Source organism: Veillonella sp. ICM51a, from assembly GCF_000524355.1.
Classification (GTDB): domain Bacteria; phylum Bacillota; class Negativicutes; order Veillonellales; family Veillonellaceae; genus Veillonella; species Veillonella atypica.
Genome location: NZ_JAPX01000023.1, coordinates 1 through 57,671, shown reverse-complemented (window position 1 = coordinate 57,671; position 57,671 = coordinate 1). Strand labels below are relative to the sequence as shown.

Below are 57,671 nucleotides of genomic sequence, written 5' to 3'. Positions count from 1 at the left end.
ATTTCGAATCGACCATAAGGCGATTACATTAAAACACAAGGAGTTTAACATGGAACTAACAATGTTAAAAGGTAAAATTCACAGAGCTACTGTGACACAAGCAGAACTTGATTATGTCGGGAGCATTACTATCGATACAGATTTATTGAATGCATCTGGAATTCGAGAATATGAACAAGTTCAAATTGTAAACATTAATAATGGAGCACGTTTTAGCACATATACGATTGCTGGCGAAGCAGGCAGTGGTGTTATATGCTTAAATGGCGCTGCAGCAAGACATGTGCAAGTACATGATAAAGTAATTATCATGTGTTATGCTCAACTAAATGAAAAAGAAGTAGAGAGCCATAAGCCTCTTGTTGTATTTGTAGATGAAAATAATAAGATAAGTCATATAAAAAACTATGAAAAACATGGTTTATTAGTTGATCAAGACTAACTGTTTTTGATCGAATTACAGTAGACTGTATAGGACTATCTTCGTATTTACAATTTATAAGTACCGGAGGCATTATTATGGAAATTATAACTACAATCGAAAATATATGCAGCATAGTAAACCATTGGAAAGATAAAGGATATTCTATTGGTTTTGTACCAACAATGGGATATTTACATGATGGTCATGCTGCATTGATAGATCAAGCTAGAAAGGATAATGATAAGGTCATTGTATCTATATTTGTTAATCCAACTCAGTTTGGTGAAAACGAAGACCTAAATTCTTATCCACGTGATATTAATAGAGATAAATCCCTTTGTGAAGCCCATAAGGCGGATATTATATTTTCTCCAACGTCAGATGAAATGTATCATGATAGAAAAGCATTTGTAGATATTGTTGAGTTATCTGATACATTGTGTGGTATTAGTAGACCTATTCACTTCAAAGGTGTTTGTACGGTTGTAACGAAACTATTTAATATTATTCAACCTACCAATGCCTACTTTGGTGAAAAAGATGCACAACAACTAGCCATTATTCGTAAAATGGTTTATGATCTAAATTTTCCAGTCAATATAATTGGAGTGCCAATCGTTCGTGAATCGGATGGTCTAGCAAAATCTTCTCGAAATACATATTTATCTAAGGAAGAACGAAAAGCGGCTACCATATTATATAAAGCTGTTCAAATGGGAAAACAAACCATTAAACATGGTGCTTCTGCTGATAGTATCATTAATACTATGACAGAAATTATTAATACTGAGCCCTTAGCCAAGATAGATTATGTTTCAGTTGTTGATGCTAATACAATGCAACCAGTTCATGAGATTACATCTCCAGTATTAGTCGCTATAGCTGTATACATTGGATCTACGCGACTTATCGATAACTTTTCCTTCGATGCAAATTAGAAGGGAGAAACTATGAACTATTTACAAACACTGACTCAGTTAATTTCTAAATACTTAATGGTTCTAATCATCGGTTTTTCATGTATGGCCTATATAGTTCCTTCATATTTTATATGGGCTGTTGCTTATACACCATTTTTACTTGGTATCGCTATGTTCGGCATGGGCCTTACAATTAAGTTTGAAAACCTATGTAATATTTTTAGGCATCCAAAAGATATTTGTATTGGAGTGCTTGCACAATACACAATCATGCCTTTATTAGCATGGGGAATTTGCCATATATTTACCTTACCACCAGATATTGCAATAGGCGTTATATTAGTTGGTTGCTGTCCTGGTGGCACGGCTAGTAACGTTATAACCTACATCGCTAAAGGTGATGTACCACTATCAGTAGGAATGACAATTACATCGACATTAATAGCACCCATTGTAACACCATTATTAATCTTATATATTGGTGGCGCTTGGGTAGATGTTGCATTGCTACCAATGATGATTACAATGGTGAAAGTCATTATTATACCAATCTTATTAGGTGGTGTCATTCAATATGTTTGTAAATCACACATTAATACACTTACCAGTATAAGTCCTATATTTTCAATGATTGCTATTATATTATTAATAGCAGCTATTATTGCAGTTAATAGGGATAAACTATTGGTTTCTGGCTTATTAACTCTTATTATTGTTGGTATACATAATGTATTAGGATTACTATTAGGGTTAATTGTAGGAAAAACTCTTAAATTAAAATACGATAAAACTACTGCATTAGCAATAGAAGTAGGTATGCAAAATAGTGGGTTAGCCGTAACGCTAGCAGCAACTAATTTTGCTTTAAACCCTCTCGCAACTCTAGTAGGAGCTATTTTTAGTGTATGGCATAATATATCTGGCGCAATTTTCGCTAGTATACGTAGAAATAAAATCTCAATATAACAAAAAGACGGCAACATATGTTGCCGTCTTTTTGTTATATTCTATCACGTACTAATCCAATTACAAGTCCTTCAATATGACAATCATCAACAATAATAGGATCAAAATTATCATTTTCAGGCTGTAAACGAATATGACCATTTTCTTTATAAAAACGTTTTACAGTTGCTTCATCATCAATACGAGCTACCACAATATCGCCATTATTGGCTGTATTTTGATGACGTACAATTAACATATCGCCTTCATACATACCAATATTCATCATCGATTCCCCTTGAACACGAAGCATAAAGCAATCAGAATCACCTGTAAGCTGAACAGGTAAGGTCAATGTAGCCTCTAAATTTTCAACCGCTGTAATTGGTGTGCCTGCTTGTACTGTACCGATAAGAGGAACTTGTTTTAATCCAGCACCAAGGAATTCAAAATTATCAGAGCTAGTAGTTTCATTGTTCTCTTTAGATACAGAAACCTTCGGTTTTCCTTCATCTAAAATCGTAATGGCACGATTTTTATTAGGATCGCGTTTAATATACCCAAATTTTTCCAATGTATTTAAATGTGATTGAACAGTGGACGTAGAACTAAGACCTACATAAGCACAAATTTCTCGAACAGTAGGGCAACGATATTCATTATGTAAAGAATCTCGAATAAACTCTAATATACGACGTTGTTTTGTATTAATATCAGTAGCTGGGCGTCTCACAGGAACCTCCATATATGTACTAAAAATGGGATATGTAAAAGTGTATACTATAATTATTTTCTTTATATCTTTATTATATAGGTATTTTTACACTTTTGCAAACATTTGTTCTTAAAATGCTTGACCGAACATCCGTTTGTGTGCTATTATCTTATTGTAAACAAATGTTCTGAATTTTATGTTCGATATATTAAAGAGGTAATGTATTATGAGACACATTATGATTATGCTTGCTATCTGTTTTGCAATGGTTATCGGTTATCAACAAACAACTCCTGCTATGGAATCACATAGTGTTCAAGAGATTACTGTAAAATCTGGAGATACCTTATGGGATATTGCATCACGTTCAACTGCATCTAATGTGGATGTTCGTGAGGTAGTACATACAGTAAAGGAATTAAATAATATTTCTGATTCTGGTAATTTAACACCAGGGACCAAAATAAAGGTGCCTGTATATAAAACTGATAGTCCAACAAGAGCTATGGACTATATGGCTCAAAATTAAATATATATGAAATGGCTAGTATAGATGTTCTTCAATGAGAAAATCATCTATACTAGCCATTTTCATTATATAGTATTATTTTAATCGTTTTTCAAAAATTGTTGAGATAGGATTATCGACGAATTTATTTGCCTCATTTATATAACGGCGCACCATATTTACGCTATGATGGCGTGTTTGACGCATTATGTTACGTTCTTCAACACCATAGGCTGCTGCAGTTGTAGCAAAGCCATGACGCAAGCTATGAGCGCCATACATGGCAGGATCAAGACCAATAAGTGATATATATTTTTTTACGATTTCTGCAATGGACTTATCAGAAATTGCCGTTTTTCGTAATGACATTGATTTAGTAAAGCCCCGAAATACAGGTCCAGATGTAATGCCACTGGCAGTTAACCATTTTTTTAAAGCTCGTACGGCATCCAATGGAGAACCTTGTAGACTTGGAATCGCTACAATGGCACCTTGACCTTCTTGGTCAGCTTTAGATGAAGCGACAAATATCTCGAGTCCTTGTGTAGAAAACTTTAAGTTCTCTACAGTTAAGGCTGCAATTTCACTGCGTCTAAAAGCACCCATAAATCCAATGAGTAAAATTGCTTTATCTCGTAATTTCTGTATCTTTGGAATATCACTACCATCGATACACTCTAAAATATCTTCAATATCCTCTAGCAAGATAGGTGTCTTTCCTTGTTGAAAGGTTCCTTTTAAACGACGTATCCCTCGCAAAGCTTGTTTTACAAGAGGAGACATACATGGATTTTCTCTAGCCCCAGAAGCATTGTAGTTTTCTGATATGGCACTAATTCGACGAGCAATCGTATTAGCCTTTGCATAGTCAGCTAGATCATTAATATAGTTAACGATTGTTTCTGGTGTGGCGGGAAAATAGGATACCTTTTGGTAATTACACCAATCAACGAAGTCATCCCAATCTGACTCATAGGCATTTACCGTATTTTCAGCCTTTGAAAGTAAAATACTTTGTTTTGCTTTCATCGATAATTTTGTACTATTCATTAACGCATCATTATGACGTAAATAGAAATGTTTTTTCTCTTCTTTAGACTGTGACATATATATTCCTTTTACTAACACTATGCTATTATTGTATCACATAGAAACATGGAATTATGCTATAATTAGATGATTTTGAACCAAATTTCTCGAATTTTATTTGAAAGATATAATGATGAACTTAAAACAATTATTATGTAGTGTATTAATCGGTTCTTGTCTATTTACTAGTGGTTGCAGCTTAATTCCTACGGATGGCACAATTACATATGGCCTGTATTATGAGGATCAAGATATCTCAGGATATTCTAGAGATGCTGTTAGCTCCTTAATTCATACAGATGCTAGTAATAATAAAACAATTACGATAACAATACCAAATCAAGGTACGCGACAAGTAAAAGTAAAAGATTTAGGAATTACGCTTGATACAGCTAGTACGGAATCTAATATTTTTACCTATGGTTATGAAGATGATTTAAAAATGCTCATCATGCATAGGATTACTGCTTTTATCTATAAAGTACATATAAATCCTGTATATAAACTTGATGAAGTAACAGCAAAAGCATATTTTACAGAATTAGCAAAACAAATCGATGTATCAGGTCATGATGCGTTATTAACGGTTGAAAATGACCAAGTCAAGATGACACCTTCAAAAGAAGGAAAACGCGTTGATATTGATGAGACAATTAAACAATTAAAAGCTCAACTAGAAGAAAATGATTTTAACAATATTTCTATAGAATTTACATCTAAAGATACAGTTCGTGTTAGAAACGATGATGTAAAACCATTAACAGCTGTTCTAGGTAGTTATACTACAAATTTTGATGCGTCTAACACCAATAGAACTCATAATATTGAGCTAGCATCAACTAAAATTAGCGGTACATTAGTCAAACCTGGCGAGGTTTTTTCCTTTAATGATGTTGTCGGTGAACGTACGGCGGAAGCTGGCTATGATGATGCACCGGTTATTATTGATGGAAAATTAGTACCGGGGATTGGTGGCGGTATTTGCCAAGTTAGCTCTACATTATTTAACACTGCATTACTATCTGGTATGAACATCATTGAGCGGACACCTCATTTTGAACCTGTTAGCTATATTCCTGCAGGACGTGATGCAACCGTTGCATACGGATATTTGGACTTTCAATTTAAAAATCCATATGCTCATAATATCTATGTATTAAGTGTTATGAATAACGGAGAACTAACTATATATATCATAGGTGTACCAGAAGACGTACCGAAGTCTGTTTCCATCAGTGTTGGCGATCGTACGGATATTCAAAATCAAACGATTACCAAAATAGATCCTTCTGCCAAAGAGGATAGTACAGAAGAAGGTCATATTGGATTTAGAATTAATACATATCGTACAATAACATATGGTAATTGGGTCACTACAACAGATGTATTTGAGTCTACATATGATCCAGTAGATACGATTATTACTAAGAAACCTGCAGCACCAGAACCTGCAAAAAAAGACTCACCAAAGAGTAAAACAAAAAGATAAATATTAACATTCTATTAAATATGGCCTAATCTATTGACCGAATGCATAGATTAGGCTATTATTTTAACTTGTAGTAAGGTGTTTGTACCTGAAAACGCTAAAATTACACATTTCATTCTCAATAATTATCAATTAAAATCATAAGTTGAGGTTCACTATGGATACAATTTTACAATTTGACCATACAGTCATATTTTATATACAACAACATTTTATTAGTTCTTATTTAACACCAATCATGTACTGGTTATCCAAAATAACAAGTGCAGGTGCTTTATGGATCTTAATTTCTATTATATTAATGATTCAAAAGAAATATCGCGTTATTGGCCTTGGAATGTTCATTTCCTTAGTCTTAGTATTCATCATAGGCGACCAAGGGTTAAAACCTCATGTAGCGCGTTTAAGACCATTTGTAGATTTCCCTGAAGTACCATTGGTAGCACCGCCACCAGCAGCAACGACATATTCATTTCCATCAGGGCATAGTTTTGGATCATTTGCGGCTGCAACAGCATTATACTTAGGATTAAGTAATATATGTCCAACAAAGAGATTCTGGGGCGTTATAGCGTTGATTGGTGCCTGTGTAGTAGCATTTGCACGAGTATACTTATTTGTACATTATCCAACAGATGTATTAACTGGATTAGTATTAGGTATTATCGTAGGTTGCATTGCATGGAAAATCGCAAAAGCCTTATGGTCTTGGTGGACTGGTCGTAAAAACGAAGTAGAATACGAACCATATACATTTAAACGTAAAAACTAATAACCTTGAAAATATTGATTGGGCCTAGCTTAGGCCCAATTTTTATGCCTTAAATTACTTCCGATAAATTATCGTTATCGGAAGTAATAATGTAAAAAGAAAAACTAGCCTATATTTCTATAAGCTAGTTTATTTAAATTAGATCAAAATAAATGATTAAAATAATTTATTTATCATATGACTCTATTGTTTTTATATATTCAGCCAGCTCAGGCTCATCAATAGTAACTTTATCAAATTTAGGTTCAATAATTATATTGCCTTCATAATCCATTAAACCATATTTACCATTAGATTTATATACAAATAAATCTTTATAAAATGATGTTATATCGTCATCATAATTCGGCAGTTGGAATAATCCATATCCTGAGTTAGTATTTATGACATATTTTCTTTGGCCTTTGGTTGCGGTCGTCACTTTGTTTAATACATAATTAGGCTTTGATGTATCTATACTATCATATCCATCATTATATAAAATACCTAAATCCGCATTAAATATTTGAACACCTTTAGAATGTTTCAATACAAAACTACGATCACTTAATCGTTCATAGGAGTCAAATTCAAAAGGAACAACTGTTTTATTTAGTGAATCAATAATACCATACTTACGATTTTTATCAGTAGCTACAAAGTAGTCAAACTTTTTACCTAAATGTTTGATTGATGTATATACCGCAGGAATTACCAACGTATTCTCATTAGTTCTCATTCCATACAATGTATTGCCTTTTTTATCTATTTCTGTAAATAAAACATATTCATTTGATGGTGATCTACTGAAAAACTTCTCGCTAGAAAAGTCACCATATCCAGTACCTTCACCTGTAGTTGATTTCTCATAGTTATTTGTATGTATTAGGTTCAGAGCTTCACTTTCACTTAGTAATATTCCCTCATCTGTTACGTATTTAATTAAACCATCGGCAGTATGTATTTCAAATAATTTTTTCTTATCATTTTTTGACCAGTAAAATTCAATATTATCCCAACCATCCTTTATCGGATTCCCCATAATTTGAACGCCATTAGTTTTATTATATAGATACCAGTAGTCCCCTTTTTGTCCTAATATTAATTTATCATTAATAGCGCTATAGTTATGTACTACGTCATTAATAGCATAAGTACCATTAGAATTAACTAGTTTAAATCCTCCATCAGTTAAGGCTCTCGCATAATAGTAATCAAATTCATATTCATAGCCTGCAGGTAAATAAGCTATATTACTTAAATTTACATATCGTTTTTGACCATTTTCATAAAAGGATCCATATACAAATGTATTAGAGCCTTTCATATAATCTACATGTAAATTATCATAAGGACCAAGTATCCAACTCCCTTTTTCATCGACGATAGTATTACCAGCTGGGGATTCTAATGTAATATATTCTTTTGCATCAGCCGTATTGCCTAGTGCAAGAAGTATTGCTAAAGCAATAAAAATTCTCCTCATAAAATATACCCTCTTTCATATAACACAATAATAATTATTATTATTTTATCATAATTTTTATTTTCTATATTGAAATTTATCGAATATAGTTGTAAAATAGTCATATAAACTATGTATATTTCTCATATTAACTCTCAAGGGAGGATTACTATATGTGCTGGTGTGATATCGTAAGTAAAGCTAAAATTGGCAGTTTAAAAAATCTCGGAAATGGCATGGAACATTCCTTGCGTTTTCTTGCAGAAATCGTTGTAGGTCTCAGTTGTTTACGTGTTATTATCAACTGGATTTTTGGCATCTAATAATCAAATAAAAAATTAATACATTAAAGGCGCCTAGCATTGCTAAGCGCCTTATTTTTCTATCCATAGATCTATATACTATTTTTATTACTACTCATTAGAGCTACAGCTTATGAATTCAATAATAATTTGGCATATATCTCCGGCTTCATCAAAAGCCCAATATACAGGATATAAACCATCACCAAAGCCAGATTGTATCATTGGTACATACAAATCGGTGTTTGGTATTTTAAAGTTAATCCAATCGCCACCTGGACGTTGAAATTTTGGATAAGCGATAGCATTTAATTTAAATAGCTCATCAAAGTAATCATCATAAATATTGCCATTAGGATGTTGTTCATACCAATGACGGTCAAATTCTCTATACGCAGTTACAGTTGCTTCATCAACAATGGTGGCCAATCCTGCATCTACAGGAAAACCAATATAACTTTCACCATCTTCTAACTCGCTTAAATCTTCATGACCTTTAAGGGCTAACTCATATTGTACAGGTTTTGTATTCTTAAACAAAACTCTTGTTAACACATAACGATAATAATCTGTATCTAGTTCAGCTACTTTAGTTTCTATTGGATATGTTCCTGGATCTACGGTACGTATATATGTCTTATTATCAACAGCAGCTAAATGTGTTAATGGATCACACGCAAAAATACGACCTGTTGGTAAAGTTATATATCCCATCGGCAATGTATATAGTTTTTTACCAAATAGTTCATCAGCTTCGAATATGGCATGATAATCGACAGGTGCTTTTAATTTTCCCTCACTGCCGAGATGATTAAATGTGTCTATCCATTCTTTTGATATATCCTGTGTATTCATTATAGAAACTCCTATCTATGTGATTCTGCTTCATGCTTATTACGTACATATTGTTGTTCTAGCGCCTCATAAGCTGCTGTTTTTTGAATAATTTGTTTAACTACAGTGTCTAAATCAGAACCATCTGTATAATCAGCCGATGCGTAATAACGAATGCGATGATGTTGCATCATTTTATATACTTTATCTTTATTCTTGCTATCTGGGTCGTATACACCGATTGAATGTCCACCATTGATATTAACAAGACTCATGCAAGGAATATCTGTATCACTATCACCTATATAAATCATGTTGCGGAACGGTACACGTTGTTCTTCAGGACGGATGTAATCGTTTACACCGGGATCATTTATATCTAACACACCTTTTTGTATGCGGAATAAGAACTGTGTTTTATTCGTGTAATTGATGGCTTGTGCAGGCCAGACGGCTACGCCTTTATCATCAAACATAAATGCGCTGGCATAGATTTTTTTAAAAGCCCCATTTCTTGCCATTTCAGTGCCTTCAATCATCTCTTTTAAGCCAGAAGATATGATGTAATGTTCAATGCGTACACCGTGTTCTAAACCATATTCACGAATACGTTCAAACCAAGTGCGAACACCTTCATATAGTTCCACTTGATTCCCATATTCCATAAGCTTTTCTCGAGTTACATAAAAACGGCCCACTGCTTCTTGAATCATCTTGTACATATAAGCCAAGTTATTATCCATATCATTTTTCTTAGCCAGTTGATTAGATTCTTGCCAGAACTGTTTGATTTGCTCTTCATCATAGCCAACAGATTGGATAAAGCCTTGTGCCTGCATATCATCAGGTGTTAAGGTCTTATCAAAATCATAACACATGGCAAGAACTGGCATAGATGATTCTAGTGATTGTAATGAATCTTTACTTTCATTCTTATAGGTGATCATACTCCACCTCCTTGTAATAATAAAACAATAAACAAAAAATAGGCTTTGCACCCTCTTTTATTCCTGAGATGCCCCTTTGATAACCCCTTTTGTCTATATTTTACACGATACGTCAACGCTATAGGCGTAAAAGTAGGTAATAATTCTCCTTAAAATAAAGAATCTTGTGTGTAATTTGTATCTACAATCCAGCTTTTTTCCGCACTCTCTTTAATAATTGCTGTTTTTGAAAGTTTTCCAATAAGTAAGCTAGAGTTCGGATCATGTAATAAGCAATTTTGGCGAACTGCAGCCTGATTTGTATTGGCATAACAATAGCGACAAAAATGGCTACAAGTATCATAGGCACCTATATCACCATGTAAATAACAATTACACTCTGGTCTAGCTGGTGTACGTTTCGGTGCTTTTAATTTTACGTTCCAAGCACGTTCATAACAATCTAGCGTAAGACAGCCCTCTGTATTAACACCTAATTCTTTGAAAACGTCTCCTTCTCCACAGGTTTTAAGTATCATATGATGAGAATGCGCTATAGATACTAATTCTTTAATGATCTTCTTTTGAATATCTAAACTCGGTCTATAACCTTCAGGAAAATTATGAGCTACCTTATCAAATATATCTATGAAACTGACAACTACGGTATCTGTGTAGCCTTCTAGAGACTTGGCCATTTTATAAAAGCTTTCAAAATGAAAATCAACTGTATAGTTGTGAGTTAAAATAATAGGATCATAACGCCACACCATGGACTGAGGATTACGTTTTGTAGATATGTGTTTAAATCCGTCTATTACTAAATCCACTTGTGGTACATTAGTCTCTATATCTGCTCCATATGGAGTTATAGTCATATGCCAATACTGTCTATAATCATTTATTTCATGTAAGAGCGGAATGAACGGCAAAGGATTCTTTGTACAAAACGCAATACCATCTACAACCTCATGATTGATAGGATATCGTGTTATCTGTATCGGATTATAGGGATTGCGTACATCTACAAATCCTTGGCGGACGCGATTAATTAACCATTGCCCATAAAAGGCAGGAATATCCGTACGCTGTCCCGTCTGTAAAATCATTATCCTGTCCTTTCATAAAACAAAAATATAGATGTATTATATCATACTCAATATTAATTATTTATGGAGTAAGTGTGATATTTATAGTATGGTACATTCTCATTTTATGGTACTATTAAGTGTATTAAAAATGAGGAGAACTGAAAAAATGAATGATATATTTGAAAAAAATCATCCTATGAAGGATGATAAAAAGTTTATTACCTCCTATTGGAGTGACCGAGCTCGTGATTTTGGCTCTTTACGAGCTAAAGAATTAGAAAGCCCTAAACTTAAACTTTGGCGTGATGAGTTAATGAGTCATATTTTTGATTCTGACCGTTCTTTACGTATTTTAGATATTGGTTGTGGTGCAGGCTTTTTCAGTATTATTCTCTCTGAATTGGGTCATACAGTACATGGTATTGACATCACACCTAATATGATTGAAGAGGCAAAGCAATTAGCTCAATCCTTAGATTCTGATGCTACCTTCTCTGTTATGGATGCTGAAAATTTAAGTTTTGATACGAATACATTTGATATCGTTGTAGCTCGTAATGTAACATGGAATTTACCACATCCAGATAAAGCCTATGCTGAATGGTTGCGTGTCATCCGTCCTGGCGGATTAATTCTAAACTATGATGCGGAACATGCACGCAATCATCATAATTTACCACAATCTGTACATCATGCACATGAACATGTGAGTAATGAACTAAAGGAACGTTGTCATACCATTTATCATATGCTCGATATTTCTTCCTTTACACGTCCACAATGGGACATAGAATTGCTCACTAAGATAGGTGCTAGTTCTGTATCTATTGATCCTACTGTAGGTCCTCGCATCTATGCAGAAGAGGATGAATTTTATATCCCAGTGCCTATGTTTTTGGTAAAAGCGATTAAATAGAATTCGTATTACGCTAGACAACACAAAACCCACTCTATGAACTATATCATGAGTGGGTTTTCATTATATGAGGTATATAATCTTAGTTTTTAAAATACTCTTGAGCCTTACCGATTTCGCTACGCAATTTTTCTTCATCGATAGTCAATAGTTCTTTATTTTTCATAAGAACCTTGCCAGCTACAATCACTGTATTTGCATCAGAGCTATTAGCTGAGTATACAAGTGCTGCTACATCATTATATCGAGGCATCCAATGCATACCAGATACATCATATAATACGATATCGGCACGTTGACCTACTGCAATTTTACCGAGGTCATTATAACCAAGAGCTTTGGCCCCTTCTACAGTCCCCATATTCCAAGCCGCTTGTGCCGGAATAGCTTTAGGATCATAGAGACGAGCTTTATGTAATGTAGCTGCTAAACGAACTTCTTCAAGCATATCCGCATTGTTATTTGATGCAGAACCATCTGTACCAAGACCTACAGTAATCCCTTTTTCTATCATTTCAGGAATAGGCGCAATACCACTAGCCAGTTTCAAGTTAGATTGTGGATTATGAGCTACAGCTACATTATTTTCAGCCATAATAGCCATATCTTCTTCTGTTACATGTACGCAGTGAGCTGCCAATGTAGTATTCCAGAACAAACCTAAATCATGCATATGAGCGATTGGTGTCTTACCAGTCGCTTTTATAACATTTTCCACTTCCCCTTTGGTTTCGGATAAGTGCATATGAATGCCACAATTTAGTTCATGAGATAAAGCAATAACCTTTTCCATATACGCATCTGGACAAGTATATGGCGCATGTGGTCCTAATAGGACCTTGATGCGGTCATTATCATAACCATGATAGGTACGGAACAAATCTGCATTTTCCACAAGCGCTTGATCAGCTGTAGGAGAAACACCGGCAAGGCCACGGGACAATACAGCTCGAATACCGGTTTCTTTCACAACATCAGCTGTTGTATTCATAAAGAAATACATATCGCTAAATGTAGTCGTACCAGAACGTAGCATCTCTGCAATACCTAGTTGTGTACCCCATTTAACAAGATTGTCATTCAATTTAGCTTCCGTTGGCCAAATCGCTGTTTCAAGCCAATCCATAAGTTCTAAATCATCAGCATAGTTACGGAATAATCCCATCGCTATATGCGTATGTGTATTGACGAGACCTGGTGCGGCCAATTGACCTTTACCGTCTAGTGTTTCCTTTGATTGTTCAGATTTTGCTTCTTCTCCGGTTAAGATAGCAGTAATATAACCATTTTCGATTGCAATAGCATGATTTTTTAATGTTCCATTGTCGGTAAGAACATCTACATTGGTAATTAATAAATCTGACATAATGCCTCCTTGTATAGGTACAACAGATTCTATATAGACTCTGTTAATTAGATGTTCAAGTTAAAGATTATATTAGTTTACCTTTGTTAAGTAATCGATTTGATCTTGTGTTAATGCATCTAAATCGTAACCCATGGAGTGTAATTTAATGTTTGCTACTTCTTCATCAAGTTCACGAGGCAATACATACACTTTTGGTTCCATGTTTTTACCATTGTTTAATACATGTTCAGCAGCCAATGCTTGCATAGCAAAGGACAAGTCCATAATTTCAGCAGGATGACCATCGCCTGCTGCTAAGTTTACAAGACGACCTTCAGCCAATACATAGAGTTTACGACCATCAGCCATTGTATAGCCTTCAATGTTTTGACGAACACGTTCATGGCTAACCGCTACTTGTTCTAAATCATGAACATTTACTTCACAATCAAAATGACCAGCGTTACAAAGAACAGCTTTATCCTTCATAACTTCATAATGTTCTTTTACGATAACATCTTTACAACCTGTTACCGTACAGAAGATATCACCGATTTTAGCAGCTTCTATCATAGGCAATACAGTGAAGCCATCAAATACTGCTTCAATAGCTTTAATAGGATCCACTTCTGTAACAAATACGTGAGCGCCCAAACCTTTAGCACGCATTGCAACGCCTTTACCGCACCAACCATAACCGGCAACTACAACGTTTTTGCCTGCTACTGTAAGGTTGGTAGTGCGCATGATACCATCCCAGACAGATTGGCCTGTACCATAGCGATTATCGAATAAGTATTTGCAGTTAGAATCATTAACAGCAATCATAGGGAATGTCAATTGTTTAGCATGTTCCAATGCATATAGACGATGAACACCTGTTGTAGTTTCTTCACTGCCACCTAACAAACGTTCTTTTGCATCAGTACGTGTTGTGTGTAATAAATTAACAAGATCACCACCGTCATCGATGATAATATGAGGTTTATGATCTAATGCTTTATTAAGGAACATAAAATATTCTTCATCGGTGCAATCGTACCAAGCATATACAGTAAGACCCATATCAACAAGTCCTGCGGCTACATCATCTTGTGTAGAAAGAGGGTTTGAACCTGTAACGATGACATCAGCACCACCGCGCTTTAACACGGTTGCAAGGTATGCAGTTTTAGCTTCCAAGTGAACGGAAACAACAATTGTTTGGCCTTTGAAAGTTTGTTCTTTTTCAAAACGATCGCCTAATGTATTTAGTGTAGGCATAAAATTAGAAACCCAATCGATTTTTTTACGGCCTTCAGCAGCGAGATTGATATCTTTAATTAATGATTGCATATGTACCCCTTCATTCTTCAATTAATAATATACAGGTTATGAAAAGAACTTACTTTAACATGATAAGTTTTATATACATCCGTAATGACATCTACTTATTGACAACAACGGATTGTAAGCGAGCAATAGACTCTTGATAGTTTGGTGTTAAAACACCTTCTTCAGTAATAATAGCTGTTACTAGTTCATGAGGTGTTACATCAAAAGCAGGGTTTAATACATGAATACCCGTAGGCGCAGATGGCACACCTTGGAATGTCAACACTTCATCATCAGCACGCATTTCAATGGGAATATCCTTACCATCTTTGAGTGTAAAATCAAATGTACTATATGGAGCAGCTACATAAAATGGAATATTATGGAATTTTGCAAGCACTGCTAATCCATAAGTACCAATTTTATTAGCTACATCACCTTCCGTTGTGATGCGATCGGCACCAACTATAATAGCGTCAATTAAACCTTGTTGCATTGCATAGGCCGCCATATTGTCTGTCTCTAATGTAACAGGAATACAATCTTCATGGAGTTCAAAAGCCGTTAAACGTGCACCTTGTAATAAAGGACGCGTTTCATCAGCATATACCATTTCTAATTGTCCCTGTTCATGTAGTTTACGAATCACACCAAGTGCAGTGCCAAGACCACCTGTAGCTAAAGCACCGGCATTACAATGTGTTAAGATTCGTAAATTTTGTTTTCCTTTAAATAAAGTGGCCCCATTAATAGCCATACGTGTGTTAAGTTGTACATCCTCTTCATGGATAACAATGGCTTCATGCGTGATGCGGTCTATAATTTCATGCATAGACGCAAACGGACCGGCTTTCACAATCCCTATAATACGATTAACAGCCCAAGCTAAATTAATCGCCGTCGGTCGAGTTTCCTTTAATTCTTCACTCCACTCATAAAAGGTTGATAGCTGTTCAGAAAAGGGAACAGCTAAACGATTCGCCTCCGCAGCCGCTAAAATAAGGCCATACCCTGCAGCGACACCAATAGCGGGAGCTCCACGGACACGAAGCATCTTTATGGCCTCTGCCACTTGTCGCCAATCGGTACAATGTAAATATTCCACATGAGTTGGCAATTTTGTTTGATCTAATAAAATGAGCGTACCATCACGCCATTCAATATTGTTCATGAGAACCCCCTCCACATTGTCATATCAAAATGGATACGATCTCTTATAATTTAAAACCACCATACTCAGCCATGCGATGATGAGCTGCATAATCTGCATTCATATCAATAGCCTCAATTGTACCTAAAATAAGAGCTTTCAATTGAGATGCCATTTCGCCCATCATTTCAACTACTTCACTGTGAGTAAGAGCATTTTCAGAAATACCAGCTGCATAGTTCGTAATCATGGAGATTGTTGTGTACGCCATTTCCGCTTCGTTTGCTAGATTAACTTCTGGTACATTCGTCATACCAACCGTATCGCCACCAAGCATATGGAACATTTTAATCTCTGCAGGTGTTTCAAAACGTGGACCTTCTGTACATACATAGGTACCGCCATTATGAATAGACAATTTTTGTTCTTTACCTACAGATTCAATGATTTGACGAAGCTCAGGACAATATGGATTTGTTACATCTAAATGTGCTACCGGACGCTCACCACCTTCATAGAATGTAGTGACGCGATTTTTTGTAAAATCAAGAAATTGATCTGTTAAGACAAAATGACCAGGTTCAAAATTCTTATTCAAAGAACCTACAGCAGTCGTAGAAATAATAAATTTAACGCCTAGCTTTTTTAGGCCCCAAATATTGGCACGATAATTAATTTTATGTGGAGGAATCGTATGGTCTTTACCATGACGAGCCACAAAAATTACAGTTTTACCTTTATATGTTCCTTGAACATAATCAATCTCTCCATAAGGAGTCATCAAGGATTCTTCATGAATATTTTCAAATATAGACGGATCATAAACACCTGTTCCGCCAATTACACCGATTGCACTCATAGTTGCCTCCTATTAAAAATACTCTATCTTTATATTTTCGCACATAATGATAAAACAATCTATAGAAAAAGTTCTATTATTGAATTGGTCCTTTAGGTGTAAACATATCTTCTAGTTCTTTTTTAGAGAAATGATACTTTTCATTACAGTAATGACAAACTAGCTCTGTCGTTTCATCTTCTAAAAGGGATTTCTTATCATCTTCACGCAATGTCATGAGAACGCCAGCGAATCGATCACGACTACAACGACATTTAAAAGATACTGGTTCGTTATAGACTTCATTAACAGTAAGGCCGTCTAGCACTTTCTCAACAAGGCCTTTGCCATCAGGATGTTCTTTTAAATATTCTGTAACAGGTCCTAATTCATTGATATTCTTTTCTACCATAGCCAATGCAGCATCGGTAGCATCAGGTAAAGCTTGAACGATAAAACCACCAGCTACAATGGTATGATAATCTGGGTCTACGAGAACGCCTAAGCTAATCGTAGATGGCACCTGTTCAGATGTATAAAGGTAATACGCCAAGTCCTCTGCTACTTCACCGCTTTGAATAGGGCTAGTAGATGTATAATCTTGAGCCAATTTAGTGAATCTTGTAACTTGTACTTCTCCATGGTGGCCGACTGCAGCACCTACATCGAGTTTTCCAGCACGTTTTAATGGCACATCCACATGTGGCTCATCTACATAACCGCGAACAGTATTATCAGAAAATGCATCGACATGTACAACACCGAGTGGGCCATCACCTTTAATGCGAAGACTTACATTCTCGTGATTTTTAAAATCACCCGCCAGTAATAGAGCACCCGTCATGGCACGTCCTAGAGCAGCTGTTGCGACTGGCCATAAATCATGACGTACGCGCGCGGTCTCTACCGTATCCGTTGTAACGGCTATTGACATACGAACCCCTTCACGGGTGGTAAAACGTTTTATATAATCCATTCAATCATTCCTTATATATAATCAAATTATTATGTATTACACTCTTTAGTGCCTATATAGTATAGCATGATATATGTATATTTTCCATTATGCAGGAACATATGTTTGTTTAAGTATCTTTTCTAGTAAAAGAACATATTTTCGATATAAAAAACACTCAGTATCTTATGATACCGAGTGTTTTCAAAGGTTAATTTAGATTTGATCGATAAGATTAACCATTTCAATAGCCCCCATAGCGCAATCGTAACCTTTATTACCCGCTTTTGTACCAGCACGTTCGATAGCTTGTTCAATATTTTCAGTTGTTACTACACCGAACATAACAGGGATACCGGTTTCTAAAGAAACGTGAGCAATACCTTTTGCCACTTCATTACAAACATAGTCATAATGTGTAGTAGCCCCACGAATAACGGCACCTACACAAATAACAGCATCATAACGACCAGATAAAGCTGCTTTTTTTGCAATCAAAGGAATTTCATAGGCACCAGGAACCCAAATGACTGTAATATCTTCTTGTTTAACATCATGACGCAATAAGCAATCTTCTGCGCCACCAATTAATTTAGATGTAATGAACTCATTAAAACGAGAACCGATAATAGCAAATTTTTTACCAGTACCAACCAAATTACCTTCTTGAACCATCATGTTATAGCCTCCTATGAATGATTAGTTTACATATCTAAGTTAGTAAAGAAAAATTAGTCCTCTAACATATGACCCATTTTTTCTTCTTTTGTTTTTAAATATCCTGCATTAAATTTGTTGGCAGGAATAATGAGAGGTACACGTTTGTGTACATCAACACCCCAATGTTCTAATCCATGGCGTTTTTCAGGGTTATTCGTCAATAAACGGATACTCTTGATGCCTAAGAATCGAATAATTTGAGCCGCTAATGAATATTCGCGCATATCTGCAGGGAAACCTAGTTGTTCATTAGCTTCTACGGTATCAAGTCCTTGTTCTTGTAATGCATAGGCTTTAATTTTATTGGTTAAGCCAATACCACGACCTTCTTGACGCATATAGACTACAACGCCTTTGCCTTCTTTTTCGATGGCCCGCAATGCATGATCTAATTGTTCACCACAATCGCAGCGTTTAGAACCAAATACATCCCCTGTTAAACATTCGGAGTGAATGCGTACAAGTACATCTTCACAATCTTGTACATCGCCCTTAACGATTGCAAGATGCTCTTTATGATCTAAATCATTTTTAAATACGAAGATATTGAAATCACCAAATTTTGTTGGTAATTGAGAACAAGCGCCTAATCCGATCATATCTTCATGCTGTTTGCGATATTCGATAAGTTCTGCTACGGACGCAATTTTCAAATCATGTTCCTTAGCAAATTCGATTAAGTCTGGTAAACGTGCCATATCGCCATCATCTTTAGTGATTTCACAGATAACAGCAGCCTCTTGCAAACCAGCAAGACGACAAAGGTCAACAGATGCTTCCGTATGACCTTGGCGTACGAGAACGCCACCTTCTTTATATACCAATGGGAAAACATGACCAGGGCGACGGAAATCTGCAGGTTTTGCATTAGGATCCAATAGTTTTTGAATCGTATAGGCCCGTTCTGCTGGGGATACACCTGTTGTAGTATCTACATGGTCAACGGTAACAGTAAACGCTGTTTCATGGTTATCCGTATTCTTCGTAACCATTACAGGAATACCAAGGCGTTCTAAAGCTTCTCGTCTCATTGGAGTGCACACGATACCACGTGCATATCTAACAAAGAAATTAATGTTTTCTTGAGTAGCAAACTCGGCAGCGATAATTAAATCTCCTTCATTTTCGCGACTTTCATCATCAACGATAATAACAGGTTTACCAACTTTCATATCTTGAAGAACTTCTTCAATTGTATTCAATGTATAATTCATGGAGACAACTCCTCCTTTTACATAAATCCGTTCTCTACTAATAGAGATTTCATGGATTTTTGAGACTTACTTGTATGTGTAGGCTCATCTAATGTCATAAAATGACGAATATAACGGCCTGTAATATCTGTTTCTAAATTTACCTCTGTACCAATCGACGCATGTCCGAGCACAGTTTCGCTTAATGTATGTGGAATGATAGATACGGAAAAGGTCGATTCCGATCTTTCCATAATCGTTAAGCTAATGCCATCGATTGTAATAGATCCTTTATAAATGACGTAATCCATAATCGATTTTGGAGCAGAAATAGTGAAAACAATAGCATTATCTGTTCGTTTCATATTGACGATGCGACCTGTACCATCCACATGGCCAGCTACAATATGACCTCCAAATCTTCCATTAGCAGCCATAGCGCGTTCGAGATTAACGGGTTGATTTACCTTTAAATTGGTAAACGTCGTCATACTTATTGACTCCGGCATAACATCTGCAGTAAATTGGTGATTTCCAATAGATGTGGCAGTTAAACAAACGCCATTAACCGCTACAGAATCGCCAATTTTTAAATCATCAAAAATTGTATTGCCACCGATTGTCAATAATAAGGATTGGGCACCCTTTTTAACGTTTACTATTTTGCCAACTTCTTCAACGATGCCTGTAAACATAGGAGCCCTCCCTTCCTAAACGATAGGATTCTATACGAATATTATTATCTAGTATTCGCGAACTAGCAAATTCGAGTGTAGGCGCCTCATGTAATGTAGCAAAACCGGTACCACCTACAGCAGCTGTACTATTCGCTCCTCCTATGACAAGATTACCTATATAGGTAACAATTTTATCAAAGGCCAACGATTCAACAAAGGAACTGATAATGGTGGAACCACCTTCAACAAGCACTGATGTGTATTCTTGTTCCCCAAGATGTTCCAAACACGCTTGAATATCTATCTTCTTAATATCTATAGCTACATCAGTGGTACGTCCTTGACGCACCGATTTTGTTGGGAGTTCTTCTACAATCGCTCCAACATTAGCCAAAGCAATTCTACGCTGTTCTGGACAACCTTTCGCTACATAAATGATAACCTTACGATTTGGTATCGTAAATACCTTTGCATCCGTTGGCGTACGTCCCTGACTATCCAGAATAATAATATCTGGCTGATGCACCTCTAATGTATTATCTATCGATACATCGTGTCTGTTGATAAGTGCTTCATATAATTCATCTCTAGTGAGCCTACAATTAAGCAATGGATCATCAGCCAAGATGGTACCAATACCAACCAGCATCGCATCATGAGACGCTCGCAATATATGTCCGTCCTTACGGGAACTTTCATTCGTAATCCATTGAGATTGACCGGTGAAAGTAGCAATTTTACCATCTAGGGACATAGCACTTTTTATGGTTACAAACGGTTTATGTGTTTGAATAAATGTAAAGAAATGTTCATTCAACTGAATACATTCATCCACACATACATCTGTAGTTACCTCTATACCTGCGTCAGTAAGAATTTGAATGCCCTTACCAGCCACTAGTGGATTTGGATCAGTACTACCAATCACAACGCGAGCAATACCAGATTCAACGACACGCTTTGCACATGGCGGGGTCTTACCATAATGAGCACAAGGCTCAAGAGTTACATATAAGGTAGCCCCCCTAGCATTGTCGCCCGCGGCATCTAAAGCATGCACTTCCGCATGGGCCTCACCAGCCTTATGGTGATACCCTTCGCCAACTATTGTATTATTTTTTACTACGACGGCACCAACCAAAGGATTGGGCGATGTATGTCCAGTTGCCATTTTCGCTAGAGAAATGGCACGCTTCATATATAATTCGTCGTTCATCATAATACCTCAATAAAAAAAGGACTATATACATAGTCCTTGGGTCATCATATATACACATACAAAATATATGTGCTATTGTCTTTTCTCATCCAGACTCTACTGTCGGTATCGGAATTGCACCGATTCATGCCATATAGCTCGCGGACTATAACCGCCGGTAAGGAATTTCACCTATCCCCAAAGACTTATCATATTAATTTATATGTTTATAGTACCACTTTTATGATACTTTCGCAAGATTATACATTTGTATATGAGAAAACTTATTAATATCCATCTCAATTATATAGCACTTTTAGAAATTGAACTAATTTTGTGATGTATACAATCCATTGTGATAAAAGTCACATAATATGCAATCATAAGGTACTACTATTTATAGTATACAATGAATTATATTTTTAAATAACAATAATTATCATATAGAGGTGATAATATGGCAAAAAAACGTATATCAGATGTACTCATAGAGGTATTAGCTAACGCAGGTATTGAAAGAATTTATGGTATTACTGGGGATAGTTTAAACTCGGTAAACGATAGTTTACGTCGTAATGGGAAAATTCAATTTGAACATGTGCGCCACGAAGAATCTGCAGCCTTCGCTGCTGGTGCAGAGGCTCTATTAACAGGTAAATTAACCGTATGTGCTGGTAGCTCTGGCCCTGGTAATCTCCATTTGATCAATGGTCTATTTGATTGTCATCGCAATCGTGTACCAGTGCTCGCTATTGCCTCTCATATTCCACAATCCGAAGTCGGTCTCAACTATTTCCAAGAAACACATCCAGAAAATCTATTTAAAGAGTGCTCTTGTTTCTGTGAACTCGTTTCTAATCCAAAGCAAATGCCGGAAATCCTATTCCGCGCCATGAATGCCGCAGTTGGCAATCGCGATGTAGCCGTAATCGTTCTACCTGGTGATGTGGCCGTTATGGAAACAGAAATTGATGAATTACCTACATGGCATGCACCTAAATTGCCACGCGTAATTCCTCAATCAGAGGATATTCTTGAAATGGTCCAACATATAAACAATGGCAAACGCATTACACTTTTCTGTGGTGCTGGTAGTGCCGGTGCTCATGACGAAGTGGTTGAACTTGCTACTAAATTACAAGCCCCTGTTGTACATGCTTTCAGAGGCAAAGAATGGGTCGAATGGGACAATCCTTATGATGTGGGCATGACAGGTTTGCTTGGTTATACATCCGGTTACCGTGCTATTGAGCAATGCGATACACTAATCATGCTAGGTACCGATTTCCCTTATCGTCCATTCTATCCTGAAAATGCTAAGGTAATTCAAGTAGACATCAATCCATCTGCCCTAGGTGCACGCGTTCCATTAACACAAGGCATCATAGGTTCTGTGAAAGATACCTTACACGAACTACTTCCTCATCTTACACAACGAGATGATACAGAATTCATCGATACCGTTCGTAAAGCATATACTAAATTCCGCAATGATTTGGACAGCTATGCTGTTGCTGAACCTGATGGCGTAGCAATTCACCCTCAATATTTCGTAAATCGTCTCAATAAATTGGCTGCTGATGATGCCATCTTTACATTTGATGTGGGCACCCCTGTTATCTGGACTGCACGCCATATTAAAACGAATGGCAAACGTCGTATCATTGGATCCTACAACCATGGTTCCATGGCCAATGCAATGATGCACGCAATAGGCGCTCAAAATGCATGTCCAAATCGCCAAGTTATCTCCCTATCTGGGGACGGCGGTTTCACAATGATGATGGGCGAAATGTTGTCATTAAAACAATTAAATCTTCCTGTGAAAGTATTCGTATTTAATAATGAAGAACTTAGCTTCATTGCCATGGAAATGAAAGCATCTGGTTACCTAGATTATGCTACAGACTTTGTAAATCCTGATTTTGGTAAACTTGCTGAGGCAGCTGGTATCAAAGGTATTAGCATTACAAACTCTAGCGAAGTTGATGAAAAAATTAAAGAAGCCTTGAACTATAATGAAGGTCCTGTCATTATCAATGTCCGTGTTGATAAACAAGAACTTGCTATGCCTCCAAAAATTGCATACCAACAAGCAAAAGGCTTTAGTAAATACTTGATCAACGCCATCCTTGATGGACGTGGTACGGAACTTAAAGAAATGGCTAAAACTAACTGGATGAAATATAAATCTTTATACTAAAATCTGCCAAAATAATTAAATTGCAAAACTTTCAAAAAAAAGGTGTCATCAAACGATGACACCTTTTAAATTTATTAGCCAAACAGCGACATTTGTTCATCTTCTGGCAAATCTCCACAGCATTTAAGTTCTTTCATTGTTTCAATGATTGTGGCAGATACCTTACAACGACGTTGCAAGTCTTTTAACGATGTAAATGGTTTTGCTTCTCGTTCTTCTACGATTGCATCGGCAACGGTTTCACCAAGTGAATCGATAGCTAAGAATGGTGGTAATAGTGCGCCGTCCTTAATGCTAAATCGGCGAGCACCGGAATGTTGAATATCTACGTTAATAAATCGATACCCCCGTTGATACATTTCCATAGATACCTCTAAGGCGGACATCAAATCCTTTTCCTTAGGGCTGGCACCACGGTCAAGAGCTTTGATACGATTAAATTCTTTCAATTGTGTATTCAAATCACCGGTCATGATGCGTAAATCAAAGGCTTTTGCACGGATGGAAAAATAGGCCGCGTAAAATGCCAACGGATGGTATACCTTAAACCACGCAATGCGGAAGGCCATCATAACGTAAGCAACGGCATGGGCACGTGGGAATAGATAGGAAATCTTTTTACAAGACTCAATAAACCATTCAGGAATATTATTTTCTCGCATTTCTTTTTCAAACTCCGTAGTAGCTTGGCCTTGTTTATTTCTCTTTTCAATGCCCTTCCCTTTACGAACATTTTCCATGACGAAGAAACTATTTTTCTTATTCATGCCACGATGAATTAAAAAGTTCATTACGTCATCACGAGTAGAAATAGCTTCATTCAATTTACAAGTACCATTTTTAATGAGTTCCTGTGCATTATCGAGCCATACATTCGTACCGTGGGAGAAACCAGAAATACGAACAAGATCAGAGAAGGTTTGCGGTCTAGAATCTTCTAGCATGCCCCGTACAAATTTCGTACCACATTCCGGTACGGCAAGGCTAGCTACTTGGTCCCCTTGCAATTGTTCAGGCGTCAATCCGATACCCTCTGTTGAAGAAAATAGACTTAGCGTTCTCGGATCATCAAAAGGAATCGTCTTCGCATCAATACCGGTCAAATCCTCCAGCATACGAATAATCGTCGGATCATCATGGCCCAGAATATCGAGTTTTGTCATACGCCCTTCAATAGAATGATAATCAAAGTGAGTGGTTAATACGCCACTCTCTTTTTTATTGGCCGGATGCTGAATTGGCGTAAAATGGTGCACATCCATATCACGAGGACAAACCATGATGCCACCAGGATGTTGGCCTGTTGTATTTTTTACATTTGTAAAACCTTTTGCGAGGTGCTCAAGGAATCCACTGCGAGCCTGAATATTTCTTAGCTCTGCATATTTCTTTACATACCCAAATGCAGTCTTATCTGCAATGGTACCAATCGTACCGGCCTTAAATACATTATCACGGCCGAACAGTTCTTCCGTGTATTTATGGGCCTTCGCTTGGTAGTCACCAGAGAAGTTCAAATCAATATCTGGAACCTTATCGCCTTCGAAACCAAGGAAGATAGCAAATGGAATGTCATGACCATTCGTTTGTAATGGATGACCGCAATTAGGACAGTCACGACGCGGTAAATCGAATCCACCGGCGTATTCACCATTTTCATAAAATTCTGACCACTTACATTCAGGGCAAATATAATGCGGTGGCAATGGATTAACCTCTGTAATCTCCGACATGGTCGCTGCAAAGGACGAGCCTACAGAACCACGAGAACCTACTAGATAGCCATCATCTAGCGATTTTTTTACCAGCTTATGAGCGATATAGTAAAGCACGCCATAACCATTGCTGATGATACAGTCGAGCTCATAATCTAGGCGTTCTTGTACAACACGAGGCAATGGATCACCATAAATCTTCTTCGCATTTACATAACACATTTCTGTGAAAGCTTCATCGGCCCCTTCGATTTTAGGTGAATATGTGCCATCTGGCACTGGTTTAATGTCTTCAATACTATCGTTGATGGCCCGTGTATTCGCAATAACAACCTCATAGGCCTTTTCTTCACTCAAATATGGGAATGAAGCTAACATTTCATCAGTAGTACGCAAATGTAAATCTGGTTGTTCATCCGCATCAGGGAACCCACAAGCGGTTAACATAATCTCACGATATATCTTTTCCTCTGGTGTTAAATAATGAACATCACAGGTAGCACATACACGTTTATTGAGGGCTTCGCCCAATTCAATAACCGTCTTATTCATATCGATAAGAGCTTGTTCATCTGGCACGATACCCTTGCGAATTAAGAATGTATTGTTGGTATGTGGTTGAATTTCAAGGTAATCATAGAATGATGCAATCGTTAATAGCTCTTCTTTAGAAGCCCCCTTAACAATAGCCTGCATCAATTCACCTGCTTCACAGGCAGACCCTATAAGAATACCTTCACGATGCTCTTCAATGATAGAACGAGGCAAACGAGGTCTCCGTTTATAGTATTCCAAATGGGATATAGAAATCATTTTATACAGATTACGTAAGCCCACCATGTTTTGCGCTAACAAAATAATGTGATAACGAGGCGCTTCATCTTTTCGTTTTACAACGTCTAAGGATAATTCCTTTTCTAAATCCGCATCATCAACGAGATATCCTTCAACGCCATAAATAACCTTAACACCAAGTTCTTTACCAAGTGCTTGTGCTTCAGGAAAGGCTTGTACAACACCATGGTCCGTAATAGCGACCGCAGGATGGCCCCATTTTTTGACAGTTTTAAATAAATCCTTAATCGATACGAGTGCATCTTTATCACTCATCTTAGTATGGAGATGAAGCTCAACACGAGAATCTGGTCTGTCTTCTGTCCGTTCATTTGTATTGTCTTCTTCGATAGCTTCGATACTACGTATAGATAAAATATAGTCCTTATCAAATCGATCATCAAAGTTGACACTACCTTGAACGCGCACCTTTTGCAATTTCTTTAATTGTTTTAATAAGGCATCCCCTTCTTCTGGACTATTCGTAAACTTGATAAACTTCATACTGTTCGTATCATCTACGATACTGCCATTTACGATACTTTTACCAGTCCTAGTATCGCGTTTATCAAGGCCAACGAACACACCTTCAAAAATGACACTTGGTGTTTCTACAGTGCCCATGATGCTGGAGGTCGTGCCCTCAATGCGTGGACCTAAAATCATACCCTCATCAGTTGGTGCATCCTTAGGCGCGCGTTGTGGATATTTCTTACCACCTTTGTGTTGATGTCCGCTATTAGCTGAAGATGTAGATGATGAGCTACTAGATACAGATGGATTTCTTGTAGTTACAGACTCATACGATGTGGGGTCTGGATTAAAATAGTCCAATTCCACCGCATCCATAAATGGCACAAACTCATCTGCATAATCAATTTCATCATCGTTATTACCAGCAAAGGACTTTCCTCTCTCTGGCATGTTTTCTTCTTCTAATTTTTGTCGATGCGCTTCAACATCTTCAATAAATTCACCTACACCACAACCACCGGCATAGTAGTATGGTGCAAATTCTTCATCATCGTCATCTACCTTCCACGCAAAGCAGCAAGATGTAGTTGCATTGGTAGGAATCGTATCAAAGGAAATATTTTTTTCTTTGTACCAAGCAGCTAATCGTTCTTGTAATGACACTAATGTTTTAAATGCTGAATCTGCTGCTTGTATGGTTACCTGTTTATCATCACAATTCACATAGAAAGCAGGTTTACTATTCTGTTTTGGTACTACTCGATAACGTACTTTCATTTTTATCCCTTATACCCACAATAGGTCAAACATAAATCCCTAAATCGCCACATATCCCCTTTGCTTGTGCGACTATCTAATATTACCTCATATAATCCTTTTAAGAGTGCTTTTAAAGCCTTTATAGAAATACGAGAACTTGCTTCATAGGCCAGTTTTATAGGGTACGGCTTATAAGAGGCCCCATTTTCTTTACAAAAATTTTCTACCTGTTTAGCTGTCATACCTGCAGCACGACATTCGCTTACCAATAATTGGAGCCGCAATTGCCCTTCAATATAGCCCATAGCGCGATCGATTTCTTTATAGCTAAACATAAACGGAAATAATTCTAATAAGGTATTCACATCTTGTTTTAATAAAGCTTCTTTAAAGGTAAAGATATTTTTAGCTCCATAATTACTGCTATGTTCCATTAAAAAGGATCTATCAATTTTCTTATGATTCCCTAATAACAGAAAATATCGGTCAAACTCGGTACGCATAAACGCAACCGGCACATCTTGCCATAACTCCAATAGATGAGATAGATAGTCTTGCCCATCAGGCGTCAGCGTATATCCATTAGAGGTGCAATACTGACGAATCCACATCAATAAATCGTCACCTTCTAATCGCTTACATTCCTTATTAGGAATAGCATCTAATATCTTTTTATTTTGTTTTAATCGTTTATCCACCATATCGTGATAGATAATAAGTACTGGATTATCACCGGTATAATTCATCAGTAAATCGGCCAGTGCATCCCATTCTTGACTCTCTTTTTGGCCTGCTTTTTTCAAGATAGGTAGATTGATAAGACAAAATACCTTAGCATCGCCAAATAATGAATCCTCCATCAATTGTTCTGATATTTTGGAAGGACCTGCTTCATCATGCAACACGCGCACATCTAGATTTTTATGAGATAAGAAAAACTTTTGTTTCTCTTCTTCTATAAGTTGTGGTTCATTACCATAAATTAGATATACTTGATTCATCGCCAGTCCTCCTTTCATAATCGATAGTCCGGAATATATTGATAGCCCCATAAATGAACATATTCTGCATCGGGATCAATGTCTCGCATCGCTCCTCGAGGCATGCTAACAAGCACGGGATGATTCAAATGTAATGCTACAATTTGATTCATCATATACGACTGAGAGGTAATCAAAATAGTATTCCTCATATCATTTAATTGTAGTTTTTTTTCACCATTTTGTCTATTATAGACCATCACAGACGTTAAATCATTTTTGTATAAAACAGTATTTTTGCCCGTCGATTGAAATCGTTGAACATGAGCATTTTTTAATGGAATACCAAAACTTTGGAGTCCATTTCTTACGCGAATTTCACTAGCTTTCATAGGAATAGCATCAGGTGTATCAATATATACCATAGCTATTTTTTCATAAGGCTTAACAATGAGGAATGCATTTGACTGTTTCATAGGTATAATATGCAAAATCGTTTCATTCCTATATAAGATGCCACTATAAGCTATAGCAATTATGCCAATTCCCATAAGTACAATTCCTTTTGTGAAAGTTCTAAATTTAAGCTTTAATGAGACTAGGTTAATATATAGTAATCCCACACATCCATAGTATAACACCCCTAATGTGGCAGAAATGGTACCTATCCACCATAGACATATAGAACTGTTAGCGAGATGCGCATTTACATATAAACAGATAGTTAATATCCAGTCGATTACGTTCCAAACCATACCTATTGGTATAAGTAAGGATATTATGGTACAACCAAATAACATAACAATAGCTATATCAAGTAAAGGTGTAATAATAATAGCTGCAAAAATACTTGCTAAACTCAAATAGTGAAAGTAATAGAGCTGGAACGGTATCAATAAAAGTTGTGCACTGATGCAGAGTACTAGTGGAGCTTTCACAATCGGTGGCAATACTGTGATCCATCGATATAATGGCATGCCAAATAATAAGAGCCCATAGGTAGCTCCAAAGGATAGTTGAAAGCTCACGTCTAATATAAGTAACGGATCATATAGTAAAAATAGTATAGCCGTCACTGCTAATCCTTGCTTCGCCGTATACATACGGCCCTTTACATAGGCTAAAGCAAGCCAAATCCCCATTATGGTGGAACGCACAACAGGTGCACTGAAACCAACTACTATACAATAAAAGATAGATAGTATAATACCACCCATCATAGCATAACGTTTCCTGATACGACATACTCTGCATAGGCCATATACGATAGAAAATAACAGTGCAATATGGGAACCCGATATAGATAAAATATGAATGATACCAGTGTAGCCAAATTGACGTAGCACATCTTGACCTAATTCTCCATAATGGCCTCCTAGAACTAATGAAATTCCAAGCCATTTGGTTGTATCTGATAGATATTGCTCCATCAATTCTTCAACAGCACTACGCATCGAATCAATTATGTGAAGACACCGTTGATAATAACCGATATAAGAATCTATCTTATACTGTTTTAGAGCATGTAAATCCACCACCTTATAGGTACCATCAAACATGGCACCCATATCTTCATTACGAATTGCCTTATTTCGCTGATCAATAGTGCCTCTCTCTTCTGTCAAATAGAGAGATTTAGGCGTACCATAAACGATAATCGAATCCCCTATATGAAGATGTGTAGAATTTTCTTGTATTGTTACTCTAATATGCCCATCAGCCTTAATATGCACGCCTTTTGCCGTATCCTTGTGTGGCACTAACCCTAACAATATAGCACTAAATGATCTATATTCTTTCCCATCAATCACTTTTAAATCTACCGGAGAATCAATGAGTAGTGCATATTCGCCTTCTTGTGATAAAAAGAATTTAGTGTGCCCTACATACTGATTAATTTGATGATTTACATGTAAAAATGATATGCCACCTAATGCGCATGAGACGATGCAGGTTACAACTATATATTTAATTGACAAAGACGATTGTAACCTATAGCGAACCACAGCTTTAACCAATGTATATAGTAGATAGCCAGCAGCACCAAACATACAATACCAACTCGTATCGAGCAATACATAATGCGAGCTATAGGCACATAAAATACCTAGTATGATACCACTTAGAATATAATGGGCTATCTCCGAATAGGTGATCAGCATATTCAGTGTCAAATAAATAGGTAAATTAGACTGTAATTTTATCGCGTATCTTCTTAAATAATCCATCGCCGATACCTTTGACATGCTTGATATCCTCTATAGATGTAAAAGCGCCCTTACTTTGACGATACTCTTCAATCCGTTTTGCCATGGTTGGCCCAATTCCAGGCAGTGAATCGAGTTCCTTAATGGTAGCCGTGTTAATATTAATCTTTTGATTTCGTAGTAATGATTCAGGATTCCCGTGAAAGTTAAATTTGATATGAATATGCTGCCCACCTGTCACTGTCTCTGCTAAATTGATGGACTCTACATCTCCATATGGTAGTGCACCTCCAGCCCCTTTTATAACATCGCCAATTGTCGAGCTAGCTGCCACCTTATAAAGACCTGGCGATTGAATAGCACCCGTCACATACACAATAGCATCTGTACTTTCAGTATGTTGTTCAGGTTGAACTACCCCATTATTAGCATGAATAGAATTACTTTCATGATGATTAATGCTATTCACGTCAGACGTATTAGCCGCTAATACAGACGAATCTGGCATTGTGGTGCTTCCTTCTGTTATAATAGGCCATAGGAAATAAATTCCTACTAAAATACACAGGATTATTATAATCCACTTATGTGACATAATCATTTGTTTCATATGGTCACCTCCTACTATTAGAGTTTCCATATACAACAAATAACTCCTACTTGTGACTCTATTAGTCACATAAGCAGGAGTTTTCAAAATTATATCGAATTAAAGGAACATACTTTACCGGTATATCCTATTACTATGTTAAGGAGTCTATAATGAATCAAGAATTATTACGTAAATACGCCCGTACTATATTGCAGTCTGGCGTTAATTTACAAGAAAAGCAAACACTCATCGTATCTGTTGATGTAGACAATAAAGATTTTGCAGTCATCGTTACGGAAGAAGCCTATCAATTGGGTGTCAAAGAGGTCATCATCAATTGGCGCCATACCCCAATTACACGACAACGCTTATTACATGCTGATGCATCGGTTCTAGAAACACCAGCTAAATGGATTCCTGTATATTACGAGCAATATGTAGAGGAAAAAGCTGCCTTTTTATCACTTATCAGTGCCAATCCAAAGGCGTTAGCAGGAATTCCTACAGAGCGCATTAGCCTAAACTCACGCAATCTCAACAAGGTCCTATCCTTCTATCATACAGCCATCATGAACTCATCCGTAACATGGTGTGTAGCCGCTGTACCAACAGTGCTTTGGGCTGAACTTCTTGGCTATGAAGGATCAGATGAAGAAAAACTCAACCAACTCTGGCTTACATTACTAAAGTTATGTCGTCTCAATGATGTAGAAGCAAAAGAAACATATGCGCATCACATGGCTAAGCTACGCCATCGTCGCGAAGCATTAAACGCTCTTGATTTGAAAGCATTGCGATATACATGTGAAAATGGCACAGATTTACTTCTCGAATTACCAGAAGATCATATTTGGCAAGGTGGCGAAGAGTTCTCCAAAGAGGGTATCAAATTTAATGCCAATATACCTACAGAAGAGGTGTTCTGTGCACCTCAATGGAATGGTGTAAATGGTAAAGTAGTCAGTACAAAACCGCTTATCTACCAAGGCAATCCTATTTCTAACTTCTCCTTTACCTTTGAAAACGGTAAAATTGTTGATTACACGGCTGAAGAAGGGTTAGATATTCTTAAAGAACTCATCGAAACAGACGAAGGCTCTCAATATCTTGGTGAAGTGGCCCTCGTGGACCACTATAGTCCTATTAGTCAATCTAACATGATTTACTATGAAACATTGTTTGATGAAAATGCATCCTGCCATTTAGCAATCGGTGCAGCCTATCCAACTTGTCTAAAAAATAGCGACGGCCTTTCTGAAGATGAACTCAAAGAACGTGGTCTCAACCACTCCCTCGCTCATGTGGACTTTATGATTGGTCACGAAAACATGAATATTAAAGGCATTACAAAAGACGGCCAACAAGTAGATATCATGATCGACGGTCGCTTATTGGTATAACACACAACATATAAAAGGGATGGTACATCCTCCGTAAGCTCCACCGGCCGGGTCTGACTCCGGCCTTCGGCCTCCACAGGGCCAAAGTCGCTTTCGAAGGATACACTATCCCTCTTTTATCTATTATAGTGTTATTTCCAATACGCGGCCCGTCGATTGATATTCAATAATATCTACACCGGCCGTCTTTAGCATACGTTTTGAAGCCTTAACCTCTTTAGTATCTTTGTACAAATCATCTCGATAAATAACGGCCTTTATGCCGCTTTGAATAATCGCCTTTGCACATTCATTACAAGGGAATAGTGTTACATAAATCTTAGACCCTTCTAAAGAGCCTCCGCGATAGTTTAGAATCGCATTTAATTCACTATGAACGGTATAGAAATATTTATTATCATCTGCCGTATCACGTTCCCATGTGAAATCATCGTCACTACAGTTTAAGGGCATGCCATTATAACCGATGGATAAGATCTTATTATCATTGCTGACGATACAAGCCCCCACTTGTGTATTAGGATCTTTGGATCGTTGCGCAGCCAAAATAGCAACGCCCATAAAGTATTCATCCCAAGAAATATAATCGCTACGTTTTGCCATAATAACCTCTCTAGACAATAAAGCCCCCTTCTACCTATGTAGTTGGGGGCTTTCATTATATTAACAAATCATATATAGAAATATTATTTTACAACGATATTCACAAGTTTACCTGGTACATAGATAACCTTAACGATTTGTTTACCTTCTGTAAATTCTTGAACACGGCTAGATTCTTTAGCCAATGCTTCCAATTCTTCTTTCGTAATATTCACAGAAACAGTTAATTTATCGCGAACCTTACCATTAACTTGAAGAACCACTTCTACTTCGTCTACTTTAAGAGCAGATTCTTCGTATGTTGGCCAGTTCATAGTATGAACAGATTCAGTTTCGCCAAGTTCATGCCACAATTCTTCTGTAATATGTGGCACGAATGGAGCTAATAACAACACGAGATTATGTGTTAACTCATTAGCAAGACCAGCATTTACAGATTCTGCTTTGTCCTTGTGTGCATACATAGCATTAACAAGTTCCATAATCGCACTAATTGCCGTATTAAAGTTGAAGTTATTATCTAAATCTTCTGTAACCTTTTTGATAACACGGTGTAATTCGCGGCGTAATGCCACTTCGTCTTTTGTAAGGTCACCCGTATGATTTTCTTTTGCTGCTTGGTCATACGCATCAACAATACGCCATACGCGACCTAAGAAACGATAGGAACCTTCAACACCTTGGTCACTCCAATCAAGATCGCGGTCAACTGGTGCTGCAAACAAGATGAATAAGCGCGCTGTATCAGCACCGTACTTATTGATAATTTCTTCTGGAGAAACCACATTGCCTTTAGATTTAGACATCTTGCTGCCTTCTTTAAGTACCATACCTTGTGTCAAAAGACCACGGAATGGTTCGTTAGCTTCGATGAGGCCTAAATCATGGATAACTTTCACAAAGAAACGAGAGTATAACAAGTGCAAGATAGCATGTTCAATACCACCGATGTATTGGTCAACGTTCATCCAGTAATTAGCAATTTTGGAATCGAATGGTGCTTTATCGTTCAATGCGTCAGTGTAACGCAAGAAGTACCAAGAGGAATCGATGAATGTATCCATAGTATCTGTTTCACGACGCGCAGGGCCACCACATTTAGGGCATTTAGCGTTCATGAAAGCTTCGGATGTTGCCAATGGGGATACTGCACCGGATTCAAATTTAACATCTTCAGGAAGACGTACAGGCAATTCTTCTTCTGGTACGAGTTGTTCACCACATTTTTCGCAATATACAACAGGAATTGGCACGCCCCAATAACGTTGACGAGAGATAAGCCAATCGCGAAGGCGGAAATTAGTTTTACCTTCACCGATACCGCGTTCATGAAGTGCAGCCGTAATATTTTTACGAGCCTCTTCAGATGTTTGACCATCAAATTCACCAGAATTAATCAACACGCCATCTTCGTGGTCAGATTCTTCCCATGTATCGAAATTGTAGTTTTCACCATTGTGAGAAACAACAGGTTTAATAGGCAAATCGTATTTATGAGCAAATTCCCAGTCCCGTTCGTCATGAGCAGGAGAACCCATAACGGCACCAGTACCATAATCTACGAGAACATAGTTAGCAATCCAAATAGGCACTTGTTCACCAGACATAGGATTTACCGCATAGGAACCGGTAAACATGCCTTCCTTAGGTGCTTCTGTAGACGTGCGATCGATATCGCTCATGTTGCGCATACGCGTGATAAAAGCATCTAAATCAGTTTTGTTAGGTGCATTTTCAATTAAACGTTCTACATATGGATGTTCAGGAGCCAATACAACGTAACTTACGCCGTAGATTGTATCTACACGAGTCGTATATACGGAAATACGTTCGTTAATGGATGGCACATCAAAAGAGAATTCTGTACCTTCAGAGCGACCGATCCAATTCTTTTGCATCAATTTAACGCGTTGAGGCCAACCATCGAGTGTATCGAGATCATCTAACAAGCGATCTGCATATTCAGTGATACGGAGGAACCATTGAGATAAATCTTTTTTCTCTACAGGATTATCACAACGCCAGCAAAGACCATCAATAACTTGTTCGTTAGCTAATACAGTGTGGCATGTTTCACACCAGTTAACCTTTGCTTCTTTTTTATAAGCTAAACCTTTTTTATAGAATTGTTCGAAGAACCATTGTGTCCATTTATAGTAATCTTCTTTACATGTAGCAACTTCACGGTCCCAATCATAGGAAAGACCCAATGCTTTTTGTTGTTTTTTCATGTTCTCAATATTATCAAGAGTCCATGTTTTAGGTGCAATACCATGTTTAATAGCTGCATTTTCTGCAGGCATACCAAAGGAATCCCAGCCCATTGGATGCAATACGTTAAAACCATTCATTTTTTTAAAACGCGCTACTACGTCGCCGATGGAATAGTTGCGCACATGGCCCATATGCAAATTGCCAGATGGATATGGGAACATTTCTAATGCATAGTATTTCTCTTTACTTTCGTCATATTCAGTTTTAAAAGTATGGTTCTCATCCCAGTACTTTTGCCACTTTTTCTCAATATCTTGGGCTACATATTTTTCGTTCATGTAGGTGCCTCCTCAAATCTGTTTGTGATTCTAATTAATAGTATTATTGTACTACTTCGTACCATAAACCGTCAATTTATCTACTTTTTTACTACTTGAACAGCGGGAACGATAGACGCTATATCATTACCAACCTTTTGCTTTTCATTCACAGTCTTAGCATTCGCTTTTGTACGTTCTTTAGATGCTTTAGCTTCGGCTTTTGCCTTTTCTTTTGCAGCTTTAGCTTCTGCTTTTGCCTTCTCCTTAGCTGCTTTAGCTTCTGCTTTCGCCTTTTCTTTAGCTGCTTTTTCAAGAGCCTTACGTTCAGCCTTTGTTAATGGTTTTTCAACAACAGGCTTAGGAGCTTCAACAACTGGTGCTGTGTTAGGTGTACCTTTACCTAAATCAACGCCTTGAATCATTGTAATCGTAGTATCATCTTCAAAGCCTTTACGCCATGCAGCAAAGCCGGCCAATTGTAATTCTTTCACTAGGTTTAATTTATATCCTAAGGATTTATTATCTTCAAACCAAATCTTATCGGTACCACTAGTTGTTGGAATAGCTGCATAATAAGATTTTAACGTATCATTCCAAATAATATTCGATGCGTAATTTGTGAAATAAGATGATTCATTTTTAATGGCCAATGTTTCACCCCGTGCCACACCGCCTGATTCATGCCAAATTCTAGTGTAGAATGGAATGCCAAGAACAAGCTTATGACTTGGTACCTCTTGCAACATCTTCTCAGCATGATCGCGTACCCAAGGATAACTTGCAACCGGTCCTGCTGTAGTACTCTTGGCCCATGTTTCGTCATAAGCCATTAATACGACATAATCTACACTGTTAGCGAAGGACTTACGGTCATATACAAGAGACCAATTTGGACTATTAGAATATCCCGTTACATCTACAGAGGATTGAATATTATACTTATGTAATTCGTCAGCTAAGTATGCTACGAATCTTGTCAATTTATCACGGTCAGAATAGTCTACATTTTCAAAGTCAAAATTATATCCATCAAATCCATAAATATAAGCGTATTGAATGAGATTTTGAGCGTATTTTTTCCACACTGCTTCATCGGCTAAGATACCACTCGTAAAATCTGGATCAAAACGATTTGTAATAAGCGGCCACACATGATATCCGTTGGCCTTGTATGCTTTCACATAGTCCACATTAATATTAGGACTAGATTCTAAGCCAAGGCTATGCAATTTGAACCAACTTGGAGAAATGATGTTATCTCCGCTGACATTCAATTTTTTCGCATACGGCGCATCTTGGTTAGGCCATGGGTCAAAGGCCCAAGATAGAGGTCCTTGGACAGGTTTATTTTGCAATACTTGCATCGTCTCTGGCGCAGCGGTCAATTGAACGTGATCACCATCCTTTGTATAGGTGACGCCTATCAACGGTGTTGCATTTTCTACATCAACATACTCGGCACCATCCCGTTTGGTAATCGGTAATTTAACCGGCTCTCCAACGGCTTTAGGATTCATCGTAATGGTTGTACCATTCAGTTCTAGCTGTGGTACATAGATTGTATAAGATGTCTTATATTGATTGGCCTCATAATTACGGTTGGTCGTATTTAAATATTGTTGTAATGGCACCAACACTTCAGCCTGTACAGTATTACCAGAAATACTAGATAATACAGCAGCTGCCAAGGTAGTGACCATAGCAAATTTACGTAACATGTATGTCTCCTATAATTTATGCTGACTAGCTTTTGTTTACATAACAATTCCTATATTATATCATACATATATCGACACTTATAATTTCTATGCTTATAAAAGCATGAACGTTTGTTCATAAAGGAGTTCATATGCATCAATATCTATTTTTCATAGGCGATTTTCCAATTAGGGCCTACGGTGTCATGTTAGCACTAGCCATCATTAGCGGAGCCTCTGTAGCCTATTTCTTACTCAAAAAAGACGGTCGTGGATGGCACGAGCACATTGTTGATTTCTCCATTACAGTCGCTATAGCAGGTCTTATCGGCGCCCGCTTATGGGATGTATTTTTCTTCGATTGGCATTACTATGGCAATCATCTCCTCGAAATCCCTTTCGTATGGCAAGGAGGCATGGCTATTCAAGGAGGCGTCGTACTCGGTACATTAGCCGGTTATTGGTATCTAAGAAAACATAATATCGATTTCTGGGCCTTTGCCGATATTTTTGCGCCAGCCCTCATTTTAGCTCAATCGGTTGGGCGTATGGCTAACCTGTTTAACGGAGATGCCTTTGGTCATCCTACGGGTGGAAATTTTGGTATTCTCTATCCTGAAAGCACCCTTGCATACCGCACTTATGGTAATCAGCCATTATGGCCAGCTGAAATTTGGGAAGGCCAAATCGATATTCTAATCTTCGTGATCTTACTACTCTTTAGCTCATTCAAACATGCTAAAGGACAAGTGTTCGTTCTATACGCTATCTTGTATTCTACAGCGCGATTCTGCTTAGAATTCTTACGCGGTGATTATGTAAACCTCACAATGGGACTTAAATCAGCACAGATGACGAGCCTCATTGTTATGATTGTAGGTATCTGTTTATTTATCTACTTTGGTTATCTAGATAAAAAGCAACAAGGTGTGGCTGAAACAGTACCAGAAGCACCACAAAAACAAAAGAAACGTAAATAATAAAATCCTTCATTCACGGATACACAACATCCATGAATGAAGGATTTTTTATATCTATTCAATTATTCTAACGATAGACTATGAGCGACAACCATCATTTACAGTTGTTCTTGTGCCTTTAATGCGTCAAGTTCTTCTAATGCACGATTGGCAATGAGAGCATTTTTCTCTTTTTTCTTACGAATCCGTTGAGGCCATGATTCCATAATACCAAAATTAACATTCATAGGTTGGAAATTAGATCCTTCATAGGAAGATATATAGTGGCTCAATGATCCGATAGCCGTCGTTTTAGGGAAGTTGATAAATGCATTATCATCAAGATATCGTTTTACCTGTAACCCTACCATGAGCCCTGATGCGGCTGATTCAAGATACCCTTCTACACCTGTCATTTGACCAGCAAAGAATAGTCGATGATCAGACTGTAATTGGAATGCATGATTGAGCAATTCTGGAGAATTGATATACGTATTACGATGCATCACACCATACCGAATAAATTCTGCATTTTCTAGGCCAGGGATTAAGCCAAATACGCGTTTTTGTTCGCCCCATTTTAAATGAGTTTGGAACCCTACGAGGTTAAACATAGTGCCCTCTTTATTTTCCTTACGCAATTGCACAACCGCATAGGATTCTTCATTGGTACGCTTATCCACTAAGCCTACTGGTTTCAATGGACCATAACGCAATGTATCCTCTCCACGAGATGCCATGATTTCCACAGGCATACAACCTTCAAAATAGATTTCCTTTTCAAAATCCTTAGGCTGTACGGCCTCAGCATGGGTCAATTCGTGCCAGAAGTGTTTATACTCTTCTTCATTCATAGGGCAATTAAGATAATCTGCATCGCCTTTATCGTAGCGAGACGCAGCAAACACCTTATCATAGTTAAGAGACTCTGCGGTCACAATAGGGGCCGCTGCATCATAGAAATAAAAACCCATATTACCGGTTAATTCTCTAATAGCATCACCTAGTGTTTCAGATGTTAATGGACCAGAAGCAAAGATAACGGTTCCTTCTGTAGGGATAGATGTCACCTCTTCATGATGCACTGTAATATTAGGGTGACTTTTTATCTTATCAGTTACCATAGCACTGAATAGATGACGGTCAACCGCTAAGGCACCACCAGCAGGTACAGCTGTTGCATCTGCACATTCCATAATTAACGAGCCTAATCGACGCATTTCTTCCTTTAGTAGACCAACAGCATTCTCTATATTACCAGCGCGCAAAGAATTACTACAAACTAGTTCAGCAAATTGATCCGTTTGATGAGCCGGAGAACTCTTTACAGGACGCATTTCATATAAATCGACAGCAACGCCACGATTGGCAAGTTGCCACGCTGCTTCAGAACCAGCTAAGCCAGCCCCTATAACAGTAACTCTATTTTCACTCACTCTTTGTATCCTCTTCTTTCTTTACTGAATCATCAGACTTTTTCTTTCTCGTTTTCTTAGGTGGTCTAGTTGGACATGTTTCATTGGAGCAGAATTTCTTCGTCGTACCATTTTTATATGATTTTTCAACGATAATGCTACCACATGTATCGCAGAACTCATGAGTAGGCTTATCCCATAACGTAAAATCGCATTGTGGATAACGATTACAACCATAGAAGATACGACCACGCTTAGATTTCCGTTCTACGATTTCTCCTTCACCGCATTTAGGACAAGCAACACCGGTACCAACCGTAATCGGTTTAGTGTTCTTGCATTCTGGGAAGTTAGAACATGCTAAGAATTTACCATAGCGACCGAATTTATAGACCATAGGATGACCACAAAGCTCACAGGTTTCATCACTTTCCATGGATGCGATTTGAATTTTGTCTACATCGCTAGCATCATCCAATTCTCGCTTAAATATATTGTAAAAATCAGTCAATACCTTCACATACGTATCCTTACCATTAGCGATGGCATCGAGCTCCTCTTCAAGTTCTGCAGTAAACCCAGTGTTGATGATTTTTTCAAAATAGTCCACTAAAAAGTCTACTACTACAAAGCCGAGTTCTGTAGGTATGAATTGTTTATTATTTGTTTCTACATAGTTACGGCTAACGATAGTATCTATAATTGGCGCATATGTACTTGGGCGACCAATGCCTAATTCTTCCAATGTTTTGATAAGGCTTGCTTCAGAATATCTAGCAGGCGGTTGCGTAAAATGTTGTTCTGGGTCGATAAGTACAGTTTCCACCACATCAGATTTCTTCAACGCTGGTAATTGTGGCGTATCTTCTTTCTTACTATCTTCATAGACTGCACTAAATCCAGGGAATAACACACGAGAACCAGTTGCCTTAAAGGTATAAGTATCATCAATATCTAGTTCAATGGTAGTGGACTCATTTTGTTGTGGTGCCATTTGGCTAGCCATAAACCGATTCCAAATCAGTGTATATAACTTTAGTTCATCGCGATTTACAAATGGTTCTACCATTTTAGGTGTCAATTCAAGAGATGTAGGACGAATGGCTTCATGCGCATCTTGAGCTGATTCCTTCTTACCATATACATTCGGTTTAGCAGGGCAATAGTCATCGCCATAGGTTCTCTTAATATAGTCTCTTGCCTGTTCTTGCATATCTTTGGATATACGTGTAGAGTCTGTACGCATATAGGTAATTAAACCAACATGACCATAAGAACCGATTTCCAAACCTTCATATAAATGTTGCGCAATCATCATGGTCCGTTTAGCCCCAAAATTAAGCTTACGAACACCATCTTGTTGCAATGTAGATGTGGTGAAAGGCGGAGCTGGTTTACGGCTTCGTTTACTTTTCTTAACAGATGTAACAGTAGCCGTATGGTCCGCAATAGCTTTTTGGATTGCTACTGCATCTGCTTCACATTTAATATCTAGTTTGTCGCCCTTTACATGAGTTAGTTCAGCGGCAAACTCTTCATTAGTTTTCGTCTTAAATTGTCCTTCAATAGACCAATATTCTTGAGGTACAAAAGCTTGTATTTCACGTTCTCGTTCACAAATGAGACGTACAGCTACGGATTGAACACGACCAGCGCTCAAACCTTTGCAAACCTTTTTCCATAATAGAGGGCTTAATTTATACCCTACAATGCGGTCTAGTACACGACGGGCTTGCTGTGCGTCAACCATGTTCATATCCACAGTACGTGGATGCTCTAAAGCCTCTGCAACAGCAGTTTTCGTAATTTCATTAAAAGTAATACGACAATTAGATGTGATATCTACGTTTAGAATGTATGCTAAATGCCAGGAAATAGCTTCCCCTTCGCGGTCCGGGTCAGTTGCGAGCAATACGGCGCTACTTTCATCGGCATGGGCCACCAAATCATCAATCACCTTTTTACGTGCTACCAGATTACTATATCGTGGGGTAAAGTCATGATCAATGTCGATACCCATTTGAGATTTAGGCAAATCCCGAAGATGGCCCATACTGGCTTTCACAATATAATTAGGGCCTAAAAATTTCTCGATAGTCTTAGATTTAGCAGGTGATTCCACAATGACAAGGATTTTACCATCCGGATTATATACGCGAGGTTTTCGTTGCTCTGGTGGCATCGATGTAGCAACAATCGATTTGTCGCGTACAATACCAACTGGTGTCAATGCTTCTTTTGCTACCTTTTTATTAATCGTAGTCTTTTTCTTTTTTGTTTCTTGTTTTGGTTCTTTCGGTTCCCCAATAACGATTGATCGTTTAATGGACAAGTGCATCACTCCCGATTATGTTAATATAGCCCTTAGAATGAACCTTCTCAATCATATGTTTCATTTCAAGGTCTAATAAAATACTTTGTAATCGTTGTAATGGAATGTGTGTTTTCTTGATTAAATCGCCTACACTAATACATTGATCGGTAGGAATTGTACTCAACACGACCTCCCATTCCACCTTAAAGCTTAACACATCGGACCCTTGCGTATCAACTACACGGGGCTTTAACTCATAATCCTCGATTATATCTTGTGCTTTCGTTAATATATTAGCCCCTTGGCGCATGAGCCAGTGATTGCCCTCCGCTACATTGCTTAAAATACTGCCAGGCACCACATAGATTTCACGTCCTTCATTGGCGGCCATATCAGCAGTTATCAGAGACCCACTACTCGCCTTGGCCTCTACTACGATGATGATTTGTGAAAGCCCACTAATAATGCGATTCCTTGCGGGAAAATGGACACCTGACGGCGGTGTACCGGGAGGATATTCTGATACTAATAAACCATTGTTCTTAAGAACGGCATCAAATAACCGTTTATTCTCCGGTGGGTATACAATATCTAAACCGCATCCCATTACAACGATCACTTGTCCCTTTGCCGCTAAAGCACCTTCATGGCTATGACTATCTATCCCCCTCGCACCACCACTGACTATGGCTACATTATACGCAGCTAGTTCCTTACCTATCCGCAGTGCCACATTACGACCATAATCGGAACATTTTCGAGCTCCTACCATGGCAATTTTCATCGTTTCATCATCTAACAACGATATATTTCCTCTCACAAATATGACGGCTGGCGGATTGTATATCTCTTGTAAATGCCCAGGGAATAATACGTCAAGGTACGTAATATATTCTATATGCCAGTTCTTAAGAGCTTTATAGATAGTCCGTAATCGTTCGTCGGTCGCCTCTTTCTCGATTTGCCTATATTTTGTGGACGGAATGCCTAGTATTGTCGTTAGGTTCTTACGATTTTGTAAAGCACACCATGCCTTATAAGGATCTCCAAACTTTTCGACTAAATCACGTATCGTTGCCGCTCCTAGTGAAGAAATACTCTGCATGGCGGCAATGTAAAAATTACTTTCATACTGTTGCTCCATCATGAACTCCTATCCTCGACACATGATATGGAATGTGCCGATACATCATCGCTTCTGAAATATGTTCGTTTTCTATATATAAGGACCCATCTAAATCTGCAATGGTTCGACTCACCTTCAGCAATCGATCAAAGCTACGCCCTGTAAAATGAAATCGTTCATATACGTCTCCTAACAAGCCCCAGCAATCATCGCGTATATTACAAAGTTCACGAATAGCGCCATGTGGCAAGGCACCATTTGACTTAAAGGGTTGGTCTTGGAAACGTTCTAATTGCATCTGGCGCCCTTGCTCCACGAGTTGTTTCATATCTGCACTGCTCATAGAATCAGAATTCATACATAACATATCGTTAAAACTAGGTCTCTCTACAAGGATGAATAGATCTATGCGGTCCAATATAGGTCCAGATATTTTATGCTGATATCTTTCTAATTCTGTAGAGCTACAAACACACTCCTTATGAGGGTCCCCATAATATCCACAAGGACATGGATTAGCGGCGAGTATACATATAAAATCTGCTGGATAGTCATAACTATTTTGTAACCGATTCACAGTAATCATATGAGATTCTAATGGTTGCCGTAACGCATCTAATATATAGCGCGGAAATTCTGGTGCTTCATCAATAAATAGCACCCCTTTATGGGCTAATGTAATTTCTCCCGGTTTTGCATTACTACCGCCCCCTATGATGCTCGCCAAGGTTGCTGTATGGTGAGGACATCTAAAAGGCCGTTTAGCAATCAGCCTATTCTTTTCGAGCAACCCTGCCACATCATGAATGCGTGTTGTTTCTAGCCGCTCCTCCCAACTTAGGGGTGATAAAATGGTTGGTAATCGTTCTGCCAACATAGTTTTACCAGATCCAGGCGGACCTATCATCATCACGTGGTGAACACCAGCAGCAGCAATAACCATGGCTCTTTTTCCTAGTTCTTGGCCTTGCACATCCTTGTAATCAATGAGGCTGTTGACCGCGTCATTACAATCGTCATCAACAGTGTCTACACGATATTCATCCGGTCGTATTACAAGTTTCACAATATCCGCCAATGTATGTGCACCATAGGATGTGATTGCTTCTATATTGTGCAGCAATGATACATTATCCAAACTTGTAAAGATCGTAAGAATCTTGTCATCAAGTGCTTTCATAGCCATACTAAGAATGCCTTGTGTCTTTTTTAGACTGCCATCTAAGGATAATTCGCCTATAAACAGAGTTGATTGTAATAATTTTGTTAATTTAGGTTTGCGTAGCCTAATTTGACCTGATGCGGCTAACACGCCTATGGCTATGGGCAAATCTAATCCGGAACTACTTTTTCTGACCTCTGCAGGCCCTAGATTAACAACAATACGACGCATAGGAAAATCAAATCCACTATTTTTAATAGCTGCCCGTACGCGTTCTCTCGATTCTTTTACAGCTTGATTTGGGAGTCCCACAATGTCAAAGACAGGTAGCCCTTGAGATATGTCCACCTCTACTGTTACAACGACGCCATCTAAACCATCTATGGTAGCACCATAGACCTTTGCATACATAATGGACCTCCTACATGAAACACTGAGGCATATAGTGTACAGTGGCCTTAAAATCCTCATGTACATATACCTCAACTACATCAAAGGATAGTTCCTTCCATTTGCGGTTCTGAGCCCGCAAATCCCGTATAAAATACATAGCTGCCTGCTTAATATGCTTTTGTTTACGTTTTGAAACGGCCTCCCGTGGCAATCCATGGGTGACACCACGACGCGCCTTGATTTCAATAAAATGATAGGTCAGCCCATTTTTAGCGATAATATCGATTTCACCTACCTTTGTTTTGTAATTGGTCGTTACAATTTTCAATCCTTGTTGCTCAATATACTGTCGAGCAATATCTTCTCCCCAATTACCAAGAGCTTTTGCATCTAATAGGTTACAATTTTGTTCACAATTCATCGTATTCATGATTACCTCCTTATGTATATAGATGCTTTCGAATACTTATATATACAACATATGACGGTCTGACCATGAATGTAAATAGAAAAGAGGTTCCTAATAGTCACCTAGGTGACCAATAGGAACCTCTTTTCTATAGATTTTTCATTTTTATTTCACAATAGAGTAATCTATTTATTTTTCTTCTCGATGCCATCCAACAATTGACTTAATCGGTTCAAAACTCTTTCTATGCAGTGGTGTCACACCTTGCTTCTCAACAGCCTCTTTGTGGAGTTCTGTATAATATCCCTTATGTATGCCAAAACCATAACCAGGATATTCTTCATCGAGGCTTTTCATATATCGATCCCGCGTAACCTTTGCAATGATGGATGCCGCTGCAATATTAGCACTTTTGCTATCGCCCTTGATGATGGATTCAACAGGAATTTTCAAATCAGGTAATTTCATCGCATCCGCTACGACAGCCTCTGCAGGTATATCAAGGGTGCGAATAGCCTCATACATCGCTTGACGTGTGGCCTCATAAATATTGAGCTCATCAATTTTTTCTGGACCATAGGAGATACAGCTGACCGCTACAGCTTCCTCCATGATGATGTCATACAATGCTTCGCGTTTCTCTTCAGTTAGCTTTTTAGAATCATTAAGGCCTGGAATTAATGTCATAGGCGGTAAAATGACTGCAGCTACTGTAACAGGGCCAGCAATGGGACCACGCCCTACTTCATCGACGCCAGCCACATGATATAGCCCTTCATCATAGAACATGCCTTCATAGTCGTACATGCTCATCAAGCGTTGTTGTTCTTTTAGCTCTTTTTCTTGACGTTTAATATAGGAGGCTGCTAATTTTTGAACGGAACTACGAGTATCCTCTTGTGCTAATGGTAAAATTTCCAGAGCTTGTTCCGTTTCAAAAAGGGCCTTAATATCAGCTACCTTTAACTTAGCGAAGATATCCTTATCCATGATATGTTTCCTCACCATCTTCTGGATAATACGGTTCTTCATTAACTTGGTCTAGTGTAATTGTACCAAGCTTTGTATTACGATAGTCTTGCAAAATAATGCGGCGCGCCTTATCAAGGTCTACAACACCACCGCTTACAAGACAGCCTCGACGACGACCAATGCTTTCAAGAATTGTATCCACATCGGCCATCTCTTCTTCTTTTAATTTGTAGCGTTCAATCAAGATATTAGGTGTATTCGTCAATAGATGGTTTAATAATTGCTTAATTACGTGCTCTAAGTCATATACATCATCAGAAATGGCACCTGTCATAGCAAGACGAGCAGCAGCCCGTTGGTCCTCTAATTTAGGCCATAATACGCCTGGCGTATCAAGCAATTCCATATTCTTACCAATTTTAACCCATTGCTGACCACGCGTGTGACCTGCCTTGTTAGCCGTACGGGTTGCTGCAGAACCAGCCAAGGAATTAATCAATGTAGATTTTCCTACATTAGGAATGCCTAAGATGATGGTACGTATGGATCGGCTACGAATCCCCTTTGCAACCCATCGATCAATGATAGGTTTACTGAGACGTTCTACAGTAGATACTAATTTCTTATTACCCTTACCAGACTTGGAATCGATGGCTAATACAGTAATGCCTTGTTGCGTAAAGAATTCTGTCCATTCCTTCGTTGCTTTTGGATCTGCTAAATCTACCTTATTTAACAGTACAATATGCGGTTTTTGACCAACTAACTCTAGGATGACAGGGTTCGCACTAGAACGAGGAATACGCGCGTCTAATAACTCGATAACAACATCTACCTTTTTGATGTACTCCGTTATCATGCGCGTAGCTTTCGCCATATGCCCAGGGAACCAATGTACGATAGGTGAATCTGCCATAATGTCTCCTTTCTATATATCTTGTATGAATGTATGTATATCTATATTTTAGCAAAAATAAAAGGCTGCCAACGGCAGCCTTTTAAGAACATTAGCGTTTTTCGCGAATACGAGCAGCTTTACCAGTAAGGTTACGTAAGTAGTACAATTTAGCACGACGAACAACACCACGGCGCATAACTTCGATTTTAGCTAAGCGTGGGCTGTGAAGTGGGAATGTACGTTCTACACCTACACCGGATGCAATACGACGAACTGTAAAAGTTTCACGTACGCCACCGTTTTGACGTTTAATTACCAAGCCTTCGAATACTTGGATACGTTCACGGCTACCTTCCACTACTTTTACGTGTACGCGTACTGTATCACCAGCACGGAAAGTAGGGATGTCTGTACGAAGTTGTTCTTGTTCGAGTACGTTAATAATGTTCATTGTTTCCTCCTGTTTGCAGACATTCAATACCTACACCTTATAGGCAGCGGACTGTCTCAAATTAACAGTAATATATTATCACAAGTCAATGTACAATGCAAGAGGTTACACACTATATCTTGTATAGATTTATATACCCATTTCACCACAACTATATACAAGTATATAGCTTAATCAATACGGCCTAATAGGTCATACAAATCTTGTCGATCCTCTGGCGATAATCGTCTAAACCGATAAGCTAACTGCTGTTCCCTATGTTCAACTAAACTATGTGCTTCTTCTTTCCCTGCATCGGTTAGTGTCACAACAGTTGTCCGCTTATCCATCGTATCGATGGTCTTTTCTACAAATCCCAATTGTATGAGTACATCCAGTTGCTCCGATACGGTAGCTGGGCGAATCTGTAAACTATCCACTAATACACGTTGGCTCGTTCCCTTACCGATTGTATATAATTCCATAAGTATTCTATAACGTGAACCTTCACGCTTAGCCGTCACATTACGGAGGGCATTGAATAATTCAACATTTGTAATCATAATGACATCTCCTTACAACTTTGTATACTTTATGTATTCGACATAGATGCCAAAATTCCTGCATAAAGAAAAGGCAACCACAGTTGCCTTTCCTCAGTTTCACATAGTTAAGACAAATGTAATTTCCTAACTATATAAAATATATGTTATTTTAATGCACTAATATCGCCGATAATAGCCATTACGCTATAGGCTAAACGAACAAGTTGTAAACGGTTAGCTTTAATAGCTTCATCTTTGTCCATAACCATAACATCTTCAAAGAATTTGTTGATGGCAGGCACCAATGTAGCAGGTACTGCCACAACAGCGTCATAGTCATTTTTATCCCATGCATCGATACTTGCTTCAGATGCTTTCGTAGCCATTTCATACAAGGCACGTTCTGCATCTTCTTTCAATAGACTTTCATCAACACCAGTATATGTTACATCTTTCACAAGATTATACATACGTGTGAAAGCTTGTACTAATTCAACATTTTCATCAATGCGGTTTGCCAAGAGAGCTTTCACAAGACCTTCAGCATCCGCAACGGACAATTCATTGTTAGATAATAACAAGTCGATTACGTGATGAGGTACTTCACGGTCAAGGAAGATATTTTTCAAACGCAATGTAATGAATTCTTCTACTTGGCCAAGCAATTTATCTTGTTTATCTGCAGGCACATTGAGAAGATTCATAGATTCCACGATGATTGGGCGCAAGGAAATATTCCATTCGCTACCAAGCAAGATGTTCAAGATACCGATTGTTTGACGGCGCAATGCATATGGATCTTGAGAACCGGTAGGAATCAAACCACGGCTAAATGTTGCAACGATGTTATCGATTTTGTCAATAATGGACAACACTTTACCAGCTTCTGTTTGAGGCAATACGTCGCCTGCAAAACGTGGTAAATATTGTTCAAAAATGGCTTCTGCTACTTCTGGGGATTCACCGTCAAGTAACGCATATTCTTTACCCATTACACCTTGTAATTCGGTAAATTCTGTAACCATACCTGTTGTAAGGTCTGTTTTGGCAAGTTCAGTAGCACGTTCTAATACGACGCGCGCATCTTCGTGTAGTTCACATTCTTCACTGAACACACGGCCTAATGTTAACAAACGTTCAGTTTTATCTGCTAAGTTACCAAGACCTTCTTGGAATACGATTTTAGTCAAACCATCTTGACGGTCGATAAGAGGTTTCTTGCGGTCTTCGTTAAAGAAGAATTTGGCATCATCTAAACGAGCGCGCAATACACGCTCATTACCAGCTTGAACTACTTCAATAGAATGATCGGAGCCGTTGCGAACTGTTAAGAACATTGGCAATAATTTACCAGCTTGGTCAACCAATGGGAAGTAACGTTGATGGTCTTTCATTGGTGTAATGATGGCTGCATCTGGAAGTGCCAAGTAGGACTCTTCAAAGCCGCCGCACAATGCTGTAGGCCATTCAACAAGATAGTTAATTTCTTCTAACAAATCATCATCCCAAACGATAGATGCATTTTTAGAAGCTGCAATATCATGTAATTGTTTAGAGATCAATTCACGACGCGCATCTTGATCAACCATAACAAAGTTTTCTTTTAATGTGTCTACATAGGATGCTGCATTCTTAATAGTGATTTCATCAGCACCTAAGAAACGATGACCACGAGATACATTACCGGATTGAACTGTAGCAAATTCTACAGGAATTACGTCTTCATCAAGTAATGCTACAAGCCAACGTACAGGACGTACGAACTTAGCATCTAAATTACCCCAATGCATGGATTTAGGGAAGTTAAGACCTGTAATCAATTGTGGTAACATGTCTGTGACAATATCTTTTGCAGGTACGCCTGCCGTCTTAGTTTCAGCATAAATATAGCCGTCTTCTACAACGAGATCAGCTACATCAAGACCTTTACCACGAGCAAAGCCGATAGCTGCTTTTGTAGCATTGCCGTCAGCATCATATGCGATGGATGCAGAAGGACCTTTATGACGTTCGCTGATTTCAGCGGATGTGTCAGCAAGACCTTTCACGATAAGAGCCAAACGACGTGGTGTGCCGTATGTTGCGATGCTTTCAAAAGGAAGATAGGCATCATTTAATTTTGTTTCAGCCAATTGTTTCAATTGACCTAAGATATTTGGCATAAAGCCGGCAGGAATTTCTTCTGCACCGATTTCAAATAATAAATCTTTTGCCATCTTATTTATCTCCTTTCAAAAGTGGGAAACCTAATTCTTCGCGTTTAGCAAGATATTGTTGTGCACAAATACGAGCTAATGCACGTACTCGGCCGATGAAAGCAGTACGTTCGCTGATGGAAATAGCGCCACGGGAATCAAGCAAGTTGAATGTGTGGGAACATTTCAATACATAATCATAAGCTGGTAATACATAGCCGGCGCCACAAACGCGTTTTGCTTCTGCTTCATACATATCAAATAATTTGAAAAGCATATCTGTATCAGCTAGTTCAAAGTTATAAACGGACTGTTCAACTTCATTAGCATGCCAAACATCACCGTATGTAACGTTTTCATTCCATTTAAGGTCATATACGTTTTCTACACCTTGAATGTACATAGCCAAACGTTCTAAACCGTATGTAATTTCTACGGAAACTGGTTTACAGTCAATGGAACCAACTTGTTGAAAATATGTGAACTGCGTTACTTCCATACCGTCGAGCCATACTTCCCAGCCAAGGCCCCAAGCGCCCAATGTTGGAGATTCCCAGTTATCCTCTACAAAACGAATATCGTGATCTTCAGCGTGAATACCAAGTGTTGCCAAGGATTGTAAGTACAATTCTTGAATGTTATCTGGAGATGGTTTCACGATAACTTGGAATTGATGATGTTGGAACAAACGGTTAGGGTTATCACCATAACGACCATCTGCTGGACGACGAGAAGGTTCTACATAACATACAGCCCATGGTTCAGGACCAATAGCATGCAAGAATGTTGCAGGGTTCATTGTACCTGCACCCTTTTCAATGTCATATGGATTTTGAACGATACAACCTTGTTCACTCCAAAACTTTTGTAGATTTAGTATAATCTCTTGAAATGTCATTGCTGCCTCCACTTTACACAACCGACATAAAATCAACCATTTCGTTACAAACAAAAAAGTCCCTGTAACGAAAAACGTTACAGGGACGAGTATACCCGCGGTTCCACCCTATTTGGCTTGCGCCCTCTTTTTTCTATGTTGGCCTTTACTAACAGATACCTGCGTTCCTGCCAATGCTCTACAGCGCCTTCAACCAAATGTGAGCTTACACCATCCTCACTCGCTAGAGAGGTTTACTACTCTGCTTCATCGCATATATTATACACAATATTGTAGCAATACAGAGGGAGAAATGTCAATAATATATAAAAATGCCCTTATACGTAAACATATTATTCTTGACAAGGAACATATTCATTTATAGAAGTCAAAAACTCATCAACAGTAAGTATTTTTATATCATGACATAATCTTAAAGTATTACAATAATCAACAACCCCTCTAAGACGCTCTTTTGATGGTGAGTCTAATCCTCCAAGTCTATTAATTTGCCTATTTAAAGACTCATATCCATTATTAAACTCAGTAGATTCATCACCGGGATTAAAAACAAGTATAAACCTATATCTTAAATTTGATTGAGAAATAACAAACTCATTTAATATACATTTCTCAAAAAAATGTATTGTATCAGCTAACTTTCTTTTGGTTTTAGAACGAGTATCTTTATTTCTACAATCACTATTTTTAAACTCTATAAGATTAATCCAATTATTATGCTTTACTAATGCATCAACACTAGCAAAAGATTTAATCCTTAACTGATTACAAAAATTTTGCATAAATTTATCGTAGTCATATGCAAATAACTCACATCTACACCATGAATTATCATTTCTACAATCATCTTTCGCTAATTCAGTGATAGTATTTAGTTCAGCATCATGATTATCTAGGAACTCTATGACTTGACAACACATAAAATAGCCCCCATATTATTAATCTAATTATAATCTAACTCGTCAGAAATATTATTTAATATAGAAAAAGTATTTGCCATTTTCTGATAAATTTCAGTTGTATTTTCCACTTCAGAGAAAGTAATCAATGAATCAGTTCCAATTTTTGATAAATAATATTTACATTTTTGATTAAGTTCATATTTTTTCGAAAATACTTCTATAGCTCTCAAGAAAAATGGACTATGAGTAGTTAATAATATCGTTAAATCAAAATATTTCTGTAACAAAACCAATAGCTCAGCATATACAATTTGCCATTCAGGATGAAGATGAATTTCTGGTTCATCTAAAATAAGAATATCTCGATTTACTATCAGGTTATCAGTTATTAATTTCTTTATAATTAAAAATGACTTTAGACCTGTAGATAAATTAGAAACATTGATTCCCTCAGGATAATCATTATTTTTTAAAGTATATCTACCATCGTCCTTTAAAACAAGTTGACCTTTTATAACTAAATTAATCTTATCTTCTATTTCTGCATATTTATCTTTTGCTATAATTTTTTCTATTATTTGATCATTCTCTTCAAATGAATATTCTCTAGAATGTAATAGTTTATTAGTATAATTATTTATTGCAGCACGACCATTAAGTGAAGATGATGATCTATTAATACGAGAATCTATTATATATGGATCATCTACATAAATAGCTTTATTTGTTAATTGAATTTCATCTTCTAAGAAAATACATTTATTTTCTGAAAACTTAAGATTAATATGTTTATTTTTAATAACTAAATCTACATGAGCTGGATCAGAGATTGTCATATTATTAATTTGATTATCAAAAATATCATTGAAATAGTTCGTGATTACTTCCGCTTTAATACGATTAGTTTCTAAACCATCAATTTCCTTTGAAGACTCAGTAAATAGAGCCTCAATATTTGATTGTAATAGTTCCAAGGTTTTATTACTTATAAGTCCATTCAAAAAATCTAATATATCTTTAGAAGTATAATTAGATTCAAACCTACTTCGTTTAAATAATTCTAATAAATAAGGCGAACCAAGAATAGTATCATCTTCAGAACTATAAGAAGAGAATTCTTTAAAAACTCTGGCAATAATTGCATCATGTTTATATTTATCAATAGCCTCATTAAAACTATTGAATTGTGAAAATAATGCAAATAATATTTTACCAATAGTACTCTTGCCAGTATTATTATTACCCGCAATAACAGTAATCCCATTAAATTCTAAAGTAGCAGATTTTATTTTTCCAATATTATTAATTTTTAATTGCATTATATTTCTCCACTACACTAATAAAAAAAATATATATATATCATCTTTCATATAATGATATCTGTCAAGAAGTCAATATAAAAATATGATAATTATGAATAGTAAATAATTCTTATAATTTATAAAGCATATATTAGTTATTAAGTTCCCTTAGCGATACGATCTAAGAGTTCAATATAGCTTTGTTTATTTAATGCTGGTGTAAAGTTATCTAATACATCTTTAGCTCCTGTAGCATCATCGTATAATAAGTCTACGATTGTCATAGCCAAGGCTTGTGCTGTTTTAATGTACGCTACATCAGGTACAGAGATTTCATATTCTGCACTGTGTAGTACACCACTGATGCAGCCAACCCATGGGTGGATAACAGGCATCAAGTGAGATACGTCCCCCATGTCTGTACTAGCAGTAATATGTGGACCTTGGTATACATTGGCTTCACCAAAAATAGGATTTGAATTTTCTCGTAATAGAGCATTCATACGTTCATCATTACACATCGGTAAATAACCAGGTAGGTCGTTGATAACACATGTAGCCCCTACTGCATCGCCACCAGCTTTTAATGCTCTGTTAACACGATGGTTACCATCTACAATAGCTTGAATATTAGAAGCACGCACATAGCTTTCAACTTGAACATAATCAGGCACACAGTTCACCAGTGTACCGCCTTGATTAATGATTGGATGGAATCGGAAATAATCGCTTTCTTTGAAAGTTTCACGAATCGAGTTAACCCCCATAACGCCCATTAAAGCAGCATTAAGAGCATTGATGCCTTCATGCGGTGCTTGAGCGGCATGAGCTACCTTGCCGTGATATTCAATCAATTTAGATACAAAACCATTAGAGGTACTGCCTAGACCCATTTCACCAGCTGGAGTTTTGGCAGTCTCCACATGCATTTGCATAGCCATATCGATATCATCGAAAGCACCTTCATAGATGAGTTGTTGCTTACCGCCCATATATTTCAGTTTTCCTTTCTCACGCAATTTGTTGCGGTAATCAATTTCAATCATTTCCTCTGCAGGGACAGCAAATAATACGACATCACCAGCTAGCTCATCCATCACCGCTTGTAAGCCCATAGCGACAGCAAACATATTCGTAATTTGTACATTATGACCACAGCAATGGGCAGCCCCTGTTAAATCATCAGCGCGAGGATGGCGAGGACAGAGAATGGCATCTAATTCTCCCACCATTGCAACCGTATATTTACTATCCCGACCTTTCATTCTACCTTTTACACCTGTCAATGCATGCCCTGTAGTATAAGAAATGCTAAGTTCATCAAACATAGCTTGAACCTTTCTAGAGGTTTTTACCTCTTTAAAACCTAGTTCAGGTTCAGCCATAATAGATTCAGCCAATTCTCGTAAACGCGGTTGTGCATCAACAATAGCTTTACAAACACGTTGTTTTACTTCTTCCTTTGTCATAAAAAGAACATCTCCTTTTAAAATCGACCGTACTTTCATACGGTCGATAATTTTTTAACAAAGCATATTTATTTACTACTATAATATGAATAACTATATGCTAAAAACACTATTAAATTAAACCTTCTAAATGAAGCATAATTTGAGCCAAAGCACTAGCACATATAAATGTACCTGCTGTAACAGCTAGTGCTACGGGAATAATTCTCCATGATAATCGACGAAATGCTGCTAAATCTTTACCTAAAGATAAACCTGCATAGGCTAATACAGGTGTTGTAGTAGCTAAAAATGTAACTTGACTTGTTTTAGCTATAATCCATTCTTGTCCTGGCATAATAGGTAAAGATGCAATAACACCAACCAAAGACACCCAGAATACCATAGGTAATTTATTTGCATATGGCAAATGAGAAATAATTCCTCCAATAGTTGCAAGAATGGCCATAATAGCAACACCGATTAAGCTATCACTAAAAAGATGCTTTCCATCCATTACATTACCTACAGCAGTAATAATTGCAGCAATACAGATGACAATAATAAATTGTGTAATTTGTTCACTCTTACTCATGATGTACTGCCTCCTCTGCTAGATCTTGTTCACGTGTACGACCAGTAAAGAAATTATACGTTTTTTCCATTATTGGTAAGGATACGAATAAGCCAAAATAAACACCAAGAACAGTGGTCAATAAATTAGCTGCTCCCGATAATGCCATAATTTGTTGTTCATACTCCGGATATACTGCAACAATTGGCGCTGTAGCAGCTGCCATCATACTCGCACTACCAACACCAGCCCCCATTGCCAAAGCTAATGGATGGAATAATCCAGATGAAGCTAAAATTCCAGATAATACAGAAGCCCACATTGCACCAATGAGAACACCACAAATGTACATCCCCATAACACCACGACCTTCTGGCGAACTAAATCCATATTTGTCTATAATGATAGCTACATTCGGTTCTCTATCTACAGAGTAGCAAGCACCTACAGCTTCACGCCCCATTTTTACGAATAAAGCAACTGGTAATCCGAAAACAATCGTACCTAGGAAATGACCTAGTTCTTGTAATAACAAAGCCCAACCCGCACTTGTAAGAATTCCTAGGTTTGGACCAATACCAAGACCTACTTTTACCATCAGGATCATAACTGCTATACCAATATAATCAGCAGATTTTTCCATTTGTTGAACAGTAAGAATCTTAAACTTAGGAATAGAAATTAAAAGGCCAAGAATCAAAGTGTACAATAACGGTAATAAAACAATAGGTCCTAATTTCTGGATACCAATGAATTCAGCCACGACTGTAAGAACCAGTGTGAGAAAGTGAATTTTGAGATTCCCCAAAAGTTCCATAATAACCTCCTACAAATAACTAAATACCACTACGGTTTTATTATAATATATTCTCTCATCAGAATAAATGAATCCTATTATGTATACATATCAAAGTATCTAGAGTAATCAAACATTTGTGACAAATACCTATGCCTTTTGATTCATAAAGTACTCTGTTATAACTTGGTTTGGTGATTTAAAGTTTAAGACTTTTTGTGCAATGTTATTATATCTATTAGCATATCGACTATGTGCTTTTAGAAAACTCTCCATACTATTAAACTTACGAGAATAAAATCTCTCACTATCAATTCGATGACTGCGCTCTACCTTTCCATTCTGCCACGGAGAAAATGGTCTTGTCGTTTTATGCTCTATTTCTAATCTTTTTAATACAATATCAAATAAACACTCTCGATCTTTTACTCCATAGTTTGTAAATTCACGACCATTATCTGTTTGTATTGTATGAATAGGAAATCCCATTTTGGCTTCTAAATTTAATAAGAACCGACTTGTATTAGTAACACTTTTTTCATCTATAATTTTTAGAATTCTCTTTCTAGAAAACTCATCAATAGCTGTAAGTTGATAGTAAGATTTTCCTTGTGTTGAAAAGGCTAAACTCTCGCGAGGTACGTATTTTATATCAATCTGAACCTTTTCTCCTGGATATGTTACTAGATCTGGTTTCCACTTGCTTTTTGGAACAGATTTAACAACCTTTTTCTCTTTAATGTGACACCTTATTTGTCGGCACATAGAGCCATATGAGCGTTTATAACCACGCTTTTTTGCCTCAACATATACTTGAGACAGCCCTTCATGTTTAAACTTAGAATGCATACGCTTGATAAGTGCTAGTTCTTCCTCAGTGTGTTGATTAGGATGAGAATGTGGTTTACGACTATACAATCGAAGTGAATCGATAGTCCCGTCGAAACGCTTCACCCAACGTTGTACTTGTTGTCTACTAGTATGATAACGGCGTGCAGCTTCAGCATTATTTCCATACTTTATAGCATATTCACATACTCGTTTACGAAATCTTAATTCTTCAGTTATAATAGAATGCATGAGAAGGAACTCCTTTTGTTGTAATGTTTGGATTAAGCAACTTCATTATAACAGAGTTCCTTCTCATTTTTTATTCACTTGTCACAAA

General features: G+C 37.5%; 50 protein-coding genes and 1 riboswitch. Of the genes, 11 read left to right on the top strand and 39 right to left on the bottom strand.

Going from position 1 to position 57,671, the window contains the following annotated elements; genetic code table 11:
* The first annotated feature begins 49 nt into the window (after positions 1-49).
* From panD to HMPREF1504_RS03340, 3 genes are all read left to right on the top strand, one after another.
* Positions 50-442, top strand: a complete 393-nt coding sequence (gene panD, locus HMPREF1504_RS03350; RefSeq protein WP_005378768.1) for an aspartate 1-decarboxylase — start codon at positions 50-52, stop codon at positions 440-442.
* Between the two features lie 77 nt (positions 443-519).
* On the top strand, positions 520-1,362 hold the full coding sequence (gene panC / locus HMPREF1504_RS03345; protein WP_038123437.1) for a pantoate--beta-alanine ligase: 843 nt from the start codon (positions 520-522) through the stop codon (positions 1,360-1,362).
* A gap of 12 nt (positions 1,363-1,374) precedes the next feature.
* Entirely contained in the window at positions 1,375-2,310 is a 936-nt protein-coding gene (locus HMPREF1504_RS03340) for a bile acid:sodium symporter family protein (RefSeq protein WP_005379766.1), read from the top strand.
* A gap of 34 nt (positions 2,311-2,344) precedes the next feature.
* Here the strand turns inward: HMPREF1504_RS03340 and lexA are convergent, their stop codons facing one another.
* On the bottom strand, positions 2,345-3,022 hold the full coding sequence (gene lexA, locus HMPREF1504_RS03335) for a transcriptional repressor LexA (RefSeq protein ID WP_005377476.1): 678 nt from the start codon (positions 3,020-3,022) through the stop codon (positions 2,345-2,347).
* A 208-nt stretch (positions 3,023-3,230) separates the two neighbouring features.
* On the opposite strand from lexA, the gene HMPREF1504_RS03330 reads away from it, so the two are divergent.
* Positions 3,231-3,533, top strand: a complete 303-nt coding sequence (locus HMPREF1504_RS03330) for a LysM domain-containing protein (RefSeq protein WP_038123435.1) — start codon at positions 3,231-3,233, stop codon at positions 3,531-3,533.
* Between the two features lie 75 nt (positions 3,534-3,608).
* Here the strand turns inward: HMPREF1504_RS03330 and HMPREF1504_RS03325 are convergent, their stop codons facing one another.
* Positions 3,609-4,619, bottom strand: a complete 1,011-nt coding sequence (locus tag HMPREF1504_RS03325) for a site-specific integrase (RefSeq protein WP_038123432.1) — start codon at positions 4,617-4,619, stop codon at positions 3,609-3,611.
* Between the two features lie 112 nt (positions 4,620-4,731).
* On the opposite strand from HMPREF1504_RS03325, the gene HMPREF1504_RS03320 reads away from it, so the two are divergent.
* Both HMPREF1504_RS03320 and HMPREF1504_RS03315 read left to right on the top strand, forming a co-directional pair.
* Entirely contained in the window at positions 4,732-6,090 is a 1,359-nt protein-coding gene (locus HMPREF1504_RS03320) for a VanW family protein (protein WP_071991544.1), read from the top strand.
* Between the two features lie 157 nt (positions 6,091-6,247).
* Positions 6,248-6,862: a phosphatase PAP2 family protein gene (locus tag HMPREF1504_RS03315; protein ID WP_005377496.1), complete on the top strand. Its 615-nt coding sequence runs from the start codon at positions 6,248-6,250 to the stop codon at positions 6,860-6,862.
* 166 nt (positions 6,863-7,028) lie between these two features.
* On the opposite strand, the gene HMPREF1504_RS03310 is transcribed toward HMPREF1504_RS03315, so the two are convergent.
* Positions 7,029-8,327, bottom strand: coding sequence for a WG repeat-containing protein (locus tag HMPREF1504_RS03310; protein ID WP_038123425.1), 1,299 nt, complete (start codon positions 8,325-8,327; stop codon positions 7,029-7,031).
* Between the two features lie 152 nt (positions 8,328-8,479).
* Between HMPREF1504_RS03310 and HMPREF1504_RS10430 the strand changes: the two genes are divergently transcribed.
* The gene (locus HMPREF1504_RS10430) at positions 8,480-8,629 is read left to right on the top strand and encodes a hypothetical protein (RefSeq protein WP_005379839.1); all 150 of its coding nucleotides are present in this window, start codon (positions 8,480-8,482) and stop codon (positions 8,627-8,629) included.
* Positions 8,630-8,719: 90 nt separating this feature from the next.
* Here HMPREF1504_RS10430 and HMPREF1504_RS03305 read toward each other — a convergent pair whose 3' ends face one another.
* The 3 genes from HMPREF1504_RS03305 to HMPREF1504_RS03295 all read right to left on the bottom strand — a co-directional run bounded on the left by HMPREF1504_RS03305 (position 8,720) and on the right by HMPREF1504_RS03295 (position 11,477).
* Positions 8,720-9,463: a DUF4241 domain-containing protein gene (locus tag HMPREF1504_RS03305; protein ID WP_038123423.1), complete on the bottom strand. Its 744-nt coding sequence runs from the start codon at positions 9,461-9,463 to the stop codon at positions 8,720-8,722.
* Positions 9,464-9,474: 11 nt separating this feature from the next.
* Positions 9,475-10,389, bottom strand: coding sequence for an HAD family hydrolase (locus HMPREF1504_RS03300; RefSeq protein ID WP_038123421.1), 915 nt, complete (start codon positions 10,387-10,389; stop codon positions 9,475-9,477).
* Between the two features lie 149 nt (positions 10,390-10,538).
* Entirely contained in the window at positions 10,539-11,477 is a 939-nt protein-coding gene (locus HMPREF1504_RS03295) for a DUF1848 domain-containing protein (RefSeq protein ID WP_038123419.1), read from the bottom strand.
* A gap of 148 nt (positions 11,478-11,625) precedes the next feature.
* On the opposite strand from HMPREF1504_RS03295, the gene HMPREF1504_RS03290 reads away from it, so the two are divergent.
* Positions 11,626-12,375, top strand: a complete 750-nt coding sequence (locus HMPREF1504_RS03290) for a class I SAM-dependent methyltransferase (protein ID WP_038123416.1) — start codon at positions 11,626-11,628, stop codon at positions 12,373-12,375.
* Positions 12,376-12,457: 82 nt separating this feature from the next.
* Here HMPREF1504_RS03290 and HMPREF1504_RS03285 read toward each other — a convergent pair whose 3' ends face one another.
* The 9 genes from HMPREF1504_RS03285 to ribD all read right to left on the bottom strand — a co-directional run bounded on the left by HMPREF1504_RS03285 (position 12,458) and on the right by ribD (position 21,789).
* Positions 12,458-13,741 (bottom strand): amidohydrolase, encoded by a 1,284-nt coding sequence (locus HMPREF1504_RS03285; RefSeq protein ID WP_038123413.1) that lies wholly within the window; start codon positions 13,739-13,741, stop codon positions 12,458-12,460.
* Positions 13,742-13,813: 72 nt separating this feature from the next.
* Positions 13,814-15,058, bottom strand: coding sequence for an adenosylhomocysteinase (locus tag HMPREF1504_RS03280; RefSeq protein ID WP_038123410.1), 1,245 nt, complete (start codon positions 15,056-15,058; stop codon positions 13,814-13,816).
* A gap of 91 nt (positions 15,059-15,149) precedes the next feature.
* Positions 15,150-16,208 (bottom strand): S-methyl-5-thioribose-1-phosphate isomerase, encoded by a 1,059-nt coding sequence (gene mtnA / locus HMPREF1504_RS03275; protein ID WP_038123407.1) that lies wholly within the window; start codon positions 16,206-16,208, stop codon positions 15,150-15,152.
* A 43-nt stretch (positions 16,209-16,251) separates the two neighbouring features.
* Complete coding sequence (gene mtnP, locus HMPREF1504_RS03270; RefSeq protein ID WP_005377520.1) at positions 16,252-17,046, bottom strand: S-methyl-5'-thioadenosine phosphorylase; 795 nt, start codon at positions 17,044-17,046, stop codon at positions 16,252-16,254.
* A gap of 76 nt (positions 17,047-17,122) precedes the next feature.
* On the bottom strand, positions 17,123-18,001 hold the full coding sequence (gene hslO / locus HMPREF1504_RS03265) for an Hsp33 family molecular chaperone HslO (protein WP_016475599.1): 879 nt from the start codon (positions 17,999-18,001) through the stop codon (positions 17,123-17,125).
* Between the two features lie 195 nt (positions 18,002-18,196).
* Complete coding sequence (gene ribE, locus HMPREF1504_RS03260) at positions 18,197-18,658, bottom strand: 6,7-dimethyl-8-ribityllumazine synthase (protein WP_005377561.1); 462 nt, start codon at positions 18,656-18,658, stop codon at positions 18,197-18,199.
* Between the two features lie 53 nt (positions 18,659-18,711).
* Positions 18,712-19,914: a bifunctional 3,4-dihydroxy-2-butanone-4-phosphate synthase/GTP cyclohydrolase II gene (locus HMPREF1504_RS03255; RefSeq protein WP_038123404.1), complete on the bottom strand. Its 1,203-nt coding sequence runs from the start codon at positions 19,912-19,914 to the stop codon at positions 18,712-18,714.
* 17 nt (positions 19,915-19,931) lie between these two features.
* Positions 19,932-20,588: a riboflavin synthase gene (locus HMPREF1504_RS03250; protein ID WP_038123401.1), complete on the bottom strand. Its 657-nt coding sequence runs from the start codon at positions 20,586-20,588 to the stop codon at positions 19,932-19,934.
* Positions 20,569-21,789 carry a bifunctional diaminohydroxyphosphoribosylaminopyrimidine deaminase/5-amino-6-(5-phosphoribosylamino)uracil reductase RibD gene (ribD, locus tag HMPREF1504_RS03245; RefSeq protein ID WP_051411669.1) on the bottom strand — a complete coding sequence of 407 codons (1,221 nt, stop codon included), beginning with the start codon at positions 21,787-21,789 and terminating at the stop codon, positions 20,569-20,571. Before ribD ends, HMPREF1504_RS03250 begins: the two co-directional genes overlap by 20 nt.
* A 73-nt stretch (positions 21,790-21,862) precedes the next feature.
* Positions 21,863-21,978, bottom strand: a riboswitch (FMN riboswitch).
* 247 nt (positions 21,979-22,225) lie between these two features.
* Here ribD and poxB point away from each other — a divergent pair.
* A complete protein-coding gene (gene poxB / locus HMPREF1504_RS03240) occupies positions 22,226-23,971 on the top strand; it encodes a ubiquinone-dependent pyruvate dehydrogenase (RefSeq protein WP_038123398.1) in 1,746 nt (581 codons plus the stop codon).
* A 74-nt stretch (positions 23,972-24,045) separates the two neighbouring features.
* Here the strand turns inward: poxB and HMPREF1504_RS03235 are convergent, their stop codons facing one another.
* From HMPREF1504_RS03235 to HMPREF1504_RS03220, 4 genes are all read right to left on the bottom strand, one after another.
* Positions 24,046-27,771 (bottom strand): PolC-type DNA polymerase III, encoded by a 3,726-nt coding sequence (locus HMPREF1504_RS03235; protein ID WP_038123396.1) that lies wholly within the window; start codon positions 27,769-27,771, stop codon positions 24,046-24,048.
* A gap of 2 nt (positions 27,772-27,773) precedes the next feature.
* Positions 27,774-28,754, bottom strand: coding sequence for a DNA polymerase III subunit delta (gene holA / locus HMPREF1504_RS03230; protein WP_038123394.1), 981 nt, complete (start codon positions 28,752-28,754; stop codon positions 27,774-27,776).
* Positions 28,755-28,768: 14 nt separating this feature from the next.
* The gene (locus HMPREF1504_RS03225; protein ID WP_038123391.1) at positions 28,769-30,784 is read right to left on the bottom strand and encodes a ComEC/Rec2 family competence protein; all 2,016 of its coding nucleotides are present in this window, start codon (positions 30,782-30,784) and stop codon (positions 28,769-28,771) included.
* Between the two features lie 136 nt (positions 30,785-30,920).
* Positions 30,921-31,550: a ComEA family DNA-binding protein gene (locus HMPREF1504_RS03220; RefSeq protein ID WP_038123389.1), complete on the bottom strand. Its 630-nt coding sequence runs from the start codon at positions 31,548-31,550 to the stop codon at positions 30,921-30,923.
* A gap of 152 nt (positions 31,551-31,702) precedes the next feature.
* Here HMPREF1504_RS03220 and HMPREF1504_RS03215 point away from each other — a divergent pair, with 152 nt between their 5' ends.
* Positions 31,703-32,932, top strand: a complete 1,230-nt coding sequence (locus HMPREF1504_RS03215; protein WP_038123387.1) for an aminopeptidase — start codon at positions 31,703-31,705, stop codon at positions 32,930-32,932.
* Positions 32,933-33,055: 123 nt separating this feature from the next.
* On the opposite strand, the gene HMPREF1504_RS03210 is transcribed toward HMPREF1504_RS03215, so the two are convergent.
* The 3 genes from HMPREF1504_RS03210 to HMPREF1504_RS03200 form a co-directional block, all read right to left on the bottom strand.
* Positions 33,056-33,535, bottom strand: coding sequence for a dCMP deaminase family protein (locus HMPREF1504_RS03210; protein WP_005377547.1), 480 nt, complete (start codon positions 33,533-33,535; stop codon positions 33,056-33,058).
* Positions 33,536-33,618: 83 nt separating this feature from the next.
* On the bottom strand, positions 33,619-36,087 hold the full coding sequence (gene leuS / locus HMPREF1504_RS03205) for a leucine--tRNA ligase (RefSeq protein WP_038123384.1): 2,469 nt from the start codon (positions 36,085-36,087) through the stop codon (positions 33,619-33,621).
* Between the two features lie 80 nt (positions 36,088-36,167).
* The gene (locus HMPREF1504_RS03200; RefSeq protein ID WP_038123381.1) at positions 36,168-37,787 is read right to left on the bottom strand and encodes a glycosyl hydrolase family 18 protein; all 1,620 of its coding nucleotides are present in this window, start codon (positions 37,785-37,787) and stop codon (positions 36,168-36,170) included.
* A 131-nt stretch (positions 37,788-37,918) separates the two neighbouring features.
* On the opposite strand from HMPREF1504_RS03200, the gene lgt reads away from it, so the two are divergent.
* The gene (lgt, locus tag HMPREF1504_RS03195) at positions 37,919-38,746 is read left to right on the top strand and encodes a prolipoprotein diacylglyceryl transferase (protein ID WP_038123379.1); all 828 of its coding nucleotides are present in this window, start codon (positions 37,919-37,921) and stop codon (positions 38,744-38,746) included.
* 98 nt (positions 38,747-38,844) lie between these two features.
* Here lgt and trmFO read toward each other — a convergent pair whose 3' ends face one another.
* The 17 genes from trmFO to HMPREF1504_RS03110 form a co-directional block, all read right to left on the bottom strand.
* Positions 38,845-40,161 carry a methylenetetrahydrofolate--tRNA-(uracil(54)-C(5))-methyltransferase (FADH(2)-oxidizing) TrmFO gene (gene trmFO, locus HMPREF1504_RS03190; RefSeq protein WP_038123378.1) on the bottom strand — a complete coding sequence of 439 codons (1,317 nt, stop codon included), beginning with the start codon at positions 40,159-40,161 and terminating at the stop codon, positions 38,845-38,847.
* Positions 40,154-42,472, bottom strand: coding sequence for a type I DNA topoisomerase (gene topA, locus HMPREF1504_RS03185; protein WP_038123375.1), 2,319 nt, complete (start codon positions 42,470-42,472; stop codon positions 40,154-40,156). The genes trmFO and topA overlap by 8 nt, the downstream gene beginning before the upstream one ends.
* Entirely contained in the window at positions 42,462-43,598 is a 1,137-nt protein-coding gene (gene dprA / locus HMPREF1504_RS03180) for a DNA-processing protein DprA (RefSeq protein ID WP_038123373.1), read from the bottom strand. The genes topA and dprA overlap by 11 nt, the downstream gene beginning before the upstream one ends.
* A complete protein-coding gene (locus HMPREF1504_RS03175) occupies positions 43,582-45,153 on the bottom strand; it encodes a YifB family Mg chelatase-like AAA ATPase (RefSeq protein ID WP_038123371.1) in 1,572 nt (523 codons plus the stop codon). Before HMPREF1504_RS03175 ends, dprA begins: the two co-directional genes overlap by 17 nt.
* A 10-nt stretch (positions 45,154-45,163) precedes the next feature.
* A complete protein-coding gene (locus HMPREF1504_RS03170; RefSeq protein ID WP_005379862.1) occupies positions 45,164-45,565 on the bottom strand; it encodes a YraN family protein in 402 nt (133 codons plus the stop codon).
* Positions 45,566-45,733: 168 nt separating this feature from the next.
* Entirely contained in the window at positions 45,734-46,534 is an 801-nt protein-coding gene (locus HMPREF1504_RS03165) for a ribonuclease HII (protein ID WP_038123369.1), read from the bottom strand.
* The gene (gene ylqF / locus HMPREF1504_RS03160) at positions 46,527-47,432 is read right to left on the bottom strand and encodes a ribosome biogenesis GTPase YlqF (protein WP_005379959.1); all 906 of its coding nucleotides are present in this window, start codon (positions 47,430-47,432) and stop codon (positions 46,527-46,529) included. The genes HMPREF1504_RS03165 and ylqF overlap by 8 nt, the downstream gene beginning before the upstream one ends.
* 91 nt (positions 47,433-47,523) lie before the next feature.
* Complete coding sequence (gene rplS, locus HMPREF1504_RS03155) at positions 47,524-47,865, bottom strand: 50S ribosomal protein L19 (RefSeq protein ID WP_005377523.1); 342 nt, start codon at positions 47,863-47,865, stop codon at positions 47,524-47,526.
* A 170-nt stretch (positions 47,866-48,035) separates the two neighbouring features.
* A complete protein-coding gene (locus tag HMPREF1504_RS03150; RefSeq protein WP_038123366.1) occupies positions 48,036-48,407 on the bottom strand; it encodes a MarR family winged helix-turn-helix transcriptional regulator in 372 nt (123 codons plus the stop codon).
* A gap of 146 nt (positions 48,408-48,553) precedes the next feature.
* Positions 48,554-50,605 (bottom strand): glycine--tRNA ligase subunit beta, encoded by a 2,052-nt coding sequence (glyS, locus tag HMPREF1504_RS03145; RefSeq protein ID WP_038123363.1) that lies wholly within the window; start codon positions 50,603-50,605, stop codon positions 48,554-48,556.
* A gap of 1 nt (position 50,606) precedes the next feature.
* The gene (glyQ, locus tag HMPREF1504_RS03140; RefSeq protein ID WP_005377537.1) at positions 50,607-51,482 is read right to left on the bottom strand and encodes a glycine--tRNA ligase subunit alpha; all 876 of its coding nucleotides are present in this window, start codon (positions 51,480-51,482) and stop codon (positions 50,607-50,609) included.
* Between the two features lie 332 nt (positions 51,483-51,814).
* A complete protein-coding gene (locus HMPREF1504_RS03135) occupies positions 51,815-52,402 on the bottom strand; it encodes a hypothetical protein (RefSeq protein WP_038123361.1) in 588 nt (195 codons plus the stop codon).
* Between the two features lie 23 nt (positions 52,403-52,425).
* Positions 52,426-53,703 carry an AAA family ATPase gene (locus HMPREF1504_RS03130; protein ID WP_051411667.1) on the bottom strand — a complete coding sequence of 426 codons (1,278 nt, stop codon included), beginning with the start codon at positions 53,701-53,703 and terminating at the stop codon, positions 52,426-52,428.
* A 140-nt stretch (positions 53,704-53,843) separates the two neighbouring features.
* Positions 53,844-55,154 (bottom strand): amidohydrolase, encoded by a 1,311-nt coding sequence (locus HMPREF1504_RS03125; protein ID WP_038123359.1) that lies wholly within the window; start codon positions 55,152-55,154, stop codon positions 53,844-53,846.
* A 112-nt stretch (positions 55,155-55,266) separates the two neighbouring features.
* Positions 55,267-55,728: a hypothetical protein gene (locus HMPREF1504_RS03120; protein WP_038123356.1), complete on the bottom strand. Its 462-nt coding sequence runs from the start codon at positions 55,726-55,728 to the stop codon at positions 55,267-55,269.
* Positions 55,721-56,524, bottom strand: coding sequence for a DUF3100 domain-containing protein (locus tag HMPREF1504_RS03115; RefSeq protein ID WP_038123354.1), 804 nt, complete (start codon positions 56,522-56,524; stop codon positions 55,721-55,723). Before HMPREF1504_RS03115 ends, HMPREF1504_RS03120 begins: the two co-directional genes overlap by 8 nt.
* Before the next feature lie 129 nt (positions 56,525-56,653).
* Positions 56,654-57,583: an IS481 family transposase gene (locus tag HMPREF1504_RS03110; protein WP_005379765.1), complete on the bottom strand. Its 930-nt coding sequence runs from the start codon at positions 57,581-57,583 to the stop codon at positions 56,654-56,656.
* Positions 57,584-57,671 lie beyond the last annotated feature (88 nt).

Bases quoted from the DNA above. Each gene is read 5' to 3' on its own strand.
- panD (WP_005378768.1), top strand. From the start codon at position 50: ATGGAACTAACAATGTTAAAAGGTAAAATTCACAGAGCTACTGTGACA.
- panC (WP_038123437.1), top strand. From the start codon at position 520: ATGGAAATTATAACTACAATCGAAAATATATGCAGCATAGTAAACCAT.
- HMPREF1504_RS03340 (WP_005379766.1), top strand. From the start codon at position 1,375: ATGAACTATTTACAAACACTGACTCAGTTAATTTCTAAATACTTAATG.
- HMPREF1504_RS03330 (WP_038123435.1), top strand. From the start codon at position 3,231: ATGAGACACATTATGATTATGCTTGCTATCTGTTTTGCAATGGTTATC.
- HMPREF1504_RS03325 (WP_038123432.1), bottom strand. From the start codon at position 4,619: ATGTCACAGTCTAAAGAAGAGAAAAAACATTTCTATTTACGTCATAAT.
- HMPREF1504_RS03320 (WP_071991544.1), top strand. From the start codon at position 4,732: ATGATGAACTTAAAACAATTATTATGTAGTGTATTAATCGGTTCTTGT.
- HMPREF1504_RS03315 (WP_005377496.1), top strand. From the start codon at position 6,248: ATGGATACAATTTTACAATTTGACCATACAGTCATATTTTATATACAA.
- HMPREF1504_RS03310 (WP_038123425.1), bottom strand. From the start codon at position 8,327: ATGAGGAGAATTTTTATTGCTTTAGCAATACTTCTTGCACTAGGCAAT.
- HMPREF1504_RS10430 (WP_005379839.1), top strand. From the start codon at position 8,480: ATGTGCTGGTGTGATATCGTAAGTAAAGCTAAAATTGGCAGTTTAAAA.
- HMPREF1504_RS03305 (WP_038123423.1), bottom strand. From the start codon at position 9,463: ATGAATACACAGGATATATCAAAAGAATGGATAGACACATTTAATCAT.
- HMPREF1504_RS03300 (WP_038123421.1), bottom strand. From the start codon at position 10,389: ATGATCACCTATAAGAATGAAAGTAAAGATTCATTACAATCACTAGAA.
- HMPREF1504_RS03295 (WP_038123419.1), bottom strand. From the start codon at position 11,477: ATGATTTTACAGACGGGACAGCGTACGGATATTCCTGCCTTTTATGGG.
- HMPREF1504_RS03290 (WP_038123416.1), top strand. From the start codon at position 11,626: ATGAATGATATATTTGAAAAAAATCATCCTATGAAGGATGATAAAAAG.
- HMPREF1504_RS03285 (WP_038123413.1), bottom strand. From the start codon at position 13,741: ATGTCAGATTTATTAATTACCAATGTAGATGTTCTTACCGACAATGGA.
- HMPREF1504_RS03280 (WP_038123410.1), bottom strand. From the start codon at position 15,058: ATGCAATCATTAATTAAAGATATCAATCTCGCTGCTGAAGGCCGTAAA.
- mtnA (WP_038123407.1), bottom strand. From the start codon at position 16,208: ATGAACAATATTGAATGGCGTGATGGTACGCTCATTTTATTAGATCAA.
- mtnP (WP_005377520.1), bottom strand. From the start codon at position 17,046: ATGAGTGCAATCGGTGTAATTGGCGGAACAGGTGTTTATGATCCGTCT.
- hslO (WP_016475599.1), bottom strand. From the start codon at position 18,001: ATGGATTATATAAAACGTTTTACCACCCGTGAAGGGGTTCGTATGTCA.
- ribE (WP_005377561.1), bottom strand. From the start codon at position 18,658: ATGATGGTTCAAGAAGGTAATTTGGTTGGTACTGGTAAAAAATTTGCT.
- HMPREF1504_RS03255 (WP_038123404.1), bottom strand. From the start codon at position 19,914: ATGAATTATACATTGAATACAATTGAAGAAGTTCTTCAAGATATGAAA.
- HMPREF1504_RS03250 (WP_038123401.1), bottom strand. From the start codon at position 20,588: ATGTTTACAGGCATCGTTGAAGAAGTTGGCAAAATAGTAAACGTTAAA.
- ribD (WP_051411669.1), bottom strand. From the start codon at position 21,789: ATGATGAACGACGAATTATATATGAAGCGTGCCATTTCTCTAGCGAAA.
- poxB (WP_038123398.1), top strand. From the start codon at position 22,226: ATGGCAAAAAAACGTATATCAGATGTACTCATAGAGGTATTAGCTAAC.
- HMPREF1504_RS03235 (WP_038123396.1), bottom strand. From the start codon at position 27,771: ATGAAAGTACGTTATCGAGTAGTACCAAAACAGAATAGTAAACCTGCT.
- holA (WP_038123394.1), bottom strand. From the start codon at position 28,754: ATGAATCAAGTATATCTAATTTATGGTAATGAACCACAACTTATAGAA.
- HMPREF1504_RS03225 (WP_038123391.1), bottom strand. From the start codon at position 30,784: ATGTTTGGTGCTGCTGGCTATCTACTATATACATTGGTTAAAGCTGTG.
- HMPREF1504_RS03220 (WP_038123389.1), bottom strand. From the start codon at position 31,550: ATGAAACAAATGATTATGTCACATAAGTGGATTATAATAATCCTGTGT.
- HMPREF1504_RS03215 (WP_038123387.1), top strand. From the start codon at position 31,703: ATGAATCAAGAATTATTACGTAAATACGCCCGTACTATATTGCAGTCT.
- HMPREF1504_RS03210 (WP_005377547.1), bottom strand. From the start codon at position 33,535: ATGGCAAAACGTAGCGATTATATTTCTTGGGATGAATACTTTATGGGC.
- leuS (WP_038123384.1), bottom strand. From the start codon at position 36,087: ATGAACGAAAAATATGTAGCCCAAGATATTGAGAAAAAGTGGCAAAAG.
- HMPREF1504_RS03200 (WP_038123381.1), bottom strand. From the start codon at position 37,787: ATGTTACGTAAATTTGCTATGGTCACTACCTTGGCAGCTGCTGTATTA.
- lgt (WP_038123379.1), top strand. From the start codon at position 37,919: ATGCATCAATATCTATTTTTCATAGGCGATTTTCCAATTAGGGCCTAC.
- dprA (WP_038123373.1), bottom strand. From the start codon at position 43,598: ATGGAGCAACAGTATGAAAGTAATTTTTACATTGCCGCCATGCAGAGT.
- HMPREF1504_RS03175 (WP_038123371.1), bottom strand. From the start codon at position 45,153: ATGTATGCAAAGGTCTATGGTGCTACCATAGATGGTTTAGATGGCGTC.
- HMPREF1504_RS03170 (WP_005379862.1), bottom strand. From the start codon at position 45,565: ATGAATACGATGAATTGTGAACAAAATTGTAACCTATTAGATGCAAAA.
- HMPREF1504_RS03165 (WP_038123369.1), bottom strand. From the start codon at position 46,534: ATGGATAAGGATATCTTCGCTAAGTTAAAGGTAGCTGATATTAAGGCC.
- ylqF (WP_005379959.1), bottom strand. From the start codon at position 47,432: ATGGCAGATTCACCTATCGTACATTGGTTCCCTGGGCATATGGCGAAA.
- rplS (WP_005377523.1), bottom strand. From the start codon at position 47,865: ATGAACATTATTAACGTACTCGAACAAGAACAACTTCGTACAGACATC.
- HMPREF1504_RS03150 (WP_038123366.1), bottom strand. From the start codon at position 48,407: ATGATTACAAATGTTGAATTATTCAATGCCCTCCGTAATGTGACGGCT.
- glyS (WP_038123363.1), bottom strand. From the start codon at position 50,605: ATGGCAAAAGATTTATTATTTGAAATCGGTGCAGAAGAAATTCCTGCC.
- glyQ (WP_005377537.1), bottom strand. From the start codon at position 51,482: ATGACATTTCAAGAGATTATACTAAATCTACAAAAGTTTTGGAGTGAA.
- HMPREF1504_RS03135 (WP_038123361.1), bottom strand. From the start codon at position 52,402: ATGTGTTGTCAAGTCATAGAGTTCCTAGATAATCATGATGCTGAACTA.
- HMPREF1504_RS03130 (WP_051411667.1), bottom strand. From the start codon at position 53,703: ATGCAATTAAAAATTAATAATATTGGAAAAATAAAATCTGCTACTTTA.
- HMPREF1504_RS03125 (WP_038123359.1), bottom strand. From the start codon at position 55,154: ATGACAAAGGAAGAAGTAAAACAACGTGTTTGTAAAGCTATTGTTGAT.
- HMPREF1504_RS03120 (WP_038123356.1), bottom strand. From the start codon at position 55,728: ATGAGTAAGAGTGAACAAATTACACAATTTATTATTGTCATCTGTATT.
- HMPREF1504_RS03115 (WP_038123354.1), bottom strand. From the start codon at position 56,524: ATGGAACTTTTGGGGAATCTCAAAATTCACTTTCTCACACTGGTTCTT.
- HMPREF1504_RS03110 (WP_005379765.1), bottom strand. From the start codon at position 57,583: ATGCATTCTATTATAACTGAAGAATTAAGATTTCGTAAACGAGTATGT.